Origin of the sequence: Clostridium rectalis (genome assembly GCF_900626095.1) — a bacterium.
Lineage (GTDB): Bacteria > Bacillota > Clostridia > Clostridiales > Clostridiaceae > Clostridium_AS > Clostridium_AS rectalis.
In genome coordinates, this window is the sequence record NZ_UYZZ01000010.1 from 1 (window position 1) to 57,671 (window position 57,671).

Consider the following 57,671-nt stretch of genomic DNA (forward strand, 5'->3'; position numbering starts at 1 on the left):
TGAGATTTCCCATAGCGTAAGCTAGTAAGACCCCTTGAAGAACACAAGGTTGATAGGTCAGAGGTGTAAGTACAGCAATGTATTCAGCTGACTGATACTAATAGGTCGAGGGCTTGATCTAATAAATGTTACTTTGTGCAATTTTGAAAGAATAAGTTCTTTCAAAGATAACTCACTCAGGAAACTGAGGAGTAATGATTTAAAGTGAAATCGAAGATTTCTGTAAATCAGTATCTGGTGATTATGGCTTGAAGGTAACACCCGTTCCCATACCGAACACGAAGGTTAAGCTTCAAAGCGCCGATGGTACTGCAAGGGAGGCCTTGTGGGAGAGTAGGTCGTCGTCAGGTAATATTAAAACACTAAGTGTATACTTAGTGTTTTTTTTATTTTATAAAAATAAAAATTTTGAGAAAACTACTATTATAAAATAGAAAGGAAAACTAAAAATGCATGATTCAAAGAAAAGAGAAAAATTTTCATCAGGATTAGCTGTATTTTTTGCAACACTAGGATCTGCTGTAGGTTTGGGAAATATATGGAAGTTTCCTTATTTAGTGGGTAATAATGGGGGAGGAGGATTTTTATTTATATATTTACTTTGTGTTTTTTTTGTTGGGTTACCAATACTTATAAGTGAATTTTTTATAGGAAGAAAAGCTAGAAAAAATTTTATTGGAGCAATTGAGTATTTAAAACCTGATTCTATATGGAGAAACATGGGTTTAGTAGGTATTGTGGCAGTGCATTTTATTATATTCTTTTATACTTGTGTAGCGGGGTGGGTATATTCCTATATATTTAAATCCATAAAAGGGGATTTCAATTATACTTCTATAGAATCTACTAGAAAAATATTTTTTCATACTACGATAGGGCCTGTTGAGCCGCTTATATGGCAGGCTATAGTTATAGTAATAGTTTCTAGTATTTTATTAATGGGAGTTAAAAAAGGTATAGAAAGAGTAACTAAGATATTAATGCCTGTATTATTTATATTAATAATAGTTTGTGATATAAAAGCTTTAACTTTATCTGGGGCAAAAGAGGGAATTAAATTTTTATTTAATATAAATTTTTCAAAATTAAATACATCATCAGTATTAATGGCTTTGGGGTTGTCATTTTTTAAATTGTCTTTAGGTATGGGAGTTATGGTTACGTATGGAAGTTACTTTACAGAAGATAATAATATGCCGAGTACAGCAGTAAAAGTTATTTTGTCAGATACTTTAGTATCCTTACTTGCGGGGATTGCTGTATTTCCAGTAGTATTTTCATTTAACGTGAAACCTAGTGAAGGTCCTGGACTATTGTTTATGACTATTCCTTTAGTATTCTCTAAAATGGCTTTTGGAAAATTATTATTAAGCATTTTCTTTATACTTACGGCAATAGCTGCTACTACTGCTTTACTATCGATGATGGAAGGTATTATTATCTACTATATTGAGGAAAGAGGTTATTCAAGAAAAAAAGCTGTACTACTTAATGGAATTGTATTATTTATGTTTGGAGCATTAGCAACTTTGTCTGCAGATAAAAATAGTATTTTATCAAATATAAAGATACTACATAAAGGCTTTTTTGATTTATTTGATTATTTAGCTTCTAATATATTGGCACCATTAGGAGGGATTTTTATATCCTTATTTATTGGATATGTTTTAAAGGGAAAAGATATAAAAATGGAACTCTCAAATAATGGTAGTTTGAAAAATAAAGGAATTGTAGAATTATATTATTTTGCAATTAAGTATATAACCCCTATACTACTCATATTGGTTTTTTTATATTCTATTAGGATAATTTAAATATAATGATATAGATGAAAAATATTTTATATGATATGCTAAATATAGGGTAGGAGTATTGGAGGTGTGTTTATGAATAATACAGAAAAATTAATGAAATTAATACTAGATAGTTCCAATATTGTATTTTTCGGAGGAGCTGGAGTATCTACAGAAAGTAAAATACCAGATTTTAGATCGGATACTGGGTTATATAAGGCAAAAAATAATTTAACTTATCCACCGGAGGAAATATTAAGTCATAGTTTTTTTAAAAAACATACAGAGGATTTTTTTAGTTTTTATAAAGATAAAATGATATATAAAAATGCCCGACCTAATGATGCACATTATGCACTTGCTAAATTAGAAAAAATGGGTAAATTGAAAGCCATAATAACGCAAAACATAGATGGACTTCATCAAGTTGCAGGTTCTAAAGAGGTTATAGAATTGCATGGTAGTATTCATAGAAACTACTGTATGAAATGTAATAAGTACTTTGATTTAAAGTACATTTCAGGATATGGTGGTATACCTAAATGCAATCACTGTGGGGGTACTGTTAAACCTGATGTAGTATTATATGAAGAACCATTGGATATGGAATCAATTAATAGAGCAGTATATTTTGTGAGTAAATGTGATTTATTAATTGTTGGAGGTACTTCTTTGGTTGTATACCCAGCAGCGGGATTAGTTGATTATTATACAGGAGATAATTTAATTTTAATAAATAAATCAGCAACATCTTATGATAGTAAAGCATCCATAGTTATACAGGACAGTATTGGAAAAGTATTAAAAAGTGTAGTAGATGAAATGTCGTAAAAGTATTGAATAACATCTAAAAAACATCTAAAAGTTATTGACAAAATAATTTTTAGATGTTATTATGTATAAGTAGTTAACGCAAAATATATGGCGCTATAGCCAAGTGGTAAGGCACAGGTCTGCAACACCTTCATCCCCAGTTCAAATCTGGGTGGCGCCTCCAAAAAAATCAATCTATTTTTAGATTGATTTTTTTATTTATAATAAATAAAAATAAAGGATAAAATATCCTTAATTTTTATTAAAACATATCCTTTTTAGATAAAAATATTGTGGTAACTACTGATAATCCTAATATAATACTAAAAATTATCCAGAAACCGTAAGGATATTCTGCAAAAGGTATAGCTCTAACGTTCATTCCAAACATACCGGATATCATATTTGGTATGGACATAACTATTGTTATTGAAGCTAATAATTTCATAACTATATTTAAGTTGTTTGATATTACTGAAGCGAAAGCGTCCATTGTACCGCTTAATATATTGCTGTATATATTAGCCATTTCAATTGCCTGTTTATTTTCTATTATAACGTCTTCTAGGATATCCTGATCCTCAGGGTATTTTTGCATTATGTCTAGTTTGAGCATTTTTTCTAGCGTAATTTCATTTGACTTTAAAGAAGTAGAGAAGTATACTAGAGATTTTTCTAAAGATAAAAGTTGAATTAATTCTTTATTTTTCATTGACTTATGTAATTTTCGTTCAATTAGTAAGCTTTTTTTATCTATTTGTCTAAGATATATTAAGTAATAACTAGCAACTCTGTATAATATTTGAAGTATGAATCTAGAACGTTTAAAAGTGAAAAAAGATTTTACTTTTCCATCAATGAAGTCTGAAACAATTTTACTGTTTTTTAAGCATACGGTTATTAATAAATTATCTGTATGTATGATTCCAAGAGGATATGTATCGTAGGTTAAAGAATTATCCTCCATCTCAGTAAAGGGAATATCTAATAGAACTAACATATTTTTTTCATCATCACTATCTATACGTGATGTTTCTTCATCATCTAACGCAGCTTTTAAAAAATCTATTGGAACATTAGTTTTGCGGGATATAAATAATAATTCTTGATCTGAAGGTGCAACTATATTAATCCAACAGCCCGGTTCTATTGAGTCTATTTGTTTAAGTAATTTATGTTCATGTTCTTCTGTTGATTTATATATTGAAATCATATTAAACCTCCTATTAGTATTGTATAAACTATATTATAACTTATAAAATGATATTGTCTATAAGTTATAAAGTAAATGAAGGAAAAAAACCTTTTTGAAAATATAATAAAATAAAAAATTCGCATTAAAATTAAATTCAAGAGTAAAGTTGCGATAAATCGAGTTTAAATAAATATACTATGATAATATAACACCTATTGGTCACTAGTAAACTCTAGAAGACTATAATAGCTTATATTGGCTCTGGATTAACCATTAAAACCCTAGTATAATTTCTATATTGTAATAAATATAGGGGATTTGCCTGGAGGGTTCTTGTATGGGAAACATGTATAAGGAAACAGTGACTAGAAGGAAATTACCGTCATTAGTAAAATTTTTTGCGATACTAGTATGTACTCTATTTTTTCTTGAAATTATTGAGACATTACCTATAAGTAAAGAATATATAGGTAAAGTTATAATGGGGCTATGTAGTATACTAGTTTTAGTAGCCTTAATATTTGAAGTTTTTAGATGTAGAGTAAAGTACACTTATTCGCTCATTGCGGATCAGTTTATTATTCATAGGATAAAAGGTGAAGAAGATAAGGTAGTAGAAAATATAAAGGTTAGAAATATAGAATATATAGGTAAAAAGGATTTATCTAAATTTAGATCTAATATATCTAGTTCTAAGAGATATATATGTTCAGTATTAAATTTTAAACCTTATTGTTGCGTATATAAAGATGGAAATAAGTTGAGGAAGTTTTATTTTGAACCTAGTAACAATTTAATTGAGAAAATAAAGTTCCACAGAAAAAAAAGATTAGCTAATTTTTAATTAGCTAATCTTTTTTATTTATAATAAAATTTTTATTTGTATTTTTATATAGCTCAGATTTCATTTCTTGTAATAAATGTTCTCCTTCTATTAAATCCAAAGCCGTTATGGCTAATGCTTGAGCGGTCTTAATGACTTTATCGTGAGCATAATTTGATATAGTAGCCATAGCAAATTCCCCTGATGAATATTTAATAGATGGACTTTCTACAATAGATATATAAGGATGTATGCAGGGGACACAATGGCTTATTGTACCGATGCTAAGTCCTGAGTAAGTATCCTTTGGATCTTTTATATCAATTATGCCACTTTCTTTTAAGTTATGAGAAAATAATCTTGATAAAGTAGAGTTTGTTATAAGTTCTTCATAAGGTAATTCATATATACTTATTTCAGATTGTATTTCCATTAGATTACTAATGTTTTTTATAAATTCTCTAAGTCTTTTTTCTATATTTTCAACATAGCACATTTTTGTACCCCTTATATAAAATTTAGCTTCTGCTTCTGTGGGCATTAAGTATGGAGAGGATCCACCTTTAGCTATTACTCCATCTATGCTAGTATTATTAAGCCCCTTAGATAATAAATTTAAAGAATTAAAGGTAAATAAACAAGCATCTAAAGAGGAATAATTTATTAATTTTCTATAACTTAAACTAGCAGGACTTTTATAATTAATTTTCAAAGGAAGTAGTGCCATAGATGAACCACTTTCTGCTGTAACGATATCAGGATGAGCCATAAGTACTGCATCTATGTCATCAAATATACCCTGTTTTTTCATAGTTATTTTAGAACTGCCTACAAATTCTCCAGGGCAACCTAAAACTATTACAGTACCTTGAAATTTATCCATAACTTTTGATAAAGATATGGCGGCTGCTACAGACATGGAGGATATTAAATTGTGACCTGTAATATGGCCTTCATCTTCTATGGTATCATATTCACATATATAGCATATTTTAGGATGACCTTCCCCATATTTAGCAGAAAAAGCTGTGGGAATATTTAGTAACTTTTCTGTAACTTGAAAATTATTTTTTTTTAATATATTGGTCAAATATCGACAGGCCTTAAATTCTTTAAAGCTTGCTTCGGGATTGTCATATAAATATTTAGAAATATTAAATATGTCATTGCTTATAGAATCTAAAAAAGTAGCAATTTTTTGTTTCAAATTATCACCCCGTTATTTAGAATTAATAATATTGTACCCATAAATTATTTAATATATTTATGTGGACAAAATAAATTTGGACAACATATTGAATAAAATATATAGTAAGAGGCAAAAATTTAAGATAGCAATTATTTTTTAAGGAGGATACCTATGAAAAAAAGATGTTGTATTGTATGTGGAAAGCCTCTAAAGAATGGTATAATAGTTAATGGTAAAGGAGTATGTTTGAATTGTGAGCAAAAGATTATAAAGGTTAATATGGATACGGATTTTTATAAGTATTATAAAGATTGTATAAAAAAATTTATAATATGCCCATGGATAAGAGGAGAGGATAGAAGGTGTCAGATTTACCACTTGTAGAAGGAGTTTTAAAATACGTAAAAGAAAATAACATTTCATTTTCAATGCCTGGACACAAGAATGGCAAAGGTTTTTTTGCTACTGAGGAAGGGAAAACTTTTATAAATAATATATTAAGTTGTGATATCACCGAAGTTGAAGGTGTTGATAATCTTCATAATCCTGAAGGAATTATAAAAGAGGCCAGTGAGCTTTTAACACAACTTTATGGTAGTAAAAAATCCTATTTTTTAGTTAATGGAAGTACTAGTGGAAATTTAATAATGGTGTATTCTTCTTTTAAAGAGGGCGATAAAGTTATAATAGATAGAAGTTGTCACAAATCTATATTTAATGCAATAATTTTAAAAAAACTTAAACCTGTTTATATAAAGAATAGAGTTTGTAATAGTTTTAATGCTCCTATTTCCATAAATATGGAGCATTTTTTTCAAGTAATAAAAAATAACAGGGATGCTAAAGGAATAATATTAACTTATCCAAATTACTATGGAATATGTTGTGATTTGGAGAAAATTATTGAAGAGGCAAAAAATTATAATATGAAAGTACTAATTGATTCAGCTCATGGAGCACATTTTGGTATAAGTAATAAGTTACCTAAAAGTGCAGTTAAGTTAGGAGCTGATATGGTGGTTACAAGTTCACATAAGACTTTGGCTAGTTTTACCCAAACCGCCTTTTTACATATAAATAGTAATATAAATAAAGATAAGGTTGATTTTTATTTTAGTAGTTTTTCAAGTACAAGCCCTTCCTATTTATTGATGTGTTCTATGGATTATGGGAGGTATTATCTACAGAAATATGGTAGAAATGAATATAATAATTTAATAGAGTTGGCGGAAAAATATAAAAATAAAATAAATAACATTGATAATATGCATGTAATAGATGAACAGGATATAAACGAAAACTATAGTTACTTTATGGATAGAAGTAGGTATATAATAAACTTAAATAATAATTATAATTCAAATTTATTACTAAAATATTTAAGAGAGAATAAAATTCAGTGTGAGATGAGTGATACTCATAATATAGTACTAATATTTTCACCATTTAATACAGAAGAAGATTTTAAATATTTATATGAAGTATTAAGAAAATGCGATTTATCTAAAATGAAATTCCAATCAATAAATATACATGAATATAGTATCCCAGTTTTAAAGTTATCACCTCATGAAGCAGTAAATAAACCAAAGAAAAAAATTGATATAGAGGGTAGCTTGGGTAGGATATGTGGTGAAAATATAATACCTTATCCTCCAGGTATACCATTAATTATGATGGGAGAAATAATAGATAAAGAAACTATAATTATGTTAAAATATTATTTAAATAACGGAATAGAACTAATAGGAGTAGATAATGGCAAGGTTAAAATAATAGAATAAATTAGAAATGAAGGTTGATTATATGACTAAATCAAAAAAGGGAAAATTAATAGTTGTGGAAGCTGGAGACGGAAGCGGTAAAGCTACTCAAACTAAAAGGCTTTATGAGAGATTATTACAAGATGGATATAAAGTTTTAAAAATAGAGTATCCTAATTATAAAAGTGAATCCTCTGCACTTATAAAAATGTATCTAAATGGAGAGTTCGGAGACAAACCAGAAGATGTAAATGCATATGCAGCGTCGACATTTTATGCTGTTGACAGATATGCTTCATTTAAAAAGGAATGGAAAGATTTTTATGATAATGGAGGAATAATATTAGCTGATAGGTATACAACATCGAATATGGTGCATCAGGCGGCCAAGATAAAAGATGAAGCAGAAAAAGAAAAATTTTTAAATTGGTTGTGGGAGTTAGAGTTTAAACTAATGGGATTACCTAGACCTGATTTGGTTGTATTTTTAGATATGCCACCAGAGTATAGTAGCAAACTTATGACCAATAGAAAGAATAAATTTACTGGTGATTTACAAAAAGATATACATGAAAAAAACAAGCTATATTTGATAAATTCTTATAAGAATGCTTGTTATGTAGCTGGAAAATATAATTGGATTAAATTAAAATGTGTCTGTAATAATAAAATAAAGTCTATAGATGAAATTCATGAGGAGATATATAACAGTGTTAAAGAAAAACTAATATATTTTTATTAGAAGTTTTCAAAAATATGTTAGAATATACATGTAGGTATTATTTTATATTAAAAAGGAGATGGTGTACATGAAACTTATCATTGCTGTAGTTCAGGATGATGATTCAGGTGACTTAATAGAATTGTTAACAGATTCAGGTTTTAGAGTTACAAAACTTGCTACTACAGGTGGATTTCTAAAGTCAGGGAACACTACTCTTATGATAGGTGTTGAGGAAGACAAAATGGATAAGGTAATAAATATAATAGAGGATATATGTAAAACACGAAAGCAAGTAGTTACAACACCTTCACCAGTGGCAGGTACTACTGGGGTATATGTACCTTATCCTATTGAAGTTGAGGTAGGAGGAGCTACTATATTTGTAGTAGATGTAGATAAATTTATAAAAATTTAATGGAGGATTAAGTAGTGTTTTTAGATACTATAATAGGACACACTAATATAAAAACACAGATTATAAATTCTATAGATAATAAAAGGTTTTCACATGCTCATATATTTTCAGGAGAGGATGGCATTGGGAAGGGGCCTTTAGCTAAGGGGATAGCTATTTATTTGATGAAAGAAAAGATAAATAAGCAATATGTTGATATAATAGAATTTGGAATAGAAAAAAATAAAAAGACTATAGGGGTAGACAGGGTAAAAAGCATTATAAGAGAGATAAATATAAAGCCTTATGAGAAAGATAAAAAAGTGGTTATAATTCATAATGCTGATTGTATGACTATAGAGGCTCAAAATTCTTTTTTAAAAACTATAGAGGAACCACCACAAGGTGTATTTATTTTTATGTTGTGTGAGAATCTTGAAAACTTATTAGATACTATTAAATCTAGATGCCAAATATATAAACTTCATCATTTAACAAATAAAGAGATGATGGAGTTTTTAAAAAGAGAATATAGTTATTTAAATAATAAAGAAATAGAAACCATAGTTTCTTTCAGTGATTGTATACCTGGAAGAGCAGAGAAATTTATAAAGGATAAATCTTTTCAAAATATAAGAAATTTGACAATAGATATATTAAAAAAGTTAAAGAATCCAGAAATAGATATTTTACAATTTGAAAATGAATTAATGAAATATAAATTTATGTGGGAAGAGATTTTGACATGTTTTTTTTCATATATTAGGGATGTTTTTATATATAAAGAAACTGGTCATATAGATTTAATAATCAATGGTGATAAGATAGATGATGTAAAGGGTATTTCAGAAATGTTTTCAATCAATGAATTAAATGATATTATAGATATAATAAAATATACAAGAAAAAAGCTTGATAGGAATGTAAACTCAGCATTAGTTTTTAATTCCATGTTGTTTAAAATGCAGGAGGTATAAATATATATGGTAAAAGTTGTGGGTGTACGATTTAAAAAAGCAGGAAAAATATATTATTTTTCCCCAGGGGAATTACAAATAGAAAAGGGAAGTAGTGTTATAGTTGAAACTGCTAGAGGAGTAGAGTTTGGTGAATGTGTTATTGGTTCAAAAGAGATAGGTGAGGATGAAATAGTTACTCCTTTAAAAAGTGTTATAAGAAGGGCTTCTCAAGAGGATATTATAAAACATAGAGAAAATAAAGAAAAGGAAGAAAATGCATTTAATATATGTTTAGATAAAATTCAAGAACATAATTTGCAAATGAAACTTATAGATGTAGAATATACTTTTGATAATAATAAAGTAATTTTTTATTTTACAGCAGATGGAAGAGTAGATTTTAGAGAGCTTGTAAAAGATCTTGCTGCTATATTTAGAACAAGAATAGAATTAAGGCAAATAGGAGTTAGAGATGAGGCTAAAATGATCGGCGGACTAGGACCATGCGGGAGAGCCATGTGTTGCTCAACTTATCTAGGGGATTTTGCACCAGTTTCAATAAAAATGGCTAAGGAACAAAATTTATCCTTAAATCCTACAAAAATATCCGGCATTTGTGGAAGACTTATGTGTTGCTTGAATTTTGAACAAGAAACTTATGAAGGAATTAGAAAAAGACTTCCTAAAGTGGGATCAATAATAAAATCAGAGTACGGAGATGGGGAAGTTATCTCTAATAGTGTAGTTAAAGAAAGTGTAAAGGCTAAAATAAAACCAACAGATGGTGGAGAAGAATTTATAGAAGAAATCCCAATTGAAAAACTTAGATTAATTTCAGGATCTTATGAAGGTACTATAAATGAAGAAGATATTAAAATAGAAGTTGATGGTGAAGACGAGGATATAATTAAAGAACTGTTTAAGGAAAATTAGGGGGAAACTATGAAGTCTATTTTAAAAGTGAACAATATGAAGAATATGATTGATGTTAATAGTATTAGAAGAGCTATATCAAATAATGAAGGTGTCATAGCGTGTCAGATAGATTTAGATAAAAAAGAAGTAGATGTAGTCTATGATGGGTATTCTTTAACTGTAGACAAATTAGTTGAATCAATAGAAGACTTGGGGTACACTATTTTATAAAAATCACTTTAAAAATTGTCATAAACGTGGTAAAATATAAATCGGATATACTTGTCCAAAAATATAAGGAGGTGTATACATATGGCATACAAAATAGTAGATACATGTATAAATTGTGGAGCATGTGCTTCAGAATGTCCAGTTAATGCTATAAGCCAGGGAGACACTCAGTTTGATATAGATGCTGCAGCTTGCATCGATTGTGGAAACTGTGCTAACGTTTGCCCAGTAGGAGCACCAGTTCAAGACTAGTTAAGAGAAAAGGCCACTATATAGTGGTCTTTTTTATAAATAAATTTTAAAAAGTAAGGCTTTATGTCACAAACGACATAAAGTTTTATTTTTTTCTCAATATATATTTATAAAGTAAGTACGTTCTACTGAAATTGACAATTATATTTTCTTAATCGATAATAAGTAGTAAACAGAATAATAGAAAGGAAAATAAAATGTTAAAGAAGAGTTTAATACAAGATAATGAAACTTTAGAAGATTTGAAGTTAAAGGGACTTTATATAATACAAAAGAAGCAGGGATTTAGATTTGGAATGGATGCAGTATTACTTGGCAACTTTGCAAGAGTGAAAAAGAATGATTCAGTAATAGATTTATGTACAGGTACTGGTATAATTCCTTTTATAATATCAGGGAAAAATGAGGTTAAAAATATATTAGGTATAGATATACAACAAGAACTTATAGATATGGCTAATAGAACAGTTGAATATAACAATTTAAAAGGGCAAATTAATTTTATAAACGAGGATTTAACAAATGAAAAGGCAATTAAAGAATTAAATAGGGCAGATGTTGTTACAGTTAATCCACCTTATAAGTTAAGAAATTCTGGTGTGATTAATTTAGATGATAAAAACGCTATTTCTAGACATGAGATAAGTTGTAATTTGGATGATGTAATACGAGCGGCTAAAATCCTTTTAAAGGATAGGGGGAAATTTTATATGGTTCATAGACCGGAAAGAATGGCAGATATATTATGTACTATGAAAAAGTATAAAATAGAGCCTAAAGTTATACGTATGGTTCAACCTAATAAAGATAAATCACCTAATTTAATACTATTAGAAGGTCAAAAAAATGCAGGAGCATTTTTGAGGTGGGAAAAAACTTTGTATGTTTATGATGAAGAAGGAAACTATACGGATGAAATAAAAAGAATTTATGGAGAAATGGGGAATTAATAGTGGGTATAGGAAAACTTTTTGTAGTACCAACTCCAATAGGAAATTTAAAAGATATAACCTTAAGGGCCTTAGAAATTTTAAAAAAAGTTGATATTATAGCAGCTGAAGATACAAGGCAGACGCTAAAACTTGTAAACCATTATGAGATTAAAAAAACGTTAATAAGCTATCATAAACATAATGAACAGATTAAAAGTGATTATATAATAAATTTAATAAAGGAAGGCAAAAATATTGCTCTAGTTAGTGATGCAGGAACTCCTGGGATATCGGACCCCGGCAGTGTTATTATAAATAAATGTATAGAAGAAAGTATTTGTTTTGAAGTAATTCCAGGGGCTACAGCTTCTATAACTGCACTGGTATACTCGGGGATGGACACAACAAAATTTTTATTTAGAGGATTTTTACCAAGAGAAAATAAAGAGAGAAAAATTGTAATAGATGAAGTTAAAGATAGAAAGGAAACTTTAATATTTTACGAAGCCCCACATAGATTAATAAATACATTATCATTTTTTATGGATAACCTAGGTAATAGAAAAATATCAATTTGCAGAGAACTTACCAAAATGCATGAAGAAATATTAAGATTTTCAATGGAAGATGCAATAAAATATTATAATTATGATAACTATCCTAAAGGGGAGTACGTATTAATAGTAGAAGGCAAAAGTGAGGCTGAAATAATAGAAGAAGAAAGGGGGAAATGGGAGAATTTAACTATAGAACAACATATAATAAAATATATGGAAGAAGGCTTAAATAAAAAGGAGGCTATTAAACGAGTAGCCAAGGATAGATCTTTGCCTAAATCTGATATTTACAAATATTCGATAAATATTTAAGAAATATAAAAGAAAATTGATATAATAGAGTGTATAGTGTTATAAATACACTTTTTAACATTGAGATTTTTAACAAATTAATGTTATAATATTAAAGTAACATTAAATTAACATTAAAGAGAGAATAACGTAAAATTTTTATATTAAATGAATTAGCTTTAAAATTTTCGGGGGGTGTCTTTGTGAATAAGAAACTAGTGGCTGCTATTATGGCTCTAGGATTAGTTCTTACTACTAATGTTTCAGTATTAGCAGAACCATTGTCACAAACTATAAAATCACAAAAGCAAAAGGTTGAGCAAAATAAAAAATCTCTAAGTGAAGTTCAAAATAAAAAACAGAACTTAGAATTAGCTATAGAAAAGATGGACAATCAGTTATTAGAATTATTGGTACATATAAAGGATACTAAAAGTAAAATATCTAAGACTGAAAAAGATATTGTAAAGACAGAAAAGGATATTGAAAAAGCGGAAAAAGATCTTAAAGATCAACAAGAGTTATTTAATAAAAGAGTTAGAGCTATGTATGTAAGTGGTACAGGAAGCTATTTAGATGTAATATTAGAAGCAGATGGAATAAGTGATTTAATTTCTAGAGTAGAAAATGTTAAAAAAGTTATGGAATTAGATAAAAAAATAATTGCACAACTTAACGAGAAAAAACAAAATATACAAAATAAAAAACGGGAACTAGATAGTCAAAAAAGCAAATTAGAATCACTAAAAAAAGATAACGAAAAGAAGTTATCTGAAATAAAAAGTAAAAAACAAGAACATGAAAGTTTGGTTAATAAATTACAGCAAGAAGAAAATAAGTATACGTCAAATATTAATGAAGCTCAAGCAGCAATAGATTCTGCTATGAAAAAAATTGAAAATGCTAGAAATTCTGCGCCAAAATATGAACCATCAAGAGGCGGCGGTGGCGGTAGCTCTGCAAGTGCTTCATCAAGTAATATAGTAGCATATGCTTCTAATTTTTTAGGAACTCCATATGAATGGGGAGGAAATGGTCCGGGAACTTTTGATTGTTCAGGATTTACAAAGTATGTTTATGCTCATTTTGGGATTAGTCTTCCTAGAGTAGCGTCAGATCAACAAAATGCGGGAAGCCCAGTATCAAGAGATCAGCTTCAACCTGGTGATTTAGTGTTTTTTGGTTCACCAGCACATCATGTTGGAATTTATGTAGGAGATGGATGTTATATTCATGCACCTAGAACTGGAGATGTGGTAAAAGTATCACCTTTAAATAGAAGTGACTTTAGTGGTGGAACAAGAGTAAGATAAATATTTGAATGGAAGGGGATTTAGATATCTCTTTCCATTTATATAGCTCCTATTATGTTTTATTCAAATCTTAATATCTACATTTCATATATAAGTAGGTCATATCTAATATATTCATATGAAGAAAAATGGCATGTTTAAAGGTAAATTATATATTCCAACTTTTACTTAAGTTGGAATTTTTTTCGAAAAAAATCCCTCACATTTAAGTGAGGGATTTTAATTTTTTAAATTAAAGGTTATCTTCCTTCTTTTAATTCGCCTAAACAATTTTTACAGATGTTTTTTCCTTTATAATTGATAACATCTCTTGCATCTCCGCAGAAAATACAAGCTGGTTCATATTTCTTTAATATGATTTGCTCCCCATCAACGTAAATTTCTAAAGCATCTTTTTCAGCGATATCTAAAGTTCTTCTTAATTCTATTGGAATAACAATTCTACCAAGTTCATCTACTCTTCTTACAACTCCTGTTGATTTCATTAATAATCCTCCTCTAATTATACATTTTTCGACACACGTCTCATTAAATAGTAACAAACATTCCATTAAAAGTCAATATATAAAACATAAATTGTTTTATAATATTACAAATTTCTTATTAAATTCCATCTAATGTTACTATACTACCAATTTATTCAAATGTCAATATGTTTTTAATGTAAAGTTACATTTTTTTACTAATTCTATAACCTTGAATATATAAGGGTAGGTAATAGATATTGTATATATTGGAATTATAAAAAGTCAATAAAAGAAATGATATTAAAGAAGAATATTTTCCATATAAAATAGTAATATAATGGATAAATTAAAATCATTGTCGAATTTTTAATAGTTGCTTAGTTATAATAAGGAATAAATTCTATTTAATTAACAAGACTAACATAAAATTCAATTTACATATATAGATAAACACCTCTTTTAAATGTTAATTATTATATGATAATTATATTATGAAGGTGAATGAATGGTGAATGTAAAAAACAAGTAAATTTTTATTGTTTATTATTATCATTACTAGGAGAAAAAGTACAAGCTTAATATGTAAAAATTCACGTTAATAATTGTGATATAATAATTATATAAATTTTGAAAGGGGAGATTTTCGTGAAAATTTTTATTGATACTGCAAATGTAGAGGAAATTAAGCAGGTTGCTGCATGGGGTATTTTAGATGGAGTTACAACTAATCCTTCACTAATAGCTAAGGAAGGAAGAGATTTAAAGGAGGTTATAACAGAAATATGTTCTATTGTTGATGGTCCCATAAGTGCAGAAGTAATAAGTTTAAAGTCTGATGAAATGATTAATGAGGCCAGAGAACTTGTTAAATTGCATAAAAATATAGTAATAAAAATACCTATGTGTGAAGAGGGATTAAAAGCTGTAAGTGTATTAAGTAAAGAAGGAATAAAAACAAATGTTACATTAATTTTTTCGGCTCAACAAGCTTTACTTTCCGCTAAAGCTGGTGCTAGTTTTGTAAGCCCATTTGTAGGAAGAGTAGATGATATAGGAAATGGTGGAATGCCAATTATAGAGGATATTGTACATATATTTGATATGTATAATATGAATACAGAGGTTATAGCGGCTAGTATAAGGACTCCTATGCATGTATTGGAATGTGCAAGGGTGGGATCGCATATAGCAACTGTACCATTTAAGGTGCTAACTCAGATGTTAAAACATCCTTTAACTGATATTGGTATAGAAAAATTTCTAGCTGATTATGAAAATATGAAATAAAAAATAGTTTAAAAGGTGTTTTTATAATATTTAATTTTTAAAACAATATAATACATTAAATGGGAATAACATTGTTGTTTAAATTGCAAAATTAATAAAAAAATGAATGAAGAAATGAATATATTGTCTAAGTATTCCACAGCCCATAAAATAAGTTATCAACAGCTATTTTGTTGATAGTGTTAATAAGTTTGTGAATCTCAAGAATGGCAAGGGGTTATTTTAATGATGTTATCCACAAAAATAGTGGATAACATCATTAAAAATGTGGATAAGTATATAAATTACAAAAAATTAAATTATTTTAATAAAAAAATGTTAATAATCTAATTTTTTTTCAATTGTCAAAAATAATAAAATAAAGTATTTAGGTTATTGGAATAAAAAATAAATACACAGGATTTGTGCTTAAATTTACAAAACAGATTTTGATTTTACATTGTTTGGTTTAATTTAAATTTTTAACATAAAATCAATGTATTTTAAGTTGTATTTTAATTATAAGTAAAATTAAAACTAGTTTTAGTTAAATATTTAGAAAAAGTGTGTCTAATAATTTTAACTGTTTATTCTAATATAATAAGATTTAATTATAGTTAGTTAAATAAAAAAATGTAGTGACTTCCTTTTTTATTGCATATATTTGGTATATAGTAAATTATATATGTATAATAGAAATATATAGTAATTATATGTGGCTTTTTACATATTAATTATAAAATTAAGATTATTTTTAATACTATGGTGAAATGTAAACATATAAAATATATTTTTGGGGGAGATGCTTATGTTAAATATGAAAAATAAGAGTTTAGTAACTCTTATGGATTATTCACCTAGAGAAATAGAGTTGTTATTTAAAATGGCTTTGGATTTGAAAGCGGCTAGATATATAGGCACTGAAAAAAAACGCCTCTTAGGGAAAAATATAGTTTTATTACATGAAAAGGATTTCAAAGCAAATATTTATGAGTTTGAGGTAGCTGCTTATGATCAGGGGGCGAATATTAGCTATATTCCTGTATCGGAGCATCATATGATTAGGAAGTCATCCATAAGGGATATTTCTAAAGTAATTGGTAGAATATATGATGGAGCTGTTATTATGGGACTAAAAGAAGAGGCTTTAAATATAATCAATGAAACATCCGGTATACCTACATGGAATGCATTAAGCTATGAAGATAACCCCATTCAGGTTTTAGCTGATTTCTTAACTATTACAGAAAATTTAGATAAGCCATTAAAAAAGATTATATTATCCTTTGTGGGTAATGGTAATAATAAAATGACTAATGCTCTTATGATAGGTGCATGTAAAATGGGTATGGAATTTAGAGTAGTATCCCCAAAAGCATTATGGCCTAAGGAAGAGCTAGTCATGAAGTGTAGAAAAATTTGTGAAGATACAGGTGGAATGATTTTAATCACAGATAATATTTACAAAGGAGTTAGGGATTCAGATATTTTGTATACAGATGTGTGGGTTCCTACAAATGAAATCAAAGAAATAGATAATGAATTAATTGGTTTATTGATGCCATATCAAATTAATATGGAAATGATAAAGAGGACTGAAAATGAGAATATAAGATTTATGCATTGCTTACCAAGTTTTCGTAATTTAAATATAAATAGTTCATTATTTGAAATGGAGGTTACTGATGAGGTAATTGATAGTAACTATTCTATGATGTTTGATCAGGCAGAAAATAAAATGCATGTTATTAAATCAGTGTTGGTAGCAACATTAGCGTAGTAATAACTAAGAGACTATAATAAAAGCCTTAGTGGCTTTTATTATAGTCTCTATCTGTTATTCTTCTTATAAATTCATCTAGTTGAAAGTTACCACTTATATAAACTCTATCTAAAGTATAAATTCCATCGGTTTTATCTGACCATGTACCACTGGTAGAAAAAGCCATCTTAAATCCTGCCTCTTTAACAGCCTTTGTTGTTAGGTCTGTCCATTTACCATAAGGATATGCTATGAAAGGAACCTCTTTTTTAAGGGTTTTTTCTAAAAAAGTTTTAGATTCTTTTAAAGTTTTTAGTTGATTTTCATAAGATAGTGTTGGCAAGTCATCATGATTGGCAGTATGACTTTCTATATCTATTCCATTATTATTTAGTTCAATTAGTTGATCAGATGTAAGACAGTTATTATCTTTGTCTATATTATTTGTTACTACAAATATAGTAGCATTTATACTGAATTCTTTAAGTATAGGATAAGCATTTATATAGTTATCTTTGTATCCATCATCAAAGGTTATAACTACAGATTTTTCTGGTACAGGTTTATTATTTATAAAAAAATCATATAACTCATTTAAAGTTAATGTAGTATAATTATTCTTTTTTAAATATTCCATTTGTTCTTTAAATTTTTCTTTTGATACTCTAAGTTCATTGCCTTCTTCATAATCTATAGAATGGTACATTAGTACGGGAATTCCCTTATCGTTGTATTTAATATTATCGCCTGAGAAATTTCTATTTTTCAAAAGATTTTCAGGGGTTTTATTACCATTTTTAACCATGTTAGTTTTTTTGTTGATAACTTGTGTATTATTTTTATTATCCTCTGGTGATGGAGTTTTAGAACTTTTTCCACAAGAAGTTATAAAAACACAAAAAGTTAACATAAGTAGTAATAAATTAGCACGCAAAAATTTTTTGTTAATCATGTTAAATACCTCGTATATCTATATTTTTTTATATATTAAATAATTAAATTTTTTATAAATTAATATATTATGTTATACACTTATACACATTGTCCACATTTTGCCTGTGTATAACTTGTGAAATTAGTGTTAATTTTTAAGGTTATACACGTATTTACAATAAGGGTTATTATTTTTATTGTAAATATACATTATTCGAAGGATTCAATATTATAAAATACTAACATTATCCACAATTATGTGGATAGTTTGTGGACAAAGTTATTATTATTCCATAAATTCAATATTTATGAATTATTACAAAGTATATAAAATAATAATAACTATAATTTTATTAATTATAATTTTACCATATAAATATAGTTATTATTATATTATTTTTTAAATATGTGTAACAAAGTTTTAATAAAATACATATAATGTAATTGTGTCATTTAAAGCCTACTAATAATACTTTTCTTCTCCTTAAATATATACAAATATATTTATATAGAATTCACTTTTTAAAATATAAAGTGAATTCTTTTTTTATATATTTTATATTTTAAGAATTTTCTTAACAATTTGTTTATTTTATGATATGATAATATTATAAAATAAATATATAAAAGGGTGTGACGGATATGAAAAATAATGTGATCTATGTTGACTTTCTAAAACAACATAAGGATAGGGAAAGACATGAAAGTTTATATATACGCATTTTAAAAGGAATGAAGAGGTTATTTCATTTTAATAAGTTAAAATCCACACCTAAAAATGTAATTAAATACAGGAAAAATATATCCTAATAATGAATTTAAATTCAGAACTATATCCAAAACATTTTTTTATTTTGGATTTAGTTCTTTTTTTTATAAAATATTTTTACGTTTCAAAAAAAACAATATAATGCACAATATATAGTACATAAAGTTCAATTATTATATATAATTGTTTTAAGAGGTGATGCTATAATGAGGATAGGAATGGGTTATGATGTACATAAGTTAGGGAGAGAGAGAAAATTAATTATAGGGGGAATAGAAATTCCATACAATAAAGGGCTTTTAGGTCATTCAGATGCAGATGTTTTGATACATGCTATTATGGACAGCTTATTGGGGGCTGCTGCTCTGGGGGATATAGGAAAACATTTCCCAGATACTAATCCTGAGTACAAAGGAGCAAGCAGCATACATTTATTAGAGATAGTTGGAAGTCTTATATATGATAAAGGATTTTCAATAGGCAATATAGATGCCACTATAATAGCTGAACAACCTAAAATGGCACCATTTATAGGAAAAATGGTAAAAAATATTTCAAAAGCATTAAATATATCTAAAGATAGAATAAATATAAAAGCAACTACTGAAGAGGGTTTAGGTTTTACAGGGAGAGGGGAAGGAATAGCAGCTCAAAGTATTTGTGTTATTGAGTAATAGAATTACTATAATAAAAAAGTGCCATTGGAGGCACTTTTTTATTCATTATCTACATTTAAAATATCTAATATAAAAATAAAGAGAGGAATACCTATTAATAATCCCCATACTCCCATAAAATGTTCTGATACAATCAAAATTAAGAATACTATAAATACTGGGAGATTGGTTTTAGCGGACATAAATTTAGGATTTAACACATAACTTTCTAATGAATGTAACAAAATTATCATTATAATTATATATATAACTTTTGAAAAGCCTCCTATATTAAATGCAATTATGGAAAGTGGGATTAAAGATATAATAGTACCAGCAACAGGAATTAAACTTAATAAAAATATCATTAATCCAAGACCTAATAATTGAGGAAATTTCATTATGCTTAATGTAATAATAGATAATATAGTATTTGTAATTGCTATTAAAATTTGAGCTTGAATTACCTTGCCAAAAGAATTTAAAAAATTTACCCCAAAATATTTTGCATAGGTATAAAGCCCATTAATTTTACTGTGCTCAAATCTTTTAAGAAAAAGGCTGATGTCTTTTTTTTCTAACATAAAAAATATACTTAATATGAATGCAACTATAATATCAAATCCCCATTTACCTATATTTGCAGCAAATTTTATTAAAAAATTTGTACTTTCTTTTAGTGTACCGTGCATGTTTATCTGATTTATTATAGGGGTTAAGTATTTTTGAAGTCTAAAATCTATAGAATCTAGCTTGAATTCAGATAGTTGATTAATTATATCTATACATTGATTTATTATTATAGGTACATATTTAAAGATAAATAATAGAAATATCATTAGTAAAATAATGTATAATATTATAGTTATCAATTTCTCATTAATATTGTAAAAAGAGCTTACATTTTTTATAATAAAATTTTGCAGACTGTACACTAAATAAGTAAAAAGAAATGTAAGTAATATTAGATTAAAAAAATCTTTTAATAGAAAAAATATCAGGAGCAGGAATATGAACATTAAAAGTTTTTTTATAAATTCTTTTTCATATAGTGACTTGAAAAAATTCATTTTTATTCTCCTCTGTGTAAAATATAGTAGGAATTTGCAAAATATTTTAATACTATAAGTTATTTTATACCTTATAGTATTAAAATACTACAAATTTAATATTTATTTAAGAAAAAATCAGTAAAGTAAGATTATTTTAATAATTAAAATTTTTTATAGAAGGAGTTTTTATTGGATTATAGAATGATATAATTATAGGAAAATAATATTAAAGGAAACATTTACACATTTGATTTATAGGTCTTATTAAATATAGATACCAATAAATCATAAAATATAAATTGAGAGGAAGTGCCATATATGAAGAAGATAGTAAGTACTGATTTAGCACCGAAGGCTATAGGACCATATTCACAGGGAATAGTGATTGGAGATTTTTTATTTGCATCAGGACAAATTCCTATAGATCCTAAGACAGGACAATTAGTTACAGGTGAGGATCCTATTATAGCTCAGACACATCAATCAATGAAAAATGTGAAGAACATATTAGAATCACAAGAAATGACATTTGACAATGTTATAAAAACCACAGTATTCATAACAAATATGGACGACTTTGCTAAGGTAAATAGTATATATGGTGAATACTTTAAAGGGGATTTCCCAGCTCGTTCATGTGTACAAGTTGCTAAGCTTCCAAAAGATGCTTTAGTAGAGGTAGAAATTATTGCTCACAAATAAAAATTGAAATTATTATAACTTTAAATATGGATGTTATAAAATAATATTGTTTTATAACATCCATATTTTTTCACATTATTTTATAACTAGATTAAAACCTATTAAATAGTATATAATTTAAAAGTAATATTTACAGTAAAGCTAGTTATTATTAATGGATTATTTGTATAAAGTATATATAAGGGGGAAATTTATGAAGAAAAGAAATAGAGATCAATGGGGTTCAAGATTTGGTTTTGTAATGGCAACTGTAGGAGCTGCAGTAGGACTAGGTAATTTATGGAGATTTCCTTTCATGGCATATGAAAACGGAGGGGGAGCATTTCTTCTCCCATATTTTATAGCCTTAATTACTGCTGGTATACCACTTATGATTTTAGAGTTCGGATTTGGCAGTAAAATGAAAGGAGCTAATACCTTAGCTTATGCAAAGCTAGGGAGAAAATGGGAATGGTTAGGGTGGTGGCCTGTAATGATTCCATTAATAGTTGTAACTTTTTACTCTGTTGTAATAGCATGGGCGATAAATTATTTTGTATATGCATTTAAACCTATTTGGGGAGAGAATCCAGATAAATTTTTTAGTATGAAGTTTTTAAATGTAAGCAATGGACCATGGAATTTTGTAGCTGTTCAGTGGCATATAGCCATAGCTGTTATGCTGGTTTGGTTTTTAAATTATTATATAACTAAAAAAGGCATATCCGGCGGCATTGAAAAGACTTGCAAATTTATAACTCCAACTTTAGGTGTACTTATGATTCTTATGACTATAAGAGGATTAACATTGCCAGGTGCTTTTGAGGGGCTTAATTGGTTTTTAAAACCTAATTTTAGTAAGATATTAAGTGGGAAAGTATGGATAGCAGCTTATGCACAGGTGTTTTTCTCCACAACTTTAGCCGTAGGGGTTATGACTGCATATGCTAGTTATTTGCCTAAGGAATCTGATATAGTTAATAACGCCTGTATAACTGTATTTTCTAATGCAAGTTTTGATTTTGTGGCTGGATTATGTGTGTTTAGTATATTAGGTTATGTATCCTATACATCTAAGTTGCCTTTTGATAAAATTGTAACAGCTGGACCTGGGATAGCATTTGTTGCATTTCCCAATGCTATAAATTTAATGCCTGGAGGTCCTATTATTAAATCAATTTTTGGAGGCATGTTTTTTTTCTGTTTAATTATAGCAGGAATATCTTCTAGTATATCTATGGTAGAATCTTTTGCATCATCCGTTTTGGATAAATATGAAATAGATAGAGAAATTCTAATAAAAAGAATTTGTTTATTAGGATTTTTAGTTAGTTTGGTTTTCTCTACATCATCTGGAGTATATTTATTAGATATAGTAGATCATTTTGTATCAAATTACGGAATAGCACTAATAGGTCTAGTAGAATGTATAGTATTGGGATACGTATATAAAGCGGAAAAAATGAGACCTGAGTTAAACAAGTATTCTGATTTTAAAATAGGAGTATGGTGGGATATTTTAATAAAATATATAACGCCTATATTATTAGGGTATATGACTGTTGATAATATATATAATGAATTTAAATCTCCATATGGGGGATATCCTATAAGCTCCATTATAGTATTTGGCTTTACTATAGCAATAGGTATATTCATAATAGGTTTTTATTTAAGTAAAAGACCATGGCCGGATGAAAATGTATTAAAGATGGGAGTAGAAGAATTTTAATTATAAAAATGGGGTGAAAGCACTGGAGATAGGATCAATTTTAATGCTTTTATTTGGAACTGTACTACTATACGGGGGGTTAGTTTTTTTTATAATAAAAGCTATAAAATCAGAAAAAAGAAAGAAGTAATAAAAAGCAGGCATTTGCCTGCTTTATTTTGAAGCATCCTCTGTTTTTACTGAGTCTTTTACTAAATTATTTATTATATGCAATTCTTTGCAAGTTAGATATCTCCATCTCCCTGTAGGCAGATTAGACAAAGTCACGTTCATTATTCTAACCCTTTTTAATTTTAATACTGTGTAACCCAATGTTTCACACATTCTTCTTATTTGTCTATTTAAACCTTGAGTTAAAATTATCCTAAATACATAGGTGGATTCTTTATAAACTTTACATGGGTTTGTTATAGTATCTAATATTCTTACTCCTGATGACATTGAATCTAAAAAAAATCTATTTATGGGTTTATTTACAGTAACTATATATTCCTTTTCATGGTTATTTCCAGCCCTTAAAATTTTATTTACGATATCTCCGTCATTAGTTAAAAAAATAAGCCCCTCTGAGTCTTTATCTAGCCTACCTATAGGAAATATTCTTTGGGTATGGTTAATAAAATCCACTATATTTCCGGGAATCTTTTTTTCTGTAGTACAAGTTATGCCAACGGGTTTATTTAAGGCTAAATATATTGACCTTGGTTTTAATCCTATAGATTTATCATCAAGTTTTACATTATCGTTTGGTGTAACTTTAGAACCCATTTCTGCTATTTTACCATTTATAGTTACCCTTCCTTGTGATATTAATTTATCTGCTTCTCGTCTAGAGCAAATTCCTTTTTCACTTATAAATTTATTGATTCTTATTTCAGTTAATGATAAGTCTTTTTTCATAAATATCAAATACCTTCCTTTAACTACAATCTTTATGACTTTATACATCTAAGCCATTATTCTTAACAGATAATATTATATCATTACCAATTTATTTTGTTCAGGTATATATTTAAAGGTATTTTAGTTTTAATTGTCTATTTTTATAGTAAAATTGTAAAATATTCTATATAATGATTATTATAGAATAACTAGATAGGGGGTATAAAATTGAAAGAATGGTTTAGTAAGATAATTACATTTATATTATGTTCATTAGTTTTATTTGGGACAAGCAGTGCTTATGCAGCAGAGGAAACTTTTAAAAAATTTCAACCGAAGACTAACATATCTCAGGATAAGGAATGGTCTATTAAATTTAATTTAAGTTTAGATAAAAATACAGTGAATAATAATAATATAACTGTTACAGAGGAAAACGGAAATGTAATAAATTGTTACATAAGATTAGGAGAAGATACTAAAACTATAAAGGTTACTCCTAAGGTTGAGGGATATTTACCTAGTAAAAATTATTATCTTAATATAAGTAATAGAGTAAAATCTTTAGGAGGTAAAAATTTAGGACAATCTGTGAAAATGATGTTTACCGTAACTAATAAATATTCTGATTCATCTAATTATGAGGATGTACCTAAAATTACTCAAATGAAAATGGAGAAAGAACCTATTTGTACAAATGAGTATCAGACATTTTATTTGACCTCAAATAATCCAAAGGTAAAATATAGAATATATATTAGTAAATACTTATATGGTGGAGATAAATTTTCTGCATATGAGGAGATAACAAGTGGATATACTTATGCTGAAAATGGGAGAATAACCACTAAAAAGTATTTTGATGCTGGTACAAAAGGAGAAAAATATAAAGTATTAGTATATGTAAAAAGAGCAGGAGTATTTGGAAGTAGAAAAGATGAAAATACAGATTATGATAATTATTATATAGATTATTTTAGATGTATAGCTAGTAGTAATAATAGCGGAATTAAAAATACTAACTATGATTATACTTTAAAAGATACAATTACAAAACAAAATAGTCCATCTGTATCTGTAACAGACGAGGGACCTACTTCTTGGGTTGGTGCAAGTGGTAATCAAATAAAATATTACTTAAATCCAAGTAATTTCCTTGACGATAGCGCTAAATATATGTTTTTAAAACTAAATTATGTAGATGATAGTATTACTGTAGATGATTTAAATAATATTTTAAAAGGTAAGGGTATATTAGAAAACAAAGGGAAAGCATTTTTGCAAGGAGCTAAAGAAAATAATATAAATCCAGTATATTTAGTATCACATGCGTTACATGAGACTGGAAACGGGAAATCTAAGTTGGCAAATGGTATAGAGGTAAATGGAGCCGAAGGGAAAAAAATTGCGTACAATATGTATGGTATTCAGGCATTTGATTCTAATGCGGAAAAGTTTGGATCAGAATACGCATATAGTCAAAAGTGGTTTACTCCTGAAGCTGCTATTATAGGTGGGTCAAAATGGATAGCGAATAGATATGTAAATAACCCAAGCTGTAAAAGAGATACTTTGTATAAAATGAGATGGAATCCTTATACGCCAGGTTCGAATCAATATGCCACAGACATAGGATGGGCGTATAAACAAGTAAATAATATTAAAGCATTATTAGATAAATGTAAAAAACCTACACTAATTTTTGAGGTACCAATATATATAAAATGATAAAATAAAAGCATATAGAAGTTACTATATGCTTTTATTTTAGTTCAAATTTTTTTTGAACTTTTTATTATTTTTTTCATCAATAAAAGGAGCGTAGAACTCAAATGCTTTTTCATGTCCACAATGGGAGCAAATACAACTGCACACATCAAATGGCATATCATTTATTAAATTTACCTGTAAGTTTTCTGCTAGATAATTACCTCCACACATTTCACAAGGAGTATTTGTTATTATATTATATTCACTTTCTATATATTTCATTATGTCTTTGACAGTCATATAGATCCTCCAGTCCTTAATTTATAAGAATACAATATACATGGTAGCACTATTAAAAATTAATTGCAATACAGTGATAAATATGGACATATACATTAATATAGGCAGCAAATAATTTAGGGAGGGTATAGAAAGTAATGATAAATTACATATGGTTTATTATTTTAGTATCCGGGATACTGGTTGGTATTATTACAGGTAGAGGTGAAATTATATCTAAGGTAATAATTTCTTCGGCTAATTCTACTGTAGATTTAACAATTAAATTACTAGGAGTAATGAGTTTGTGGTGTGGTATTATGAAGGTTGCTGAAAAAAGCGGATTAACGGATAAAATAGCGAAATTATTAGAGCCTATTTTAAAATTTATATTTAAAGATGCGGGAAAGGATGAAGAAGCTTTAGGAACCATGGTTATGAATATAACAGCAAACATGATGGGATTATCAAATGCAGCAACACCATTTGGTATAAAGGCCATGGAGAATTTGCAAAGATTAAATAAAGAAAAGGATACCGCTAGTAATGATATGGCGCTATTCTTAGTTATAAATGCTGCATGTATTCAATTTGTACCAACAACTGTGATTTCCATAAGAGCAGCTGCAGGTTCCTCAAACCCAGGTGAGATAATAGTTACTGCTATTATAAGCACGGCAATAGCGGCTATAGTTGGAATTATTTGCTGTAAAGTATTACAAAATTATTTTTAAAGGAGGATAAAATGGATTTTACCAATATAATAATACCAATAATAATAATGTTTACTATTGTATATGGAATGATTAATAAAGTTAAGGTGTATGAATGTTTTATAGAAGGAGCTAAAGAAGGGGTAAGTATTTGCTTTAAAATATTTCCGTGTTTGCTAGCGATGATACTTGCAGTGTCTATTCTTAGGGAATCAAAAATTTTAGATTATTTAATAGGTTTTATAAATCCGGTAGTTAAGTATATAGGATTACCTGGGGAGGTTGTCCCTCTAGTTTTAGTAAAACCGCTATCTGGAAGTGGAGCTCTTGGTGTATTTACAGATATAATAAATCAATATGGTGCAGATAGCTATATTGGAAGAGTTGCTTCAACTATAATGGGATCTACGGAAACAATATTTTATACACTTACAGTTTATTTTGGATCAGTTGGTATAAAAAAGATTCGTCATACTTTATGGGCAGCTATATTGGCAGATCTAACAGCTATTATAATGGCTGTTATAGTAGTAAACTTTATATTATATTAATAATAAATATAAAAGCTGTTAATGTATTAACAGCTTTTATAAGTTCAATTTAATTTTTTAAATTTAATTGTATAGAAAGTTTTTTAAACTTCTTTTTAAATACAATAAACATAGTTATTCCTTCAAACATCCATTGAATTGCTGTAATCCACCATATATAAGTTACAGAGGATTTTAATATATATATAAAATAAATCATAAGAGGGAACCTAATAAGCCAACTTGATATAAAAGATATTATAAATGGAGTTTTTGTGTCACCAATACCTTTTAAAGAGCCGCCTAATATCATGGATATTCCCATAACTGGTTGTTCTATGGCTGCAATCATAAGACATGTAGAACCTAAAGATATTACTTGGAGTTCATTTTTAGTTATAAATAATGATATTAAAATCTTAGGGAATAATAGGAACATAATAGAGCAAAGAGACATTAAAAATGTTCCTATAATTGTACAAGTATAGGCGTATTCTTTTGCACCATTAATATCTTTTTCTCCTATTTTATGGCCAACTAAAGTGGTGGCTGCTACTGCAAAGCCCCAACCAGGCATGAAGGATATGGATTCAATTGTTGTGGTTATTTGGTTTGCAGCAAAAGCTATTTGTCCTAAATACATTATAAAAATAGTTCCTAATAATCTTATTAAATCAAAGGCACCTTGTTGCAGTGAAGATGGTACTGAAAGTTTTATAATTTCCTTAAATCTAGTGCGATTTAAGTTTAATAGATATTTTATATTAGGTTTTATTTTTGAATATTTTATTGTATATATGAGTATGAATAAAAACCCGCTTATATGTGCAGATGCTGTTGCTATAGCGGCACCTCTTATTCCTAGTTCAGGTAAACCAAATTTCCCAAATATTAACGTCCAATCTAAAAATATATTAATTATATTTACAATAGCGGAGGCAATTAAAGGGGTTTTAGTATCCTTTGAGCCTCTAAGTATAGAATTTAAAACATTCATTATCATATTGAAAAAAAGACCCAAGGAAGTTATTCGCATATATATAATCCCTTGAATTAATACATTATCTCTTGCTCCTGCGTAGTATAAAATTTTTGGTGAAAATATAAAAGCTACTAATGATATTATTAAGGCTAAAGTTATACCCAATAATACTCCAATAGAAGCGTATTCCTTTGCAGAGTCTTCATCATTTCCCCCAAGTTTTCTAGAAACTAAAGAAACGGTACCAACAGATATACCAACAGATATAAATACATTTACGAATGTATACATTATTTCAGAACTTAATCCTACAGTGCTTACTGCAGTCTGTCCCCCATATTTGCCTACCATCATAGTATCAAATACCCATACCATCATATATAAAATCATCTCACCTACAGCTGGTAGAGCTAATGAGAGAACATTTTTTATAACACTTTTGTTAGGCATATACCCCCCACCTTTCCTAATGGTTTTATATATACTTTCGTTGGGAAAAGTATAAAAAATAGAGTAAAATAAAAATATCAATACTATAATACACTATTTTAGTTTGGGGTGACAATAATGTTTAAGTGGAAAGAGCTTTATATGGAATGTCTAAGTTGCACTAAATGCAATTTAAGTAAAGGTAGGACCCATATGGTATTTGGGGAAGGGGCGTTAAAGGCAAAAATTATGTTTATAGGGGAAGCACCTGGTGCAGATGAGGATAGGATTGGAAGGCCTTTTGTGGGAAGAGCAGGTAAGTTGCTAACAAAAGGACTTACGGCATTAGATTTACAAAGGGAGAGAGATTATTATATATGTAATGTATGTAAATGTAGACCTAAAAATAATAGAACTCCTTATGAGGATGAGATGATGACTTGTATTCCTTATTTAAGAAATCAAGTAGCTTTAATAAAGCCTAAAATCATAGTATGTTTAGGTGCCACTTCCATGAAATGTATACTAGGTAAGGAGTGGAGGATAACCAGGGATAGAGGGAAGTGGGTGGAAAGAAAGGGGTGTTATATAACAGCGACTTTTCATCCAGCGGCACTTTTTAGGGATGAGAGCAAAAAAATCTTATTTTGGAAAGATTTAAAAAGTATAAAGACTATGTTTGAAAAATTAAAGTTGTAGTTTTAAAAAAATTTGAATATTTAAAAGACGATAAGGGAATGTTACAAAGATAAAGTAGTTGACATATAAAAAATAATATATTATCATTATGCTTGAAATGCAATGATAGGAAGAGTAGTGAATGTAGTTACTATAAAGAGAGCCGGGATAGGTGAAAGCCGGTAGTAGTGAGGTTTATGAAAATGGCCCTTGAGCATATTATTTGAAATTATAGTAGGATAATACGGTAGCAACCGTTATATTGCAAGGTGATTATTAGTCACTTACGGAGGTTTTATTTGTAAAAATGAAGCAAATTAGAGTGGTAACACGTTGAATTTACGTCTCTATACAACTAAGTTGTATAGAGACTTTTTATATTATTAAAATTCCAAGTAAAATAAAGGGAGGGATTTTCATGGAAAAGAAAACTTATTATATTACTACACCTATTTATTATCCATCAGCTAAATTGCATATAGGAAATACATATACTACAATAGCGGCTGATGCATTAGCTAGATTTAAAAGACTTACGGGATATGATGTAATGTTTTTAACAGGAACAGACGAGCATGGTCAAAAAATTCAAAGATTGGCAGAAGCTAAGGGAATTACCCCAAAAGCATATGTAGATGAAATAGTAGCAGGTATTAAAGATTTATGGAAACTTATGAACGTAAGTTATGATAAGTTTATAAGAACTACAGATGATTATCATGTGGATTCAGTGCAAAAAATATTTAAACAGTTGTATGATCAAGGTGATATTTATAAAAGTGAATATGAGGGTAAATATTGTACTCCATGTGAATCATTTTGGACAGATACACAGCTTATAGGTGGGAAATGCCCAGATTGTGGGAGAGAAGTAGAAAAAGCTAAAGAAGAGGCATACTTTTTTAAAATGTCAAAATATGCAGATAAACTTATACAGCATATAGAAGAACATCCCAACTTTATACAGCCAGAATCAAGAAAAAATGAAATGATAAATAATTTTTTAAAACCAGGTCTCCAAGATCTTTGCATATCCAGAACATCGTTTAATTGGGGAATTCCTGTAACATTTGACGAAAATCATGTTATATACGTATGGATTGACGCTTTAGCAAATTATATAACTGCTTTAGGTTATAATAGTGACAATGATGATTTGTTAAAGAGATATTGGCCAGCAGATGTACATTTAGTGGGAAAAGACATTTTAAGATTCCATACTATATATTGGCCTATTATGTTAATGGCACTAGGAATACCACTTCCTAAACAAGTGTTTGGTCATGGATGGTTACTAGTTGACGGAGGTAAAATGTCAAAATCAAAGGGCAATGTTGTAGACCCTGTTGTTCTTGTGAACCATTTTGGAACAGATGCTGTAAGATATTATTTATTAAGAGAAATACCTTTTGGTGCAGATGGAATCTTTAATAATGAAATATTTATTAAGAAGATTAATTCAGATTTAGCAAATGACTTAGGTAATCTTTTATCAAGAACAACTGCAATGATTGAAAAATATTTTGATAAAACAATGCCGTCTCCAGTGGAAAAGGAAGAGATAGATAATGATTTAATTAATATGGCTATAAATTCACATAAAAGAGTAGAATCACATATTAATAATTTAAAAATTCCAGAGGCCTTGGACGAGATTTGGACTCTAATAGGAAGAGCTAATAAATATATAGATGAGACAACACCTTGGATTTTAGCAAAAGATGAAAGTAAGAAGCATAGGTTAGGAACAGTACTTTATAATCTAGCAGAAACGTTGAGAATAGTTTCAGTTCTTATATCCTCATTTTTACCGGAAACTAGTAAAAAAATAAATATTCAAATAAATGCAGATATTACTACTTGGGATAGCATTGCATCTTTTGATGGAACTAAAGCAGGAACTAAAATATCAAAAGGAGAGGCTATATTTCCAAGGATAGATATAGATAAAAAAATACAAGAATTAAATGAGTTAAGGGAACAACAAATGAAAGCTAATAGAAAAGAGCAGGAGATGGAGCCTTTAAAGGAAGAAATAACTATCGATGAATTTGAGAAGTTAGATTTAAGGGTGGCAAAGGTTTTAGAGTGTGAAGCAGTAAAGGGTGCTAAAAAGTTATTAAAATTAAAAGTAAATTTAGGTGGAGAAATAAGGCAGGTGGTATCTGGAATTTCTAAATTTTATAAACCTGAAGAATTAATCGGAAAAAATATAATACTTGTGGCTAATTTAAAACCTGTAAAATTAAGAGGAGAAGTTTCACAAGGAATGATTTTAGCTGGGGCCACAAATGATGATAGCAAACTATTTGTTATTGATGTTCCAGAGGAGCTTCCAACAGGAAGTATAGTAAGATAAATATTTATACAAAAGACTGAAATTGTATTAATAAAAGAGATTGTAATTTATAAATACAATCTCTTTTTAATTAAAATTATATTTTATAGATTTTATTTATGTTTTTATTTTGTATAAAAGTTATTTAAGTATGGTATAATTTATAAAATATATAAAGTAAAGGGGTATAAAGACTAAAATGAAAATATTCGATTCACATGCACACTATGATGACTCATCTTTTGATGAGGATAGAAATAAGGTTATAAAAGAATTAAAACATAATGATATATTAGGAGTATTAAATTGTGGTGCATCTTTACAGGGAGCTATAGAATCAGTTAAACTTGCTGAAAAAAATGATTTTTTCTATGCTGCAGTGGGAATTCACCCTGAATATGCATATACAGTTAATAATGAAAATATATTAAAAATAAGACAACTAGCTAAAAGTGAAAAAGTTAGAGCTATTGGTGAAATAGGGTTAGATTACTACTATGAGGAAAATCCTCCTAAAGAGGTACAAAGGAGTGCATTTATAAATCAAATGGAATTAGCTAGGGATTTAAATCTACCAGTAATAATACATGATAGAGATGCTCATAAAGATACATTAGACATACTAAAGATGTTTCCACAAGTTATAGGGGTTGTGCATTGTTTTTCTGGCAGTATAGAATTTGCTAGGCAATGTCTTAATCTAGGATATTACATAGGGTTTACTGGTGTTGTAACTTTTAAAAATGCAAAAAAAATAGTTGATGTAGCCAAAGAAGTACCATTAGATAGAATGCTTGTTGAAACGGATTGTCCTTACATGGCGCCTGTACCTTATAGAGGAAAGAGAAATAGGTCAGAGTATATAGAATATATTATAGAAAAGATAGCAGAAATAAAGGAAATAAATCCAGAAGAGGTTAGTTATCAAACTATTTCAAATATAAAGAAGTTGATAAATATAAAATAATAGTGTAAAATAAGTGTATATATTTTTTAAACAATGTATGAACTGTTTAATATCATGGAATAAAATTCAATTTTTTCCATGTAAAGTATAAGTTTTTTAAAATTATTTTTAAAATTTATTTACTAAAGATATAAATAATCCACCGGAATTGTACTGTCATTAATTAGTATTAATATAGCACTCATAATTTATTATAAATATATGCACATAGCTGCATTAGACAGTAAGAATTTAAGGGAAATTTGACAAAACGTGTAGAACTAATTATAATGGTGAACTGTCATGCGTTTTGCCAAAGGAGGTTTTTGTGGTGGAAAAATTTAAAACATTTATTAAAAACTATTTTTCCAATGGTCCTAAGGCAGTGTTTATTGCGTTGCTTATTTTGATGAGTACCACAATAATTTTATGTAGTGGGAAAAAGACTTTATATATTTATATTGACGGTAAAGAAAATGAAATAACTACATTTAGATCAAATCTAAAAAGCGCTTTAGCTGCTAATAATATAGCAGTAGGACCAAAGGACAAGACAACACCTGGTCTTGACAGTAAAGTTAATAATAAAGACAAGATATACATTAAAAAGGCTGTAAATGTGGAAATTAAAATTGATGGAAAGAAACTTACAATACAATCAGCAGAAGACAATATAGAGGATATGATTAATGCTGAAGGCTTAAAATTAGGCGAATTTGATAAAGTTTCACCATCAAGAGAACAGTTATTGAAAAATGGTTTAAAGGTAGCAGTTACTAGAGTAGACACAAAAGAAATTAAAGAAGTTAAAGCTATAGATTATGCAACTGTTACAAAGCCTGATAATGAGGTTGAAGAAGGTAATAGGAAGACGTTGCAAGAAGGTAAACCTGGCGAAAAGATTATAACTACAAGAGTAGTTTATGAAAATGGTAAAGAAGTATCTAAAAAAGTTGTAAGCGAGGTTGTTACTAAAAAACCAGTTGAAAAAATTATTGCAATGGGAACAGTAGGGGTATATACTCCTTCACGTGGTGGAAGCTTACGATATTCAAAAGCTATGAAGATGAGAGCTACTGCGTATACTGCAGATTATGCATCTACAGGAAAGAGTCCTGGAGATTATGGCTTTGGAATAACGGCCACGGGTACTACTGCTAGAAGGGCCCAAGGAGGCTATAGTTCTGTAGCAGTAGATCCTAGAGTAATTCCTTTAGGAACTAAACTTTATATTGAGGGGTATGGATATGCTATTGCAGAAGATACCGGTGGAGCTATAAAGGGGAATAGGATAGACTTATTCTTTGACTCCAATAATGAAGTTGATAATTGGGGATTACGCTGGGTAAATGTTTATATATTAAGATAGTAGAGAGGAGCCATTGGCTCCTATTTTTTTCTATAAAAAAATATATTATTATATATAGTAAATATAAATTTTGGAGGATATTATGATAAAAGAAGTTATTGTAGTTGAAGGAAGAGATGATATTACTGCTGTGAAAAGGGCTGTAGATGCTGAAATCATAGCTGTTGGGGGATTTGGTATAAATGCAAAGGTCATAGAAAGGATAAAGGAGGCTCAAAAAAGACAAGGAGTTATAGTGTTAACGGATCCGGATTTTGCTGGGGAAAAGATAAGAAAGATTATATCTAAAAGAATACCGGGAATAAAACATGCTTATATATCTAAAAGTGAAGGGTTAAAGGATGGAGATATAGGTGTTGAGAATGCTTCATCAGAATCTATAAAAAATGCTCTAAATGCAGCTAAGTGTGAAGTTAAGGAAAAAAGAGAAGAGTTTAGTACAAAAGATATGATATTTTTTGGACTGTCAGGGGATTGTAAAGCAAAATATAAAAGAGACAAATTGGGAAAACTATTGAGAATAGGATATTGTAATAGTAGACAATTTGTAACCAGATTAAACAATTATGGAATAAAAAAGGAAGAGTTTATTAAGGCATTGCAATGCATAGATAAGGAGAATGAGTATGGAAAAGAATAATACTAAAGATATTGTTAATAAATATGGATTTAAGTTTAGTAAAAGTTTAGGTCAAAATTTTTTAGTTGATGATCAAGTTTTACAAGATATAATAATTGGTGCAGAAGTTAATGAGGAGGATTTTGTTATAGAAGTAGGTCCAGGTGTGGGAACCTTAACTAAGGAAATTTTAAAGGTAGCTAAAAAGGTATATTCTATTGAGTTAGATTCAGAGCTTATTCCTATATTAGAAAAAGAATTAGGTAGTAATGAAAAATTTTTATTAATGAATAAAGATGCTTTAAAAATGGATTTTAATGAATTAATAGGGGATGAAAAGTCTGTAAAGTTAGTGGCCAATCTTCCCTATTACGTAACTACGCCTATAATAGTAAAATTATTAACAGAAGGATATAAATTTAAATCTCTTACAATAATGATACAAAAGGAGGTAGCGGAAAGAATAGATGCTAAACCTGGCACAAAAGAATATAGTGCATTGTCTTTATTAGTACAGTATCATTGTTCAACAAAAATAATAAGGAAGGTTTCACCTAATTCTTTTATTCCTAGACCTAAAGTTGAATCTATAGTTATAAGATTAGACAAGTTGGAAAAACCTAAAGTAATAGTAGAGGATGAAAAACTATTTTTTAAAATTATAAGGGCATCTTTTAATATGAGAAGAAAAACATTATGGAATGGATTAAAAAGTTTAGGATTAGATAAAGAAATATTAGAAAGAGGCTTTCAAACAGCAGGTATAGACCCAAAAAGAAGGGGAGAAACTCTATCTATTGAGGAGTTTGGAAAGTTAAGTGACAGCATACATAGTTTGTTGTAGATATATAGTTTTATATAATTTAAATTAAAAACTTTTCACCTTCTTGTTCACTTTTCCGAAAGTACTTCATATATTATAATGAATAAAATATATGGAGGTACAATAATTTGGCACAAAAAAAGAGTTATAGTAGATACTTCATCATATTGCAAGAAGATGAAAAGGGATATGCTTTAGCCTCGGATAAATTGCCTACAGGTTATGTGAAGTTGGAGCTGAAAAATGAAAAATGCAAAGTTTCTTATTATGTACAAAATTTAAAGAAACAGGCAACTCCCTATCACATGATATTAATATTAGGGAAAAAAGATACAAACAAAATTGTAAGAATAGGGGAATTGAACATAGATAATTACGGGAGGGCGGATGTATCCTATGAATATTCTCCAAGTAATTTAGCAGATACAGGAATGAACATGGAAAATATTTCAGGAGCTGCTATAGTTAAATTTGTAGATAAGGATTTTACATCTGTACTAAGTGGATTTTTAACTACTGACATTCCAAAATGGAGAGATTATGAGATAATAGAATCTAAAACTAGAAAAGAAGAGATTAAGGCTAAAAAACAGAGTGCCGAGGTAGTTAAAAAGGAAAAACATACTATTAAAAATGAGCAAAAAGAAAAAAATGTATTTGATAAGTATGAAGATAGTATAGAAGAAGTTAAGGAGAGTATAGTTAAGAATGAAAGAGAAAATAGCACTTTAGAAGAGGATAAAAACAGAATTTATATAGAGGATAAAGAAGAAACTATAAATCATGATCAGATGGAATATAATGATGTATCAGAATCTATAGATAAAGATAATTTAACTGAAGATGATGTGGAAATAAATGTACAAGATGATATAGAGTTTAATTTAGATAATGACTATAGAAAAAGTAATAAATGCAGTAAATGTAATAAATATCCGAAGGGTTCTGTTGGAGAATTTTTCAAGAACATATCTGATGGTTTCGAAGAATTAGATGGTGATATAACAGAAATTAAAAGATGTAGATGGTATAAAGTAAATGTAAGTGACATAAGGGATATGTATTGTATAAATAATTATAATAAATATACAGTAGTATATTATCCTATGATAAATTACTATCCATATATAAAATCGTATGGACATTATTTAATAGGATTTAAATGTGATAAGAAAGGGAATATGAAATATTTAGTATATGCTATTCCAGGAAGTAAGTGTAAGAGTCATCAACCTTTTGGAGGTAAGTCCGGATTTGTAACATGGGTATCAAATGAAAAGTGTGACAAAAATAAAAATGATGGATATTGGTTAATGTTTTATGATTTTAGAACATCTACAATTGTAATTCCAGTTAAATAGGTATGCCTTAGGCATACCTATTTAATTTATTTGTAAAGTATTAAGCATATATATTTTTAATAAATCATATATTTATTATTATAGATTGGGGGTGGAGTTATGAAAATAGTAGTATTTAAATTAAATAAAAAAAGGATAGGAGTAACAATTATAATAATTGCCCTTATGCTTATAATGTTTGGAATGCAATCAAAGTTTAGTGAAAAGATTAAACTAACCTCTTTGGTACAAAGTAATATAAAATCTTTAAAAGAATATAAAGCATTAAATTCGTATTTGACATATAAGCTTCCAGAAGATTGGACTGCAAATGAAGAAAAATTTAGTGGAGAGGAAATACTATATCATAATAACTTTCAATCAAAGGATTTAAAAGTACATGGATTTATTGAAGTTTGGAATTTAAGAGAGGATTTAGAAAAATTTTTAAAGAGAAGTAAAGAAGTATCAAGTAAACAAAATATAATAAAAGATTACAATTTAGTTACAACTAGATTAGTTGGAAAGACAGCATATATTATAGATTACACTATAGTTAATTCTAATAATAAAGCTTTTAAAAGCTATGAATATTTTATAAAGGATGATGATAAATTCACAAGATTTTCATTTTTCGTTCAGGATAATAATTTTAAGGAAAATATGCCAACTATTTTTAAAAGTATAGTTCAAACTCTCTCCTATAATAATAAATAAATTGAATTATTATTATAATCTTTTATATGTTATAATGTTCTTAAAGATTTTTTGCTTATAATACAAGATAGCAGGAGGACATTATAATATGAAGCCAATTTTATTTGAGATATTTGGCATAAAAATTTATGGATATGGAGCAATGATAGCTTTAGGAATACTCTCAGCATTACTTTTATTAAAACATAGAATAAAAAATGAAAATTATGATGAAGACAGTGTTTTTAATATGTCAGTAATAGCTATAATTTCAGGAGTTTTGGGTGGAAAAATTTTATATATAATTACGGAACTTAAAAATATATCTGAAAATCCTAACATTTTAAGAAACATACAAGCTGGTTTTGTAATATACGGGGCAATTATTGGAGGAGCTTTATCAGTTTATTTTTATTGTAAGAAAAAATCGTGGAATTTTTTAAGAATGTTTGATATAGTTATTCCATCTATATCTTTGGCCCAAGGATTTGGAAGAATAGGATGTTTCCTTGCGGGTTGTTGCTATGGTAAACCAACCCAGCTTTCCATAGGTGTAGAGTTTATAAAATCACCATTTGCACCTAATGGTGTATTAATACATCCTACCCAAATTTATTCTGCTATTTTTGATTTCGTATTAACTATAATTTTGTTATGGTATGATAAAAAGGAAAGAAAAGATGGAAGGATATTTGCTTTATACACTATAATATATGGAGTAGGAAGAATAATAGTAGAGTATTTTAGGGATGATCCTAGAGGAAATGTGGGAATTTTTTCAACTTCACAGTTTATAAGTTTATTTATTATAATTATTGGAGTTATAGTTTTTAATTTAGATAAGCTTAAAACACTAATGAATAAAAATTAATTTTAACCTGGAGGTTAATTAAAATTGTTGAAACTAACGAAAAACTTAAATAAATATAAACTTAGTTTGTTAATTATTTTAATAATAATTTCAGCTTTTTTTAGTGGATGTAGTAAAATGGATTCAATAAAAGTAAAATTAGGTTTGAAAAATACAGATTTTGAGTACATAAAGCAAAGTAAAATAGAAAAAATAGTTATACAAAATACTAGAGACCAGGGATATAGATTTGTGGTTAAAGATCAAAAGGCTATACAAGAATTATATGATATATTATCCTCAGCTAAAGAGGTTAATGAAAAATCCACATTGAAACCTGATTACATATTTGAAATGCATGAAGCTCATGATAAAATTCATAAATTTAGTTACATAGCAGGACTGGACAAAAAAAATAGTGGTAATTTATATAGTGAGGATAAGATATACATAGTATCAAAAAGAATAGATAATGACATAATACAAAATTTTTGGAATATAAGGATTCCTAAGAATTTTACCGATATATATTATGGGTCTATTTTAAACACATTAATTGAATATGAAAAGAATAACAACTCCAAGGGTACTATAGGAATAAATCTTGATGAAGATATTGAAATGTGTAAATTTATTTTATCTGCAGATTTAGAGGAGTTTAAAAATCAGATAAAAAGTAAAACTAAAAACTCATTTTTAATTGAAAAGGATAATTCTAAAGCTGATACTATCGTGTCTGTAAAAACTCAAGGATATAAAAGGTTATTATATAAATCTGTTATAACTTTTTATAATAGGAAAGAAAAAAGTGAAGTTAAATATTATGTAAATGCAGAGTATAAAAATAGAGGGTGGGACATACAAATAACAGATAAAAAACCAAAGGATTTTTAAAAAGATATAGGTTAAACTATGGATAAATACATATTTTTATCCGTAGTTTTTTTATTGAAATTTTTACGTATATTTGGAATACTAATGGTAGATTATTTCGTTATAAAAAATAACATGCGATAGACTATAGTGGTGGAATGTTTAATATTAGCATGATTAGTGTTATAATATTTTTTAGTAATTTATTAAGACGAATAATTAAGGAGGAAAATACATGAGTAATTGTGATAGTTGTCCAAGTAAAGGTAACTGTAGTAGTGAAGGATCATCAACTTGTTCTAAATTAGTTACTAAGTATGGTAAAGTAAAACATATTATTGGAGTAATAAGTGGTAAAGGTGGAGTTGGAAAATCTACAGTAACTGGAATACTTGCTGTACAACTTAAAAATGCTGGATATAAAGTTGGGGTATTAGATGGAGATATTACCGGACCATCAATGCCAAGATTTTTTGGAATAAATAATGAAAGAGCAGAAATACTGCAAATGGGGGATACTGAGGAAGTGAAATTTAATCCAGTAGAAACATCACTGGGAATAAAGGTTATATCTCTGAATTTATTAACAGAACAAGAAGAGCAACCAGTTATATGGAGAGGTCCTGTGATTACGGGAGTATTAACTCAAATGTATACAGATACCGATTGGGGGGATTTAGATTATTTACTTATTGATATGCCACCCGGAACTGGGGATGTTGCACTTACAATAATGCAAAGTATACCAGTTGAAAGCATGGTAGTAGTATCAACTCCACAAGATATGGTTTCTATGATAGTAAAAAAAGTTGTGATAATGGCAGAAAAGTTAAATGTAAAAATTTTAGGTGTAGTGGAAAACATGGCATACATAAAATGCAATAAGTGTGGAGATAGAATAAGGGTGTTTAGTAAAAAGTCAGCGGAAGAACAGGCTAAATATTTGAACTTACCTTTATTATCAGAAATGCCTATTAATTTAGATCTAGTGGAAAATATGGAAAAAGGTAAAGCGGAAGAATATGTTAAAAGCAATGGAGAATATAATGAACTAATAGAAAATTTTAAAAAATTATCTTAGTTATATACTATAAGGCTATTTTGATATTATTTTTATTTAATATTAAAATAGCCTTTATTAAACATTAAAATTCCAACAAACTACTATCATAAAAAAATTAAATTTGGAAAAAATAATTGATATAAAAGTAATGCTTATATATATAAGGAGGCTATTGCAATGAAAGCATATGTAGATAAGGATACTTGTATAGGCTGTGGGCTATGCCCGGGAATTGCTCCAGAGGTATTTGAGATGGATGATGATGGAAAAGCCAAAACTATAGTGGATCAGGTACCAGAAAAATCACAGGATTCGTCAAAAGAGGCTGAGGAAAGTTGCCCTGTAAATGCTATAGAGGTTTCTGAATAATTTATTTAAAATAAGGAGTTATAACTCCTTATTTTAAATTGGTGAAACTATTCATACTATGATTACATAAACAAGTTAAATTAGGATTTACATTTATAGTATCTCCTATCTTTGTATTTTTTGGTAAAGAAAATTTACTTATGCCTACAGTAGTACCATTGTCCAGATTTAAAAAAGCTTCGCTATTATCCATGTCAATAATTCTTCCTATCATTTTTTATATCCTCCAATATATATAATATTTGCAAATTAGAAAAAATTATTACTGATAAATTTTATAAAATCCTCACGGAATAATATAGTTGTAAAATAAAATTTTACCATCTATAATTAAAATCAAAGTATATTTTTGAGGAGAAATTATGGATGGTAATTTGAATTTATATATATTTTTTTTATTAGTATTAATAATAGTATTTGAATATATAAAGTTGAAAAGAACAAAAAAGTATATATTAACTATTGAGAAAATAAGAGAAAATTTATATGATGTAGCTTATACTATAACTAATAATAATAGTGAAGATGAGATATACTCTATTTTGCTTAACGTATGTATAAAATTGATACCTTCTGCTAACAAAGGAAGTATATTAATTTTAGAGGAAGATGATAAGTTTTATTTTAAAACTTTAGTGGGGTATTCTCAAGAGTTAAAGATGCTAAATTTTAGTAAAGATGAATTATTTATATCAAACATAAAAACTAAAGCAAGTGTCATAATAAAGGATCCTTGTAAATTTGACAAAGCTAATTTAGATTTATATAAGAACAGTGTTTTAGATAAACATGGTGCTTTACAAATTAGCTGTACAATAAGTTCACCTCTATATATAGATAATAACCTCATAGGTTTATTAAATATAGATAGTATATATGAAGATAAAGTCTTTACACAGGAAGATAAAATATTTATGAATTACATAAAGAATGAATTAGAATTAATGTTAAAAAATCTATTAATTCAAAGAAAACTTAGATACATGGCAAACTATGATGAACTAACAGGTCTTATAAATAGAAGATACTTTAGAGATATATTTAATAATGAAATTGAAAGAGTATTAAGTAATAGAGAAAAATTTGTTATAGTTGCAATAGATATTGATGATTTTAAAAACATTAATGATACTTATGGGCATAATATAGGAGATAAGGTACTTGAAAAGTTTGGTAATATTTTAAAGGAAAATATATCTGATTACCATATTTGTGCCCGAATGTCTGGAGATGAATTTATAATAATTTTCAGGGGCTACAACGAGAAGAAAGCTCAAAATGAGATAAATAATATAAAAGAAAAAATAAAGCATATAGGAATAGATAATATAAATTTTAATTTTAGCTATGGAATGTATGCTGTAAGTAAAGAAAATGTAACTACATATGACGACATATTAATTAAGGCAGATAGAAAAATGTATAAAAATAAAAAAATAAGTCACTGTTAAAATAACAGTGACTTATTATAATTATTCTATAAAAAGGGATGTATTTTTGTCAAGTATATGCCACCATGTATTGCCTAAATTTAATGGGATTTCCTTATTATCTTTATCATATACAAGAGTTGGGGAGGAAGAGTTTTTTCTTATCCATTTCCCTTTAATAAATTTACCATTGCTTAATATATAACAATCCCCCTCTCCAGTTAGTTGTATATCTATATGAACTTTATCCTTTTGTAATTTAATATTTGTTAATTGGATTACTATATTATGTGTTGTGATTTTTTTCTGTGTATCTAAGTCTTTGCATTCTACTGAATCCATAGATTTATAGTATATGTTATCTTTGAAAGTATAACTTGTGTTATAATATTTATTTACTTTTATATGCACTTTTTTAGCAGTGTTTAAAGTTGAACTTGTCCAGTAATTTTTATCAAATTTTAAAGAACTTTGAACCGGTGATATTAATTTTTTTTCTTCAATAAGTTTTGATAGATTTTCTGAGGATGTGTAAAGACTATGCTCATTTTTTCTACTCTTATCCCTCCAATAATAGGAACCATATAAAAACTCATTAAGAGTTGGTAAAGAGTTTTTCTCTATTAGATTTTTAGCTTCTTCGCTATATCCACAATGAGCAAAGGGTAATTTAAATTGTGAAGCTATATCTAAAAAGTAAGGTCTAGCACTTCTAACGGGACCTATTTGTTTACTTAAATTTTTATGATATAGAGCCATAAATCTAGGTATTCCACCTTCTGCCATAGTTTCAAAAACTATATCTGCATCTATAAGTCCAGATTGAGGTCTAGATGCTTTAGAGTTTTCCACTATTACGAAAAAAGGATAATTACAATAGGATTTTTTACTTACATTTTCTCCGGTATAGGGTGAGAGAAACTCTACAGCGTTAGGAGACTTTACATCACTTTTAGTTGTATTGTTTGAACTTTTATTACAACTGCACGTTAATGTAAAACATATAAGGATACATAACATAAATTTCCTTTTCATATTTTTTACCTCACATTAATTTAATATTATAAAATAATTTTTACATAAAAAGTAAAATAAATCAAATATGATAAAACACCATTAGAAGTGAATGTTTTACATTTATTTACTTTTAATCAAATATAATGTGGATTATAAAGTTTTAAAAAATCAACACAATGATAAATATAAGAAAATGATTAATAGGAAGATAATTAAAACTAAATCAGTATATTATAAGATTAATGTTAATTTTAAAATTGATTAAATTAGCATGGATATAGTATAATGTCATGGTGCTATACAATATATAGTAGTTAGGGGGAAATAATAATGCTACATGTTGTAAAAAGAGATGGAAGGAAAGTTGCCTTTAATTCTAGTAAAATTACTAATGCTATAAAGGGCGCATCTGATGAGATAGGATATATATTAAAAGAAAGTGAAGTTATAGATTTAACTCAAAAGATATTAACTAAACTTGAAGATATTAATTCAGAGGAGATTTCAGTAGAGAGTATTCAAAATATAGTTCAAGATACTCTTTTATATAATGACTATAAGGAGATAGGAATAGCATATTCAAATTATAGAAATGAGAGAACAAAAATAAGAGATATTAAATCAGACTTAATGAAAGCAATAGAGAAAATAGGAGTAGAGACTGATAGGGACAATGCAAATGTAGGGAATAATTTTTCATCTAAGCTGTTAAGAATTGCAAGTGAATCAAATAAATGGCATAATCTCGGAGTGATGCCAAAACACTTAGCAAAGGCTCATGAAAATGGAGATTTATATTATCATGATTTAGATAGTTATAATTTAACCACTAATTGTTTACATATACCAACTAAGGAAATTTTAACTAATGGATTTAATACTGGATATGGCTATATAAGACCTCCAAAAAGAATAGAATCTGCATGTGAATTATCATGTATCTTACTACAATCCACTCAGAACGATATGTTTGGAGGACAATCACATCCTGATTTTGATAATGATATGGCATCTTTTGTAGAACCTACAAGAAGAGAAATTAGACATGAGTTAGAAGAGTTAGGTATAGAAGAAGAGATTGTAAAAGAGCAAGTTGAAAAGAGATTGAAAAAAAATATTAGCCAAGCTATGCAAGGAATAGTTTACAATTTAAATACAATGCATTCTAGAGCTGGATCTCAAGTGCCTTTTAGTTCAATAAATATTGGAATACCTTATACTAAAGATGCAGCATTGGTATGTGAAATATTTTTAAAGGAATATGAAAAAGGATTAGGAAAAGGAGAACAACCAATATTCCCCAATATAATATTTAGGGTAAAAGAGGGTGTAAATAAAAATCCTAAGGATCCTTATTATTATTTGTTTGATTTAGCCTGCAAAGTAGCAAGTAAAAGAATGAATCCTACATTTATGAATATAGATTCAGATTTTAATTTGGAATACTATAAAAAAGGATATATGCCAGCTACTATGGGATGTAGAACTAGAGTTCAATCTAATATAAATGGAGAACCTACTGTAAAAGGAAGAGGAAATATAGCCCCAACTACTGTAAATTTACCAAGATTAGGTATAGTAGCTAAAGGAGATATAAATAAGTTTTTCTCATTACTAGAAAATAGATTAAATTTAGCTAAAAAATCTTTGCTTCATAGATATGAAATTTTAAAAAGATTAAGAGTTAAAGATGTACCCTTTGTTGCAGGACAAAAACTTATGAAAGGTTCTGAGGGTCTTAAGGCGGAAGATACTATAGAACCAATATTAAAACAGGGTACATGGGCAATAGGATTTATAGGACTAGCAGAAACATTAATAGCCTTAACAGGGAAACATCATGGTGAGGACGAGGCCGCTAGAGAGTTAGGGTTAAAGATAATTCAATTTATAAGAGGTTTTACTGATAAGATAACGGAAGAAACTCAATTAAATTGGTCGTGTTATGCTACACCTGCAGAAGGATTAAGCGGAAAATTTATTTTACAGGATAAAAAGATATTTGGAAATATAAAAGGAGTAACAGATAAAGATTATTATACTAATAGTTATCATGTACCTGTAGGATTTCAAATATCCATAAAGGATAAAATAAATATAGAAGCTCCATATCATAAGATTTGTAATGGCGGGCATATTTCTTATATAGAATTAGACGATTATCCTACAAAGGATGTAATAATGGATATATTAAATTATGCATATACAAGTACTAATATAAATTATATAGGTATTAATTTTCATATAAAATATTGTAGAGATTGTGGAACTTATCTTCAGATGAATGAAGATTTATGTGGACATTGTGGTAGTGATAATATACAAGGTATATCAAGAGTTACAGGATATTTAAGTTTAGATGAAAGATTTGGTCCGGGTAAGTTGGCAGAAAAAAAAGATAGAATTTCTCATACAAATGCAAAAGCATTTTATGAAGTGGGATAATTTATGATGAGAAAACTTCAAATTGCTGGTTTTTTAGATAATTCTCTTGTTAATGGAAGTGGGCTAAGATCCGTAGTTTTTGTAGCAGGTTGTAGACATAATTGCAAGGGTTGTCATAACTTAGCTATGCAGGATTTTAAATATGGAGATAATGTGAATATAAAGGATGTATTTTTTAGAATTAAAAAAAATATTCCATTAATAAAGGGAGTAACATTTTCTGGTGGTGAACCTTTTGAACAAGCGAACGGGTTAAAAAATTTGGCCACTATGATAAAAGGTGAAAAGTTAAATATATGGTGTTACACAGGATATACCTTTGAATATATATTAAAGAACTTAAAAGCAAATGATGGTTGGGAAGGCCTTTTATATAGCATAGATGTTTTAGTAGATGGAAGGTTTGACATTAATAAAATGAAAGATGCTATAAAATATACCGGATCTTCGAATCAAAGGATTATAGATGTAAAAGAAAGCATTAAAAAGAATAAGGTAATTATTTTAAAAACATAGAATTAAATTAGTGTATAATTTTACTACAATATCAAAAACTTATATTTATAATGAGTTTTAGGTGGTGAAATTATGCACATTTTTTTTGCTAAATATTATGAAGGAAACAATATAAAATATAAGAAAAAGCTTGTAAAGTTGGGCTTTAAAGATAGTAATATAGGTGAAGTAGAAGAATTTATAAATAGATATCTTAAGGTTTATTCATATTTAGGTTGCGAACAAAAACTTATAGATATAGAGATTGAGGAAGGCATTATTTATGTATGGCTTACTTATGAGGATGAGGAAGTTACTAACTATATAATTTATAACTTAATAGATAAGAAAGTTAATGAAACTTTTATTTGTAAGAACATAAAAAAGTTTTATAAAGGAGGTTTTATTCATAAATTAATAAAACAAATTCGAATAAATGGTATACCATGCATAAAATTAAGTAATGATATATATCAAGTAGGATATGGTAAAAATTCTATTATTATCAGTAATGAGTATCAAAGTTATGAAAATATGGGAAAATCAATTCAATTTAGGAATAGAAGAGTTTTATTTGATTGTTTAAAATATAATAAATTTCTAACTGTAAATGCCCTATATATTTATGATTTAACTCAATTGGAAGATGTAAAATTTGAAAGTGAAACATATGTAGTAAGTAATCATAAAAGTGACAATATAAACATTATTTGTAAAAATAAAGATGAGATAAAAAGGGTATGTAAAAATGTAATACAGATGTATGGATGTGCTATAGTATATGGAGGAAAAAAGAGTTATAAAGTATTAAGTTATCGTGGAAAAAAAGTTATAGTCTATTTAAAAAATAATGATTCATATAAAAAGATAATGGATGAGAAAATACTGTATCCTATTAGAGGAATAATAGAAAAATTATATAAATCTTTTAAGATAGAATTTTTTTATATAGATATTTTTGAGGACGTAGACAAAAAATTGAGGATAATGGATATGGGAAATATTTTTGATATAAGTGGTGTTTTATTAGAATTAGAGGATGAAGCTATAAAACTTATTGGAGAAAGCTTAAAGGAAAGGATAAAATCCATACCTATAATCACAGTAACGGGAACAAATGGGAAAACTACTACTTGTAGAATTATTTATAATATTATGTGCAAGCTAGGATATAATTGTGGTTTAGCATCTACTGAGGGGATATATATTAGGAGTAAAAAAATAAAATCTGGTGATACAACTGGATTTCTTAGTGCTAGGGAGTTACTTACTAACAGTGAAGTAGATTCTTGCGTGTTAGAAACTGCTAGAGGTGGTATTTCAAGAAATGGTTTAGGCTATGAAAATTCAAAAGTTGCTGTAATTACATCTATATCTGAAGATCATATAGGTATGGAAGGAACTAAGACATTTCAGGATTTAATTAAAGTTAAAGGAGTAGTTTTAGAAGAATTAGATCAGGATGGTTTAAGGGTTATTAAAGGAGATAAAGTACTAGAAAATTTTTTTGTGAATGGTATTAAAAATACATGTATTTTTAATATTGAAAAAAACCAATTTATAAAATCTCATTTAAAAAAAGGTGGCGATGCTTTATACATTGAAAATAATTTTATAGTTTATGTGCTTAATGGTAAGAGGATTAAATTAATAGACATAAGTAAAAATGAATTTACCCATTATGGAAAATCTAAAAGTAATATAATGAATTTAATGGCAGCATTAGCGGCGGTATATAAAGTACACAAAAATTTTAAGGATATAGTTATGGCAATTGATAGTATAACTTGTGATTTAAAATATAATCCTGGCAGACAAAATATTTTTAAAATTAAAGACTATTATTTAATAATAGATTATGGGCATAATAGGGAGGCATTTATAGAGAATTTTCAAATAGCCAAAGCGTTAAAACCGGTTAAACTAACTTCTATTATAACTGGACCTGGTGATAGGATGAATAAGTATATAAAAGAGCTTGGGGAAGTGGCGGCTAATTATAGTGATTATATAATTATAAGAGAACAGAAGGATTTACGGGGAAGAAATAAAGGTGAGGTTGCAAACTTAATAAAAAAAGGGGTGATAAATAAGGGATTCAGTGAAAGAAACATAGAGGTTATATATAAAGAAGAGGAAGCTATAGTATATGCCATGAGAAAAGCTGTAAGTAACGAAGTTATAGTACTATTTACACAATGTTTAGATGTAATTATACCTGCAATAAATAAATATTTGAGGGAAATAGGGGAAGAAGAATTAGGGAAAGGCTTGGATTTTTCACATTAAATTAAGAAAGTTGAACAAATTTTTTAAAGAATATATAATAACATATAAAGATACTTTGAAACTTGAGGTGAAAAAATGAAAAAATCCCATGAAATAGAGTTGTGTAATTGTTGTGAGGTCCACGAAAATTGTGTAAATTGTGTCAAAAAAGATATGTTAGATAATGAAATTTTTACAAATCTATCTGAGCTATTTAAAGTGTTAGGTGATTATACTAGAATTAAAATAATATATGCATTATTTAAAAAAGAACTTTGTGTTTGTGATATTGCAGAGGTTTTGGAAATGAGTCAATCATCTATATCTCATCAATTGAGAATTTTGAAAGCTGCTAGATTAGTGAAATTCAGGAAAGAGGGAAAGGCTGTATTTTATTCCCTAGATGATGAACATATAAATAATATATTTAATGCTGGATTAGAACACGTAGAGCATAAATAATAGCATAGTTTTAGGCTATGTTATTATTTATAATCTAAAATTTTTACTTTGTTTGACATATCAGATATATCTCCAGTTATTTTTATATAGTTATTATTTATTTTATCAGCATTTTTTATGTATGATAAAAACATATCTAAACCATCTAAAGGGAAACTTAAGTTAGGGGTTTTATAGTGCATTGGTATAATAATATGACTATTTATAAGTTTGGATAATTGAAAGGCTTCCTTTCCATCTAAAGTGTAATTGCCGCCTACAGGTATAAATAGTATATCGATATTTCCAAGTTTTGAAACTTCTTCTTTTGATAAAACAAATCCCAAGTCCCCCAAATGGCATAGCCTATAACCATCCATATGGAAAATAAATATAATATTATCACCACGCTTTGTTCCTTGAACCTTATCGTGATAGGATGGGATACCTAATATAGGAATATCGCATATATTAAATAATCCTGCTCTACTTAATATGTTATTATCAGCTACCATTATATCCTTTGTAAAATTATGATCAAAATGATGATGGCTTATTGTAACCAAATCTACCTTCCCTTTAAAGGTTTCATATCCTATGGAGGCATTAAAGGGATCCGTTAAAATACTTTTTCCATGAGAATCTGTTATAAGGAATGAAGAATGTCCGAGCCATTTTATTTCCAAAAAATCACCTCATATAATTTTTAGTAAGATTAGTATATGCAAAAGTAGCAAGTATTATATAAAATAATGGGAAAATTTTTATTGGGAGTTTAAAAGAGAAATATGTTGACATATGTAATATCATTTGTTACAATATTCTCAAAAGAGGAGTTAAAAAATAATATTTACTGTTTGTTATATTGGTATACAAAAGGACATACTGTATTTGTATACAGAGATATAATAAAGCCGGTTTTCTTTACAAATTAGGAAAATCGGCTTATATTTTTTGTGGAGGATGATGAATATGATAACTAAAAACAGTGCTATTGGAGTATTAGATTCAGGGGTAGGTGGATTAACTACAGTTAAGGAGCTACAAAACTTATTACCAAAGGAGAATATTATATACTTTGGAGACAATAAAAATGTACCATATGGCAATAAAAGTAAGGAAGAGATTATAAAGCTAACAAGAAACATGATAGAGTTTTTAATAGACAATAATGTAAAAATTATAGCAGTAGCTTGTAATACAATATCAACAATAATAGACTATGTAAGTATGGATTATGATGTAGAAATAATCAAGGTAATAGATCCTGTGGTTTATAATATAAAAAATACTTTAAAAAAGGATAAGGTTGGTTTAATAGCAACTAACTTCACAGTTAAAAGTGGGTATTATGATAAGATGCTAGGGGATATAAAAGTATATGGCAAAGGATTAAGTAATCTAGCAGGAATGATAGATAGTGGTAGTGTAACAAGGGAGGAAGTTATTGAAGAAATAAAGCCAAGTATGGATGAAATTATAACTACAGGGGGAGTAGATACGGTAGTACTTGGATGTACCCATTATCCTATAGTAAAGCATATATTTGAGGAAATATATCCAAATACTAATTTTATAAACCCAGCATTACAACAGGCAGAAGCTATAAAAAAGTATTTGGAAAAGAATAATTTATTAAAAGATAATGATGATAAGAATTCATTTAAAATATATACTAGTGGAGATATTAATCAGTATAAGAATATAATTAATTTATTAGATCTTAAAGATCCAGATGTACTTATACAATATAATAAGTAATATTTTAAATTGTGTGAAAACAATATGAATATATGACTTTTAAAACCATCTTAGTTCAGAAAATTTTTAAAAATGAAACTTGCTGTCTCTTAAATTTAATTTTAGATTTAATTTTAAATAATAAGTATTTTGAATAAAGTAAGTAGATATTTGAAAAGGTTGTAGTGTATAATCTATATTGTAAGAGTAAAGAAATATTTAAGAGGTGGTATCGACATGCAGTACAATAAAAACACATTATATATAACCGGTATATCACGGTCTAACAGTGTTGATCCTATAACTATAATGTATAATAGTTTTTTTATAGGAATAATAATAGAGGAAGAAACAAACAAAATTGTAGATATAACATCTAACACTATTAGTAACGCAACTACGGAATTTATTAAATCTATATTAGTTGGGTACAATCTTGTAAAGGATTTAGATTCTATGATTCAAGAAATTCAGCATAGATTTTTGGGCACAGCGCAAAAGGCTTTAATCGTAGCATTAAAGGATGCCCATAACAAATACATTATTGAGTTAAAGAGAAAAGGTAGATAAAATATAGTTAATAAATAAAAGCTTTATTTATTATAGGAAAAATTTTAAAGATTAATGAAATCCATTACACTTATAAAAATTTAATATTTTAAAATGGCAATAAGGGAATTAAATTTTTATAATAAATTTAGAATTAAATAAGCTAGGCGTATAAGGGTTTACAATTAAAATATAAGTAATAATAAGAGTTATAAAAATTAATTTGACAACAAAAAATCCTTATACTATAATATAGTAAAATTAAAGGAAAATCTAATAAAAAGCGGTGAAGAGGAAAAGTATTTAAGAATAAACTTTTAAGAGAGTAGCGGGTGGTGAGAAGCTATAGGTGAATACTTAAAGAAAATCACCTCGGAGTTGAATGCTGAACTTGTAGTAAGTATATCCGTAATCCTGCGTTAAAGGATAGGGCATAATTGTGTTTGAAAAATTTTACCATAGGTGGTATAACGAAGATATGACTTCGTCCTAATAGGGCGGAGTTTTTTTATTTATAAAAAATATTTATTATAAAAAATATTTATTATAAGTAATATTTATTTTAAAAAAATGGTTATTAAATAATCTTTATGATAAAAATACTTATTAGGAGGGAGTTACATATGTATAAAAAAATAGAAAACTCAAGAAGTTTTGTGCAGATGGAAAGAGAAGTATTAAATTACTGGGAAGATAATAACATAGTAGAAAAAAACTTTGACTTGAATAAGGGTGGAAAATATTTCACTTTTTATGATGGACCCCCAACAGCAAACGGAAAACCTCATGTAGGTCATGTTCTTACAAGAGTTATAAAGGATTTAGTACCAAGATATAAGGTAATGAAAGGATATAGAGTTTTAAGAAAAGCTGGATGGGATACCCATGGTTTACCGGTGGAACTTGAAATAGAAAAGAAATTAGGTATTTCGGGAAAACAAGAAATAGAAAAATATGGGGTAGAAAAATTTATAAAAGAATGTAAAGAATCTGTATTTACCTATTCAACTATGTGGAAAGACATGTCAGAAAAATTAGGGTTTTGGGTTGATATGGATACGCCTTATGTAACTTACCATAATAATTACATAGAATCAGTATGGTGGGCATTAAAAAGTATGTGGGATAAAGAACTTTTATATAAAGGACATAAAGTAATTCCTTATTGCCCTAGATGTGGAACATCTCTTTCATCACATGAAGTTGCTCAAGGATATAAGGATGTAAAAGAAGCTACGGCTTTCGTAAAGTTTAAAGTAAAAGATGAAGAAAACAAATATATACTTGCTTGGACGACAACTCCTTGGACATTGCCAAGTAACGTAGCGTTAGCGGTAAACAAAGCGTATGATTATGTAGAAGTGGTAAGTAATGGAGAACATTTAATTCTTGCTAAGGAACTTTTAAATGTTTTAGATGGAGAATATGAAATAGCAAAGGAATTAAAAGGAGAAGACTTAATAGGATTACAGTATGAGCAGTTATTTAAATTCTATACTCCAAAAGAAAAAGCTTTCTATATAGTACATGGAGATTTTGTTACTTTATCAGACGGTACAGGAATAGTTCACTTGGCGCCAGCTTATGGTGAAGATGATAATATAGTTTGTAAAAAGCAGGGTCTGCCATTAATAAATTTAGTTGATGGAGAAGGAAAGTTTGTTGAATGTGTGGAGCCTTTTAAAGGATTGTTTGTGAAGAAAGCTGATAGTAAAATATTAGAATACATGAAAAAGGAAGGCAGTCTTTATAAATCAGAAAAGTTTACTCACTCATATCCTCATTGCTGGAGATGTGATACCCCACTTTTATATTATCCAAAGGATAGTTGGTTTGTAAAAATGACATCCTTAAGGGATAAACTTTTAGAAAATAACAATAAGGTTAATTGGTATCCTGATAATATAAGAACTGGAAGGTTCGGAAAGTTTTTAGAAAATGTTATTGACTGGGGTATTTCAAGGGATAGATATTGGGGAACACCACTTCCAATTTGGGAGTGTGATTGTGGTCATAAAGAATGTATAGGAAGTATTAAAGAACTTAAAGAAAAGGGAATAAATGTACCAGAAAATATAGAACTTCATAAACCATATATTGATAAAGTACATTTAAAATGTTCACACTGTGGAAAAGAGATGACAAGAACAGGAGAGGTTATCGATTGTTGGTTTGACTCAGGATCAATGCCTTTTGCACAGCATCACTACCCATTTGAGAATAAAGAAGTGTTTGAAGCAAATTTCCCTGCTCAATTTATTTCAGAGGCAGTGGATCAAACTAGAGGTTGGTTTTACACATTAATGGCCATATCAACATCATTATTTGATACAAACCCATTTGAAAATTGTATAGTTTTAGGTCATGTATTGGATAAACGTGGGCTTAAAATGTCAAAACATAAAGGAAATGTAGTAGATCCGTTTGAAATATTGGATAAGGTTGGGGCGGATGCTTGTAGATGGCACTTTTATACTGCTAGTGCACCATGGCTTCCAACAAGATTTTCCGTTGAGGATGTAGAAGAAACTCAAAGAAAGTTTTTAAGTACTTTATGGAATGTATATTCATTCTATGTTCTTTATGCAGAATTAGATAATTTTAATCCGTTAGATTATAAAGAATTTGTTAGCAAAAATGTAATGGATAAGTGGATTATTTCAAGATTAAATACATTAATTAAAGATGTAGAGAATCATATGGATGGATATAGAATTACTCAGGCAGCATTAGCTATAGAGGAATTTGTAGATGATTTATCTAACTGGTATGTAAGAAGAAATAGATCAAGATTTTGGAGTGAAACATTAACAGATGATAAAATTGGAGCGTATGTAACACTTTATAAAGTGTTGACTACTTTATCACTTGTAACATCACCATTTATACCATTCATGGCTGATGACATATATAGTAATTTAGTTAAATCTTTAGATGAGTCAGCTGTTGAAAGTGTTCATTTATGTAAGTGGCCTGAATACGATGAAAATTTATTTAATCCGGAATTAGAAAGAGAAATGCAAGAAGCTATTAAGATAGTTAGACTAGGTAGAAGCTCAAGAAACGGTGCAAATATAAAGAACAGACAGCCACTTTCAAAAATGCTTGTGAATTCAAAATCACTACCGGAATATTATGGAGATATTATAAAAGAAGAGCTTAATATAAAAGAAGTTATGTTTGGTGCAGATTTATCAAAATATGTTAATTTTGATATTAAACCAAATTTACCTGTATTAGGGAAAGTTTATGGTAGACATATTCCTGCTATAAGAAAAGAAATTGCATCTATGGACCAAATGGATCTTGCGCAAAAGATTCAAAGGGGAGATAGTGTAACTATTAATGTTGCAAATCAAGATATTCAATTAAATAATGAAAACTTGCTTGTGACAATGCAGGGTCTTGAGGGTTTTGCATTTGCAGGAGAAGGAGAAATTGGAGTTGTACTTGATACTGCGTTAACTAAAGAATTAAAAGAAGAAGGTCATGTAAGGGAAATATTAAGCAAGATTCAAAATATGAGAAAAGAGAATGGATTTGAAGTTGCAGATAAAATAAAATTGTTTGTTTCAGGAAACGATATGCTTGAAGGTATAGTTCGTAAATTTGAGGATACTATTAAAAAAGAAACTCTTTCTGTAGAAGTTAACTATAATGAAGAAAGAGATTATACACAGTGTAAAATTAATGGAGAAGAATTTAAAATCACTGTTGAATTAGTGTAATAAGTAGATGATGCATAGGTATATTACCTATGCATTATTTTAATAGAAAAAATGGATACATAAAATTTAATAAAATTTAATAAATTGTTAAAAAGTATAGAAATAATATACTTTTTATGAAAATATGGTTGTAATACAATGGTTTTATAAGTATAATTAATGCTAATAAAAGTGTATTAGGAGTGATAATATGGCAGCATCAATTAAAGACGTTGCAAAAGAGGCTGGAGTATCCATAGCTACTGTGTCTAGGGTACTTAATGATGTAGACGTTGTCAACGAAGAAACGAAAAAAAAGGTGTTAGCTGCAATAAAAAAATTAGGATATAGACCTAATATAGTAGCTAGAAGCTTAAAAACACAAAGGACAAGGACTGTGGGTATAATTATACCGGATATTTCAAATCAGTTTTATCCAGAGATAGTTAGAGGAGCAGAGGATGTAGCTAATATATATGACTATAATATAATATTATGTAATACAGATTTAGATGTAGAAAAAGAAACAGAATATATTAAGGTACTAAAAGAAAAAATGGTGGACGGTGTACTTTATATGAGTACATGTCTAGAAAAAACTACTATGGATCTTATTAACGAATTGGAAATGCCAACAGTATTTGCAGAAACTATTGATGAAAATAAAAGTTTCCCTAGTGTTACTATAGATAATAGTCAAGCTGCATTTGATGCAGTACAATACTTGTTAAACAAAGGTAATAAGAACATAGTCTATGTAGGACCTAAAGAGGAAATAGTTAACGCAATATCATTAAGATACAAAGGATATAAAAGGGCATTAGAAAAAAATAATATAGCTATAAACAAAAATTTAATATGTTACTCAGGAATGAAGGCTAGAGACAGTTATTCAAATATGATGGAGTTTATATCAAAGGGCGAAAGATTTGATGCAGTATTTTGTACCAGCGACGAAATGGCAATGGGTGTAATAAATGCTTTGAGGGATAAGAACATAAAAGTCCCAGAAGAAGTAGATGTTATGGGTTTTAATAATGTTTATGAAGCATCTATATTTTATCCTAGACTTACTACTATATCACAGCCAATGTATGATATGGGTTCAGTAGGTATGAGAATGCTTATAAAAATTATAAATAAGGAGCCTATAAATAAAGAACATTATGTTCTTAATTATCAATTAATAGAAAGAGATTCTTGTAAAAAATAGGAAATAATTTGGTAATGATAAAAAAACACAGTGCATACTGTGTTTTTTTTGCTTCTAAATAAAAAATACTGTCATTTGTAAAAAAATAATGTACTACGAAATTTTTGAAAGAGAATATATAGAATGGTATAATTTAACATAAAGATAATATACTAATAAGTTATAACTTTCTACAAGGTTTTAGGCATCTAGTATAAATTTATGGAGGTATGATTATGGAAGCTAGAGATAAGGTTAAAAGGGTGTTTAATTATCTTTTAAGTGTAAAAAGCATGAATGAAAAGGTAATTAATAATATTTCACATTACAATAAAGTCTATACAGAAAGTGAACTATGTAATATTACTGGATGCGTTATAAATAAGAATTTAAATGATGATTGGTGGATAAAGGTAGATAAAAGGGCTAAAAGTTTATACAATTATTTATTTAATCTATACCAGAAAATTGATAATGATGATAAAAATATAGAATTAATATATGGAAATGGTGTAATTAATTATACTAGTGATGGGGAAAATATAAATCATCCTGTATTTACTTCTCAGTTAAAAATAAACTTTAATACCAAGGATGGAAAAATATACTTAAAACAAATGGGTAATATGAATATAGAATTAAATTTTTTAGAAAATATAAATAGTGGCAGTTTCAATAAGATTTTAAAATTAAAGGATAAAGTTAAAGAGTTTAATATAAAAGAAGAAGAAAATTTAAATAAGTATTACAAAGAAATAATAGATGGAATCAATATTCCTATTATTAATAAAAATAGGATAAAAGTGAATAATAGGTGCATGATTATTGAGAGAAGAAAAGATACTAGTATGTGGAAAGAGGAAATTAAAAATACTATTAAAGAGATAGATAAAGGGATTCCTATACCCAAAACTATAGAAGCATTGGTGTCGGAGAATATAAATGTATACGAGGATGATATATGGGATGATATGAGAGATAATTTATTATTTCCATTGCCGTCTAATGGGGAACAAAGAGAAATAGGAAGAAAAATTTGTGATAATTTCGGGGTTGTTGTACAAGGTCCTCCAGGAACAGGTAAGAGTCATACTATAGCTAATTTAATATGTAATTTATTAGCTCATGGTAAGAAAGTTTTAGTAACAAGTGAAACTGATAGGGCTTTAAAGGTGTTAAATAATAAAATACCTGATGAAATCAAGTCTTTGTGTATGAGTGTAATAGGAAATGACGCGGGGGCATTTAAGAACCTGGAGGATAATGTTAGAAAAATAACAGAAAACTTATCTTTAAATCCTGAGGATTTGGAGATAGAAGTTACTCTTTTAAAAAAACAATTGGAAGACTGTAAAAATTATCAAAAGACATTATTAAAACAACTGAGGGATATAAATTATATGGAGAATAAGACTATTAACTATTGTGGACAAAGT

General features: G+C 28.0%; 57 protein-coding genes, 1 tRNA gene, 2 rRNA genes and 2 other annotated features (1 of these 62 running past the window's edge). Of the genes, 49 read left to right on the forward strand and 11 right to left on the reverse strand.

Features of this window, described 5'->3' with window-relative positions:
* From EJL03_RS13725 to EJL03_RS13745, 5 genes are all read left to right on the forward strand, one after another.
* A 23S ribosomal RNA gene (locus EJL03_RS13725) occupies positions 1-121 on the forward strand; the annotation flags it as partial.
* Positions 122-233: 112 nt separating this feature from the next.
* Positions 234-350: ribosomal RNA gene (rrf, locus tag EJL03_RS13730) — 5S ribosomal RNA — on the forward strand.
* A gap of 99 nt (positions 351-449) precedes the next feature.
* Positions 450-1,814: a sodium-dependent transporter gene (locus EJL03_RS13735; protein WP_125154547.1), complete on the forward strand. Its 1,365-nt coding sequence runs from the start codon at positions 450-452 to the stop codon at positions 1,812-1,814.
* Between the two features lie 72 nt (positions 1,815-1,886).
* Complete coding sequence (locus tag EJL03_RS13740) at positions 1,887-2,624, forward strand: NAD-dependent protein deacylase (protein WP_125154548.1); 738 nt, start codon at positions 1,887-1,889, stop codon at positions 2,622-2,624.
* Positions 2,625-2,716: 92 nt separating this feature from the next.
* Positions 2,717-2,790, forward strand: a tRNA-Cys gene (locus EJL03_RS13745).
* Between the two features lie 78 nt (positions 2,791-2,868).
* Here the strand turns inward: EJL03_RS13745 and EJL03_RS13750 are convergent.
* Positions 2,869-3,819, reverse strand: coding sequence for a magnesium transporter CorA family protein (locus EJL03_RS13750; RefSeq protein WP_125154549.1), 951 nt, complete (start codon positions 3,817-3,819; stop codon positions 2,869-2,871).
* Between the two features lie 319 nt (positions 3,820-4,138).
* On the opposite strand from EJL03_RS13750, the gene EJL03_RS13755 reads away from it, so the two are divergent.
* Positions 4,139-4,645: a hypothetical protein gene (locus EJL03_RS13755; protein ID WP_125154550.1), complete on the forward strand. Its 507-nt coding sequence runs from the start codon at positions 4,139-4,141 to the stop codon at positions 4,643-4,645.
* Between the two features lie 4 nt (positions 4,646-4,649).
* Here EJL03_RS13755 and EJL03_RS13760 read toward each other — a convergent pair whose 3' ends face one another.
* A complete protein-coding gene (locus tag EJL03_RS13760) occupies positions 4,650-5,831 on the reverse strand; it encodes a zinc-binding metallopeptidase family protein (RefSeq protein WP_125154551.1) in 1,182 nt (393 codons plus the stop codon).
* Positions 5,832-5,984: 153 nt separating this feature from the next.
* On the opposite strand from EJL03_RS13760, the gene EJL03_RS13765 reads away from it, so the two are divergent.
* The 11 genes from EJL03_RS13765 (at position 5,985) to EJL03_RS13815 (ending at position 14,144) form a co-directional block, all read left to right on the forward strand.
* A complete protein-coding gene (locus tag EJL03_RS13765) occupies positions 5,985-6,197 on the forward strand; it encodes a sigma factor G inhibitor Gin (protein ID WP_125154552.1) in 213 nt (70 codons plus the stop codon).
* Entirely contained in the window at positions 6,176-7,597 is a 1,422-nt protein-coding gene (locus EJL03_RS13770; RefSeq protein ID WP_125154553.1) for an aminotransferase class I/II-fold pyridoxal phosphate-dependent enzyme, read from the forward strand. Before EJL03_RS13765 ends, EJL03_RS13770 begins: the two co-directional genes overlap by 22 nt.
* Positions 7,598-7,619: 22 nt before the next feature.
* Positions 7,620-8,318, forward strand: coding sequence for a dTMP kinase (locus tag EJL03_RS13775; protein ID WP_125154554.1), 699 nt, complete (start codon positions 7,620-7,622; stop codon positions 8,316-8,318).
* 67 nt (positions 8,319-8,385) lie between these two features.
* Positions 8,386-8,715, forward strand: coding sequence for a cyclic-di-AMP receptor (locus tag EJL03_RS13780; protein WP_125154555.1), 330 nt, complete (start codon positions 8,386-8,388; stop codon positions 8,713-8,715).
* A gap of 14 nt (positions 8,716-8,729) precedes the next feature.
* Positions 8,730-9,671 (forward strand): DNA polymerase III subunit delta', encoded by a 942-nt coding sequence (locus EJL03_RS13785; protein WP_125154556.1) that lies wholly within the window; start codon positions 8,730-8,732, stop codon positions 9,669-9,671.
* Positions 9,672-9,677: 6 nt separating this feature from the next.
* On the forward strand, positions 9,678-10,586 hold the full coding sequence (locus tag EJL03_RS13790; RefSeq protein WP_125154557.1) for a PSP1 domain-containing protein: 909 nt from the start codon (positions 9,678-9,680) through the stop codon (positions 10,584-10,586).
* Positions 10,587-10,595: 9 nt separating this feature from the next.
* Positions 10,596-10,799 carry a heavy-metal-associated domain-containing protein gene (locus tag EJL03_RS13795; protein WP_125154558.1) on the forward strand — a complete coding sequence of 68 codons (204 nt, stop codon included), beginning with the start codon at positions 10,596-10,598 and terminating at the stop codon, positions 10,797-10,799.
* An 81-nt stretch (positions 10,800-10,880) separates the two neighbouring features.
* Complete coding sequence (locus tag EJL03_RS13800) at positions 10,881-11,051, forward strand: DUF362 domain-containing protein (RefSeq protein ID WP_125154559.1); 171 nt, start codon at positions 10,881-10,883, stop codon at positions 11,049-11,051.
* 197 nt (positions 11,052-11,248) lie between these two features.
* A complete protein-coding gene (locus EJL03_RS13805) occupies positions 11,249-12,001 on the forward strand; it encodes a tRNA1(Val) (adenine(37)-N6)-methyltransferase (RefSeq protein ID WP_125154560.1) in 753 nt (250 codons plus the stop codon).
* A 2-nt stretch (positions 12,002-12,003) separates the two neighbouring features.
* A complete protein-coding gene (rsmI, locus tag EJL03_RS13810; protein WP_125154561.1) occupies positions 12,004-12,852 on the forward strand; it encodes a 16S rRNA (cytidine(1402)-2'-O)-methyltransferase in 849 nt (282 codons plus the stop codon).
* Positions 12,853-13,034: 182 nt separating this feature from the next.
* Positions 13,035-14,144: a C40 family peptidase gene (locus EJL03_RS13815; RefSeq protein ID WP_125154562.1), complete on the forward strand. Its 1,110-nt coding sequence runs from the start codon at positions 13,035-13,037 to the stop codon at positions 14,142-14,144.
* A gap of 239 nt (positions 14,145-14,383) precedes the next feature.
* Here EJL03_RS13815 and EJL03_RS13820 read toward each other — a convergent pair whose 3' ends face one another.
* The gene (locus EJL03_RS13820; protein ID WP_125154563.1) at positions 14,384-14,629 is read right to left on the reverse strand and encodes an AbrB/MazE/SpoVT family DNA-binding domain-containing protein; all 246 of its coding nucleotides are present in this window, start codon (positions 14,627-14,629) and stop codon (positions 14,384-14,386) included.
* Between the two features lie 627 nt (positions 14,630-15,256).
* On the opposite strand from EJL03_RS13820, the gene fsa reads away from it, so the two are divergent.
* Positions 15,257-15,898 carry a fructose-6-phosphate aldolase gene (gene fsa / locus EJL03_RS13825; protein ID WP_125154564.1) on the forward strand — a complete coding sequence of 214 codons (642 nt, stop codon included), beginning with the start codon at positions 15,257-15,259 and terminating at the stop codon, positions 15,896-15,898.
* Between the two features lie 787 nt (positions 15,899-16,685).
* The gene (gene argF / locus EJL03_RS13830) at positions 16,686-17,657 is read left to right on the forward strand and encodes an ornithine carbamoyltransferase (protein WP_125154565.1); all 972 of its coding nucleotides are present in this window, start codon (positions 16,686-16,688) and stop codon (positions 17,655-17,657) included.
* 28 nt (positions 17,658-17,685) lie between these two features.
* Here the strand turns inward: argF and EJL03_RS13835 are convergent, their stop codons facing one another.
* Complete coding sequence (locus tag EJL03_RS13835; RefSeq protein ID WP_423243354.1) at positions 17,686-18,591, reverse strand: polysaccharide deacetylase family protein; 906 nt, start codon at positions 18,589-18,591, stop codon at positions 17,686-17,688.
* A 623-nt stretch (positions 18,592-19,214) separates the two neighbouring features.
* Between EJL03_RS13835 and EJL03_RS16205 the strand changes: the two genes are divergently transcribed.
* The gene (locus tag EJL03_RS16205) at positions 19,215-19,382 is read left to right on the forward strand and encodes a hypothetical protein (protein ID WP_164509104.1); all 168 of its coding nucleotides are present in this window, start codon (positions 19,215-19,217) and stop codon (positions 19,380-19,382) included.
* A gap of 165 nt (positions 19,383-19,547) precedes the next feature.
* On the forward strand, positions 19,548-20,015 hold the full coding sequence (gene ispF / locus EJL03_RS13840) for a 2-C-methyl-D-erythritol 2,4-cyclodiphosphate synthase (protein ID WP_125154566.1): 468 nt from the start codon (positions 19,548-19,550) through the stop codon (positions 20,013-20,015).
* A 41-nt stretch (positions 20,016-20,056) separates the two neighbouring features.
* Here the strand turns inward: ispF and EJL03_RS13845 are convergent, their stop codons facing one another.
* Complete coding sequence (locus tag EJL03_RS13845; protein WP_125154567.1) at positions 20,057-21,067, reverse strand: AI-2E family transporter; 1,011 nt, start codon at positions 21,065-21,067, stop codon at positions 20,057-20,059.
* Positions 21,068-21,367: 300 nt separating this feature from the next.
* Here EJL03_RS13845 and EJL03_RS13850 point away from each other — a divergent pair, with 300 nt between their 5' ends.
* The 3 genes from EJL03_RS13850 (at position 21,368) to EJL03_RS16850 (ending at position 23,592) form a co-directional block, all read left to right on the forward strand.
* Entirely contained in the window at positions 21,368-21,751 is a 384-nt protein-coding gene (locus tag EJL03_RS13850) for a RidA family protein (RefSeq protein ID WP_125154568.1), read from the forward strand.
* 193 nt (positions 21,752-21,944) lie between these two features.
* The gene (locus EJL03_RS13855; protein WP_164509105.1) at positions 21,945-23,462 is read left to right on the forward strand and encodes a sodium-dependent transporter; all 1,518 of its coding nucleotides are present in this window, start codon (positions 21,945-21,947) and stop codon (positions 23,460-23,462) included.
* 13 nt (positions 23,463-23,475) lie between these two features.
* Positions 23,476-23,592 (forward strand): MetS family NSS transporter small subunit, encoded by a 117-nt coding sequence (locus tag EJL03_RS16850; RefSeq protein WP_125154570.1) that lies wholly within the window; start codon positions 23,476-23,478, stop codon positions 23,590-23,592.
* Between the two features lie 23 nt (positions 23,593-23,615).
* On the opposite strand, the gene rluF is transcribed toward EJL03_RS16850, so the two are convergent.
* On the reverse strand, positions 23,616-24,362 hold the full coding sequence (gene rluF / locus EJL03_RS13865) for a 23S rRNA pseudouridine(2604) synthase RluF (protein ID WP_125154571.1): 747 nt from the start codon (positions 24,360-24,362) through the stop codon (positions 23,616-23,618).
* 210 nt (positions 24,363-24,572) lie between these two features.
* On the opposite strand from rluF, the gene EJL03_RS13870 reads away from it, so the two are divergent.
* A complete protein-coding gene (locus EJL03_RS13870; protein ID WP_125154572.1) occupies positions 24,573-26,072 on the forward strand; it encodes an N-acetylglucosaminidase in 1,500 nt (499 codons plus the stop codon).
* A 39-nt stretch (positions 26,073-26,111) separates the two neighbouring features.
* Here EJL03_RS13870 and EJL03_RS13875 read toward each other — a convergent pair whose 3' ends face one another.
* Positions 26,112-26,354, reverse strand: a complete 243-nt coding sequence (locus EJL03_RS13875) for a metal-binding protein (protein ID WP_125154573.1) — start codon at positions 26,352-26,354, stop codon at positions 26,112-26,114.
* 137 nt (positions 26,355-26,491) lie between these two features.
* Between EJL03_RS13875 and EJL03_RS13880 the strand changes: the two genes are divergently transcribed.
* Both EJL03_RS13880 and EJL03_RS13885 read left to right on the forward strand, forming a co-directional pair.
* Positions 26,492-27,067: a nucleoside recognition domain-containing protein gene (locus tag EJL03_RS13880; protein WP_125154574.1), complete on the forward strand. Its 576-nt coding sequence runs from the start codon at positions 26,492-26,494 to the stop codon at positions 27,065-27,067.
* Between the two features lie 11 nt (positions 27,068-27,078).
* On the forward strand, positions 27,079-27,597 hold the full coding sequence (locus tag EJL03_RS13885; RefSeq protein WP_125154575.1) for a spore maturation protein: 519 nt from the start codon (positions 27,079-27,081) through the stop codon (positions 27,595-27,597).
* 49 nt (positions 27,598-27,646) lie between these two features.
* Here the strand turns inward: EJL03_RS13885 and EJL03_RS13890 are convergent, their stop codons facing one another.
* Positions 27,647-29,008 (reverse strand): MATE family efflux transporter, encoded by a 1,362-nt coding sequence (locus EJL03_RS13890; protein ID WP_125154576.1) that lies wholly within the window; start codon positions 29,006-29,008, stop codon positions 27,647-27,649.
* Positions 29,009-29,125: 117 nt separating this feature from the next.
* Between EJL03_RS13890 and EJL03_RS13895 the strand changes: the two genes are divergently transcribed.
* The 12 genes from EJL03_RS13895 (at position 29,126) to EJL03_RS13950 (ending at position 40,951) form a co-directional block, all read left to right on the forward strand.
* Positions 29,126-29,686: a uracil-DNA glycosylase gene (locus EJL03_RS13895; RefSeq protein WP_125154577.1), complete on the forward strand. Its 561-nt coding sequence runs from the start codon at positions 29,126-29,128 to the stop codon at positions 29,684-29,686.
* A 93-nt stretch (positions 29,687-29,779) separates the two neighbouring features.
* Positions 29,780-30,017 (forward strand) — a binding site (T-box leader).
* A gap of 66 nt (positions 30,018-30,083) precedes the next feature.
* On the forward strand, positions 30,084-32,024 hold the full coding sequence (metG, locus tag EJL03_RS13900; RefSeq protein WP_125154578.1) for a methionine--tRNA ligase: 1,941 nt from the start codon (positions 30,084-30,086) through the stop codon (positions 32,022-32,024).
* Positions 32,025-32,202: 178 nt separating this feature from the next.
* Positions 32,203-32,970 (forward strand): TatD family hydrolase, encoded by a 768-nt coding sequence (locus EJL03_RS13905; protein ID WP_125154579.1) that lies wholly within the window; start codon positions 32,203-32,205, stop codon positions 32,968-32,970.
* 307 nt (positions 32,971-33,277) lie between these two features.
* A complete protein-coding gene (locus tag EJL03_RS13910) occupies positions 33,278-34,318 on the forward strand; it encodes a 3D domain-containing protein (protein WP_125154580.1) in 1,041 nt (346 codons plus the stop codon).
* A gap of 82 nt (positions 34,319-34,400) precedes the next feature.
* Positions 34,401-34,958: a ribonuclease M5 gene (rnmV, locus tag EJL03_RS13915; protein ID WP_164509106.1), complete on the forward strand. Its 558-nt coding sequence runs from the start codon at positions 34,401-34,403 to the stop codon at positions 34,956-34,958.
* Positions 34,945-35,781: a 16S rRNA (adenine(1518)-N(6)/adenine(1519)-N(6))-dimethyltransferase RsmA gene (gene rsmA / locus EJL03_RS13920; protein ID WP_125154581.1), complete on the forward strand. Its 837-nt coding sequence runs from the start codon at positions 34,945-34,947 to the stop codon at positions 35,779-35,781. Before rnmV ends, rsmA begins: the two co-directional genes overlap by 14 nt.
* Positions 35,782-35,888: 107 nt before the next feature.
* Complete coding sequence (locus EJL03_RS13925; RefSeq protein WP_125154582.1) at positions 35,889-37,121, forward strand: DUF7922 domain-containing protein; 1,233 nt, start codon at positions 35,889-35,891, stop codon at positions 37,119-37,121.
* Positions 37,122-37,220: 99 nt separating this feature from the next.
* A complete protein-coding gene (locus EJL03_RS13930; protein ID WP_206427376.1) occupies positions 37,221-37,817 on the forward strand; it encodes a hypothetical protein in 597 nt (198 codons plus the stop codon).
* 88 nt (positions 37,818-37,905) lie between these two features.
* Positions 37,906-38,667, forward strand: a complete 762-nt coding sequence (locus EJL03_RS13935) for a prolipoprotein diacylglyceryl transferase (RefSeq protein ID WP_125154583.1) — start codon at positions 37,906-37,908, stop codon at positions 38,665-38,667.
* Positions 38,668-38,694: 27 nt separating this feature from the next.
* Positions 38,695-39,540, forward strand: coding sequence for a YhfM domain-containing protein (locus EJL03_RS13940; RefSeq protein WP_125154625.1), 846 nt, complete (start codon positions 38,695-38,697; stop codon positions 39,538-39,540).
* A 214-nt stretch (positions 39,541-39,754) separates the two neighbouring features.
* A complete protein-coding gene (locus EJL03_RS13945; protein ID WP_125154584.1) occupies positions 39,755-40,600 on the forward strand; it encodes an Mrp/NBP35 family ATP-binding protein in 846 nt (281 codons plus the stop codon).
* 159 nt (positions 40,601-40,759) lie between these two features.
* Entirely contained in the window at positions 40,760-40,951 is a 192-nt protein-coding gene (locus tag EJL03_RS13950) for a ferredoxin (protein ID WP_125154585.1), read from the forward strand.
* Positions 40,952-40,979: 28 nt separating this feature from the next.
* On the opposite strand, the gene EJL03_RS13955 is transcribed toward EJL03_RS13950, so the two are convergent.
* On the reverse strand, positions 40,980-41,165 hold the full coding sequence (locus EJL03_RS13955; RefSeq protein ID WP_125154586.1) for a hypothetical protein: 186 nt from the start codon (positions 41,163-41,165) through the stop codon (positions 40,980-40,982).
* A 148-nt stretch (positions 41,166-41,313) separates the two neighbouring features.
* On the opposite strand from EJL03_RS13955, the gene EJL03_RS13960 reads away from it, so the two are divergent.
* The gene (locus EJL03_RS13960; RefSeq protein ID WP_125154587.1) at positions 41,314-42,402 is read left to right on the forward strand and encodes a sensor domain-containing diguanylate cyclase; all 1,089 of its coding nucleotides are present in this window, start codon (positions 41,314-41,316) and stop codon (positions 42,400-42,402) included.
* Between the two features lie 21 nt (positions 42,403-42,423).
* Here the strand turns inward: EJL03_RS13960 and EJL03_RS13965 are convergent, their stop codons facing one another.
* A complete protein-coding gene (locus tag EJL03_RS13965; protein ID WP_125154588.1) occupies positions 42,424-43,416 on the reverse strand; it encodes a DUF3048 domain-containing protein in 993 nt (330 codons plus the stop codon).
* Positions 43,417-43,728: 312 nt separating this feature from the next.
* Here EJL03_RS13965 and EJL03_RS13970 point away from each other — a divergent pair, with 312 nt between their 5' ends.
* From EJL03_RS13970 to EJL03_RS13985, 4 genes are all read left to right on the forward strand, one after another.
* A complete protein-coding gene (locus tag EJL03_RS13970) occupies positions 43,729-45,843 on the forward strand; it encodes an anaerobic ribonucleoside triphosphate reductase (RefSeq protein WP_125154589.1) in 2,115 nt (704 codons plus the stop codon).
* A 6-nt stretch (positions 45,844-45,849) separates the two neighbouring features.
* Positions 45,850-46,359 carry an anaerobic ribonucleoside-triphosphate reductase activating protein gene (gene nrdG, locus EJL03_RS13975; protein ID WP_423243355.1) on the forward strand — a complete coding sequence of 170 codons (510 nt, stop codon included), beginning with the start codon at positions 45,850-45,852 and terminating at the stop codon, positions 46,357-46,359.
* A 72-nt stretch (positions 46,360-46,431) separates the two neighbouring features.
* A complete protein-coding gene (locus tag EJL03_RS13980; RefSeq protein WP_125154591.1) occupies positions 46,432-48,627 on the forward strand; it encodes a Mur ligase family protein in 2,196 nt (731 codons plus the stop codon).
* A 75-nt stretch (positions 48,628-48,702) separates the two neighbouring features.
* Positions 48,703-49,068 (forward strand): ArsR/SmtB family transcription factor, encoded by a 366-nt coding sequence (locus EJL03_RS13985; RefSeq protein ID WP_125154592.1) that lies wholly within the window; start codon positions 48,703-48,705, stop codon positions 49,066-49,068.
* A 23-nt stretch (positions 49,069-49,091) separates the two neighbouring features.
* Here EJL03_RS13985 and EJL03_RS13990 read toward each other — a convergent pair whose 3' ends face one another.
* Positions 49,092-49,733: an MBL fold metallo-hydrolase gene (locus tag EJL03_RS13990; protein ID WP_125154593.1), complete on the reverse strand. Its 642-nt coding sequence runs from the start codon at positions 49,731-49,733 to the stop codon at positions 49,092-49,094.
* Between the two features lie 286 nt (positions 49,734-50,019).
* On the opposite strand from EJL03_RS13990, the gene murI reads away from it, so the two are divergent.
* The 5 genes from murI to EJL03_RS14015 form a co-directional block, all read left to right on the forward strand.
* Positions 50,020-50,808, forward strand: a complete 789-nt coding sequence (gene murI, locus EJL03_RS13995) for a glutamate racemase (RefSeq protein WP_164509107.1) — start codon at positions 50,020-50,022, stop codon at positions 50,806-50,808.
* A gap of 216 nt (positions 50,809-51,024) precedes the next feature.
* Positions 51,025-51,357: a DUF3870 domain-containing protein gene (locus tag EJL03_RS14000; RefSeq protein WP_125154595.1), complete on the forward strand. Its 333-nt coding sequence runs from the start codon at positions 51,025-51,027 to the stop codon at positions 51,355-51,357.
* Between the two features lie 256 nt (positions 51,358-51,613).
* Positions 51,614-51,831, forward strand: a binding site (T-box leader).
* A gap of 128 nt (positions 51,832-51,959) precedes the next feature.
* On the forward strand, positions 51,960-55,064 hold the full coding sequence (gene ileS, locus EJL03_RS14005; RefSeq protein WP_125154596.1) for an isoleucine--tRNA ligase: 3,105 nt from the start codon (positions 51,960-51,962) through the stop codon (positions 55,062-55,064).
* Positions 55,065-55,254: 190 nt separating this feature from the next.
* A complete protein-coding gene (locus tag EJL03_RS14010; protein WP_125154597.1) occupies positions 55,255-56,256 on the forward strand; it encodes a LacI family DNA-binding transcriptional regulator in 1,002 nt (333 codons plus the stop codon).
* A 215-nt stretch (positions 56,257-56,471) separates the two neighbouring features.
* Positions 56,472-57,671 carry the 5' end (the start) of an AAA domain-containing protein gene (locus tag EJL03_RS14015; RefSeq protein ID WP_164509108.1) on the forward strand. The gene runs 2,826 nt beyond the window's last position, so only the first 1,200 of its 4,026 coding nucleotides appear in the window; its start codon is at positions 56,472-56,474; its stop codon lies beyond the right edge, outside the window.

Coding starts and splice junctions, on each gene's coding strand:
- EJL03_RS13930 (WP_206427376.1), top strand. CDS start 37,221: ATGAAAATAGTAGTATTTAAATTAAATAAAAAAAGGATAGGAGTAACA.
- EJL03_RS14000 (WP_125154595.1), top strand. CDS start 51,025: ATGCAGTACAATAAAAACACATTATATATAACCGGTATATCACGGTCT.
- EJL03_RS13855 (WP_164509105.1), top strand. CDS start 21,945: ATGAAGAAAAGAAATAGAGATCAATGGGGTTCAAGATTTGGTTTTGTA.
- metG (WP_125154578.1), top strand. CDS start 30,084: ATGGAAAAGAAAACTTATTATATTACTACACCTATTTATTATCCATCA.
- EJL03_RS13895 (WP_125154577.1), top strand. CDS start 29,126: ATGTTTAAGTGGAAAGAGCTTTATATGGAATGTCTAAGTTGCACTAAA.
- EJL03_RS13790 (WP_125154557.1), top strand. CDS start 9,678: ATGGTAAAAGTTGTGGGTGTACGATTTAAAAAAGCAGGAAAAATATAT.
- EJL03_RS13880 (WP_125154574.1), top strand. CDS start 26,492: ATGATAAATTACATATGGTTTATTATTTTAGTATCCGGGATACTGGTT.
- ispF (WP_125154566.1), top strand. CDS start 19,548: ATGAGGATAGGAATGGGTTATGATGTACATAAGTTAGGGAGAGAGAGA.
- EJL03_RS13765 (WP_125154552.1), top strand. CDS start 5,985: ATGAAAAAAAGATGTTGTATTGTATGTGGAAAGCCTCTAAAGAATGGT.
- EJL03_RS13775 (WP_125154554.1), top strand. CDS start 7,620: ATGACTAAATCAAAAAAGGGAAAATTAATAGTTGTGGAAGCTGGAGAC.
- EJL03_RS13890 (WP_125154576.1), bottom strand. CDS start 29,008: ATGCCTAACAAAAGTGTTATAAAAAATGTTCTCTCATTAGCTCTACCA.
- EJL03_RS13980 (WP_125154591.1), top strand. CDS start 46,432: ATGCACATTTTTTTTGCTAAATATTATGAAGGAAACAATATAAAATAT.
- EJL03_RS14010 (WP_125154597.1), top strand. CDS start 55,255: ATGGCAGCATCAATTAAAGACGTTGCAAAAGAGGCTGGAGTATCCATA.
- EJL03_RS13965 (WP_125154588.1), bottom strand. CDS start 43,416: ATGAAAAGGAAATTTATGTTATGTATCCTTATATGTTTTACATTAACG.
- EJL03_RS16205 (WP_164509104.1), top strand. CDS start 19,215: ATGAAAAATAATGTGATCTATGTTGACTTTCTAAAACAACATAAGGAT.
- EJL03_RS13780 (WP_125154555.1), top strand. CDS start 8,386: ATGAAACTTATCATTGCTGTAGTTCAGGATGATGATTCAGGTGACTTA.
- EJL03_RS13935 (WP_125154583.1), top strand. CDS start 37,906: ATGAAGCCAATTTTATTTGAGATATTTGGCATAAAAATTTATGGATAT.
- EJL03_RS13740 (WP_125154548.1), top strand. CDS start 1,887: ATGAATAATACAGAAAAATTAATGAAATTAATACTAGATAGTTCCAAT.
- EJL03_RS13850 (WP_125154568.1), top strand. CDS start 21,368: ATGAAGAAGATAGTAAGTACTGATTTAGCACCGAAGGCTATAGGACCA.
- EJL03_RS13820 (WP_125154563.1), bottom strand. CDS start 14,629: ATGAAATCAACAGGAGTTGTAAGAAGAGTAGATGAACTTGGTAGAATT.
- EJL03_RS13795 (WP_125154558.1), top strand. CDS start 10,596: ATGAAGTCTATTTTAAAAGTGAACAATATGAAGAATATGATTGATGTT.
- EJL03_RS13845 (WP_125154567.1), bottom strand. CDS start 21,067: ATGAATTTTTTCAAGTCACTATATGAAAAAGAATTTATAAAAAAACTT.
- ileS (WP_125154596.1), top strand. CDS start 51,960: ATGTATAAAAAAATAGAAAACTCAAGAAGTTTTGTGCAGATGGAAAGA.
- nrdG (WP_423243355.1), top strand. CDS start 45,850: ATGAGAAAACTTCAAATTGCTGGTTTTTTAGATAATTCTCTTGTTAAT.
- rnmV (WP_164509106.1), top strand. CDS start 34,401: ATGATAAAAGAAGTTATTGTAGTTGAAGGAAGAGATGATATTACTGCT.
- EJL03_RS13985 (WP_125154592.1), top strand. CDS start 48,703: ATGAAAAAATCCCATGAAATAGAGTTGTGTAATTGTTGTGAGGTCCAC.
- rsmA (WP_125154581.1), top strand. CDS start 34,945: ATGGAAAAGAATAATACTAAAGATATTGTTAATAAATATGGATTTAAG.
- EJL03_RS13800 (WP_125154559.1), top strand. CDS start 10,881: ATGGCATACAAAATAGTAGATACATGTATAAATTGTGGAGCATGTGCT.
- EJL03_RS13960 (WP_125154587.1), top strand. CDS start 41,314: ATGGATGGTAATTTGAATTTATATATATTTTTTTTATTAGTATTAATA.
- EJL03_RS13945 (WP_125154584.1), top strand. CDS start 39,755: ATGAGTAATTGTGATAGTTGTCCAAGTAAAGGTAACTGTAGTAGTGAA.
- EJL03_RS13950 (WP_125154585.1), top strand. CDS start 40,760: ATGAAAGCATATGTAGATAAGGATACTTGTATAGGCTGTGGGCTATGC.
- EJL03_RS13755 (WP_125154550.1), top strand. CDS start 4,139: ATGGGAAACATGTATAAGGAAACAGTGACTAGAAGGAAATTACCGTCA.
- EJL03_RS13885 (WP_125154575.1), top strand. CDS start 27,079: ATGGATTTTACCAATATAATAATACCAATAATAATAATGTTTACTATT.
- murI (WP_164509107.1), top strand. CDS start 50,020: ATGATAACTAAAAACAGTGCTATTGGAGTATTAGATTCAGGGGTAGGT.
- EJL03_RS13750 (WP_125154549.1), bottom strand. CDS start 3,819: ATGATTTCAATATATAAATCAACAGAAGAACATGAACATAAATTACTT.
- EJL03_RS13970 (WP_125154589.1), top strand. CDS start 43,729: ATGCTACATGTTGTAAAAAGAGATGGAAGGAAAGTTGCCTTTAATTCT.
- EJL03_RS13835 (WP_423243354.1), bottom strand. CDS start 18,591: ATGATTAACAAAAAATTTTTGCGTGCTAATTTATTACTACTTATGTTA.
- EJL03_RS13735 (WP_125154547.1), top strand. CDS start 450: ATGCATGATTCAAAGAAAAGAGAAAAATTTTCATCAGGATTAGCTGTA.
- argF (WP_125154565.1), top strand. CDS start 16,686: ATGTTAAATATGAAAAATAAGAGTTTAGTAACTCTTATGGATTATTCA.
- EJL03_RS13805 (WP_125154560.1), top strand. CDS start 11,249: ATGTTAAAGAAGAGTTTAATACAAGATAATGAAACTTTAGAAGATTTG.
- EJL03_RS13875 (WP_125154573.1), bottom strand. CDS start 26,354: ATGACTGTCAAAGACATAATGAAATATATAGAAAGTGAATATAATATA.
- EJL03_RS13955 (WP_125154586.1), bottom strand. CDS start 41,165: ATGATAGGAAGAATTATTGACATGGATAATAGCGAAGCTTTTTTAAAT.
- rluF (WP_125154571.1), bottom strand. CDS start 24,362: ATGAAAAAAGACTTATCATTAACTGAAATAAGAATCAATAAATTTATA.
- EJL03_RS13905 (WP_125154579.1), top strand. CDS start 32,203: ATGAAAATATTCGATTCACATGCACACTATGATGACTCATCTTTTGAT.